Below are 45,052 nucleotides of genomic sequence, written 5' to 3'. Positions count from 1 at the left end.
GCCTCTCTTCCCCCCGCCCCCTCCCCTCCCCCACCCACCCCGAATTGCATTCGCGGCCCAGCGCCAGCAGCTGCACCACCGTCATCGTCGCCGCGCGCCACAGCGCGCAGTCATCGCCCAGCCGTGGCGGCCCGCCCGGCACCGGGTTGCCCGTCCGGCCCGGGGAGCCCAGCCCGTGCCCTGGGATGCCCGCCCGACCCGGTTCGTCACGCCCGGCCCAGTGACGCCTCACCCCGCCCCGGTTCGTCACACCTGGTCCAGTGGCACCCCACCCTGCCCCGGTTCGTCACACCCGGCCCAGTGACGCCTCGCCCGACCCCGGGTCACCCGCCCGACACCGGATTACCCGGTTTGCCCCACCCGGCCCCCGGGATGTCCAGCTCAGCTCTGGGACACCCAGCCCAGCCCGGATTACCTCCTTGCCGCGGGTTGCCCCGGCACGCCCCGTCTGGCCTCGGGTAACTCCACCGGCCCCGTGATGTTCAGTCCAGCCTCGGCTTGCCACGGCTCACCCCGCCCCGGCACACCCCCGGTTGTGCCACCCGGCCCCGCGTTCCCCCCCTAGCCCCGGGTTGCCCCGCCCCGCCTGGCCTCGGGTTACCCCGGAACGCCCCTCGGCCCCGTGGCGCGTCGCCCCTGTGGCACATCGGCCCCGTGGCGCGCCATCAGGCCCCCTGGCACCTGCTCTGGCCGTGGTGATCGGACCGCCCTCGTGCCCCCTCATCCTGCCGCCGCGATGCCCGGTTCCTCACGCGTCCGGCAGGTAGTGCTCCTCCAGAAGGTCCGGATCCTCGCCTTCCTCTTCCAGGGCCTGTTTGACGACGCGGAGGGCGAGGCCCTCCGAGTAGCCCTTGCGGGCCAGCATTCCGGCCAGCCGGCGGAGGCGCTTTTCGCGGTCCAGGCCCCGGGTGGAGCGGAGTTTGCGGTCGACCAGCTCGCGGGCGGTGGACTCCTCCTGTTCGGAGTCGAGGCGGCCGACGGCCACATCGATGAGGGCGGAGTCCACACCCTTGGTGCGCAGTTCACGGGCCAGAGCGCGGCGGGCCAGGCCACGCCCATGATGGCGGGACTCCACCCAGGCGTCCGCGAAGGCCGCGTCGTCGATCAGTCCGACCTCCTCGAAGCGGGAGAGCACCTCCTCCGCGGCCTCCTCGGGGATGCCCCGCTGCCGCAGTGCGTCCCCGAGCTGCTTGCGCGTACGCGGGTTCCCGGTGAGCAGGCGCAGGCAGATGGCCCGTGCCTGCTCCTCGGGCGTACGCGGTGGTCCCGATTCGGCCCTCGACGAGTCGGGACCACCGCTGTTCTCCCGGCCATGACGGCCTCTGCGGCCCTGACGGGGCTCGGTGTCGCCGGCAGCGCTGTGGGTGTCGTCCTCGCTGCCCGGCCATTCCGTTCGCCGCGTCATGGCGGGCTAGCTCTTGGCCGCGGCGGCCTTGGAGCCCTTGGCGGCCTTGGCCGCCGGTGCCGGGGCTGCGACGGCCGGTTCGCCCGCCGCCACCGCGGCATCCGCGCCGGGCTCCACCGCCGGCTCCTGCGGCTTCACGCCGATACCGAGCTTTTCCTTGACCTTCTTTTCGATCTCGTTGGCGAGATCCGGGTTGTCCTTCAGGAAGTTGCGGGAGTTCTCCTTGCCCTGGCCGAGCTGGTCGCCTTCGTAGGTGTACCAAGCGCCGGACTTGCGGATGAAGCCGTGCTCCACCCCCATGTCGATCAGGCCGCCCTCACGGCTGATGCCCTGGCCGTAGAGGATGTCGAACTCGGCCTGCTTGAAGGGCGGCGCGACCTTGTTCTTGACGACCTTGACGCGGGTGCGGTTGCCGACCGCGTCCGTGCCGTCCTTGAGGGTTTCGATGCGGCGGATGTCGAGGCGCACCGAGGCGTAGAACTTCAGCGCACGGCCACCGGTCGTGGTCTCCGGCGAGCCGAACATCACGCCGATCTTCTCGCGGAGCTGGTTGATGAAGATCGCGGTGGTCTTGGACTGGTTGAGCGCGCTGGTGATCTTGCGCAGCGCCTGGCTCATCAGCCGGGCCTGGAGGCCGACATGGGAGTCGCCCATCTCGCCCTCGATCTCGGCCCGCGGCACCAGGGCGGCGACGGAGTCGATCACGATGAGGTCGAGCGCGCCGGAGCGGACCAGCATGTCCGTGATTTCCAGGGCCTGCTCGCCGTTGTCCGGCTGGGACAGGATCAGGGCGTCGGTGTCCACGCCGAGCTTCTTGGCGTACTCAGGGTCGAGGGCGTGCTCGGCGTCGATGAACGCGACGGAGCCGCCGGCCTTCTGCGCGTTCGCGACGGCGTGCAGGGTCAGGGTCGTCTTGCCGGAGGACTCCGGGCCGTAGACCTCGACCACGCGGCCGCGGGGGATGCCGCCGACGCCGAGCGCGACGTCAAGCGCGGTGGAGCCGGTGGGAATGACCTCGATGGGTTCGTTCGGCCGCTCCCCCATGCGCATCACGGCGCCCTTGCCGAATTGCCGTTCAATCTGTGCGAGTGCGGCGTCCAGCGCCTTCTCGCGGTCGGTGCCTGCCATGGGTTCCACCCGATTTGCTTGAGTCGATCGCTTCACGTCCATGACGCTAACGCCTGCCACTGACAATGCGCCCGGACCCGGCTCCGACCTGTGGATAACTCCGCGAAAATCCCGAGGACACAGGCCAGATCTCCCATGAGAATGGATGTTCGATTTTGGTGTCAAGCGACCCGCTTCGGCGTCAAGCGGCCCGCGCTCGCGTCGCCGACGGGTCGCCGAGGCTCGTCGACCGCCCCGGCCGTGCGGCAGCGGCGCCGTGCGGCAAGGCACCCGGCGGGCTCCGGGGCCCGCGGGGTCAGCGGACCCCCTGGCCGTCCTCCTGGACGTCGCCGTCCGCCTTCCGGTCCTCCAGCGGGGCCGACGGCTGCTCGTCGTGCAGGGTCCGCCGGACACGGGCCAGGGCCCTGGCCCCGCGCCTGCTCCTGCCGCGGACCCGCAGGTCGTCGGGGACCTCGTACCGCTTGACGTACGCACCGAGGAACGCCTGAAGCGTCGCCGTCGCCGGGATCGCGATCAGCGCGCCCACCGCGCCCATCAGGGCCGTACCGGCGACGACCGAGCCGAAGGCGACGGCGGGATGGATGTCCACCGTCTTGGCGGTGATCCGCGGCTGTAGGAGGTAGTTCTCGAACTGCTGGTAGATCACGACGAAACCGAAGACCCACAGGGCGTACCAGGGGTCGACGGTGAAGGCGATCAAGATGGGCAGCGCGCCCGCGAGATAGGTGCCTATGGTCGGGATGAACTGGGAGACCAGCCCCACCCATATGGCCAGCGCCGGGGCGTACGGCACACCCAGGATCTCCAGCAGGACATAGTGCGCGAAACCGGAGATCAGCGCCATCAGGCCGCGGGAGTAGAGATAGCCGCCGGTCTTGGCGACGGCGATCTCCCAGGCGCGCAGCACCTCCGTCTGGCGGTGCGGCGGGAGGACCGAGCACAGGGCACGGCGCAGCCGGGGGCCGTCGGCGGCGAAGTAGAACGAGAACAGCGCCACCGTCAGCAGGTTGAACAGGCTGCCCAGCACCGTCGCGGAGACGGCCAGGACGTTGTTGGCGCTGTCCTGGACGTACTTCTGGAGCCAGTCGGACTTCAGCAGATTGTTCTGCACCTCGACCCGCGAGAGGTGGGTGTGCATCGTGTTGTTGATCCAGCTGATGACGGAGTCCAGATACTGCGGGAACTCCTCCACCATGTTGGCGATCTGTCCGGCGAGCATGGAGCCCAGCAGCGCGAAGAAACCGGCCGTGACGACGAGGATGCTCACGAAGACCAGGCCGGTGGCCAGGCCGCGCCGCAGGCCACGGGCCGCCATCCAGTCGACGGCAGGTTCGACGGCAAGCGCGAGGAAGAACGCGATCAGCACGTTCAGCAGCAGGCTGATCAGCTGGTGGAAGCCCCAGGTGGCGAGCTGGAAGCAGGCCACCAGAGCGAGTGCGAGCACCATGGCGCGCGGCAGCCAGCGCGGCATCCGCGCATCGGACCGGTCCGCGGACCGGTCCTCGGGGCCTGGGACGTCGTTGCTGGTGATCTCATCTGACTCGGGCACGGGGCCCAGTGTCGCGCACCGCTGCGACATCCCAGGCCCTGGCCCGGGCGCCCGCCCGCGTCATCCGGCCATCAGGGCGCCTTTCTCGCAGGTCAGAGCCCTGCGCCAGACCGTGCTCAGCGCTTGTCGGACGGCACATCCATCACCGAGCAGACCACCCGCCACACCTCTTTGGCGCTCCACCCCGCGTCCAGCGCCTCATGGACGGTCCGGCCGCCGAGGTCCGACATCACATAGTCACGCGCGAAGGAGTCGGCATACGCCGCACCGAAGTGATCGGCCATCCGCTGCCAGAAGATCGTCAACCGCATGCTTTCCGCTCCGTACCCGCTCTGACCTGCATGTCTATTGCTCCGCACGCCCCCGCGTGCCCCCACGCGCCCCTCAGGGGGTTTCCAGGGGGTCCTCCCTGTGGAACCCAGCATCCATCGTGGCGCGGGTTCGTGCGCCCGCCCGCGCGAACGACGTGCGGAGAGATCCGCAGAGGTACGCAGAGTAATGCCCGGTGCGGTCGGGCGCCCGAAGGATAACCGGCGGCCCGACTCACCCGGAGCGGAACATTCGGACACGGTGCGGATATCCCGGGCACGGAATGGCCGGCCGACCGAGGAAAGCGGTGAAGAGCGGTCGCCACGGTCGGTGAATTCTTGAGTTTGCTGCCGCCGGGAGATTTCCGCCGGCGAGTGCGGCACATAACCCTGAAGGATCTTTTGCCGTATCCGGTGGAAGTGTGCTCGCACACGGGTGGGGGCCGGAAACTTGGATTTCCGGCCCCCACCCGCACTTCAGGAATGCCCCTCCATAAATTCACCAGCGATACCACCGGCCACGCTTGCCGCCGGCGCCGGCGGAGCGAAGCACGAAGCCCAGCAGCCACACGGCGAGCACGATGACCGCCACGACCCAGAGGGCCTTCAGGGCGAATCCGGCGCCGAAGAGAAGCAGCGCGAGAAGCAGGACGAGAAGCAGGGGAACCATAGTTATCAACCTCCGAGGCATCGTGTGCCCCGCGGAATTCCCCCCAACCTTGCGAACTTATGTGTTTCTTAACCGGTTTCCGGGGCATCCGCGTTGACCGGCCGCGGCAAGATCCATTTACTCGGCCGCTTTTCGTCCGGCCTTTTTGCAGTATCTTCCGCCGGCTCAAATCCCCTTGGGGCTGCTACAGATGCCAGCTGATCGTCCCGCTGTGGGAGGAGAGCACCACGAGCAGCACGATGTCGAGGACACCGAACGCCAGGCCCAGGTAGGCACGGAGGCGTCGGATGGTTCCCCGGTAGAGGGCCGCGGCGCCGAAGAGCACCGCGCACGGCCCGAGGACGATGTTGAACACCAGCACGCCCAGCAGACCGCAGACGAACGCGGCGATGGCCATCCGGTCGGCCTGGGGGTGCGGTCCGGTCCTGACGGGAATCCGGGTGGAGGTCACCGGCCGCCCCCCTTCGCCGCCTTACGGCGCTCTCTGGCGAAGAAGACCACCAGCCAGGCCACGATGGCGACACCGGCGACGACAGTGACGGGCACCGGGACATGCCCCGCCGTCCCCATCAGCACACCGAAGAGGAACAGGGCTACGACCAGGAAGAGCATGATGCACCTTTCCCGTACGAGGGACAGCAAGGAGGCGGTGAGCCGTCTCGGGCTCCCACTGCGTCATTGCGGTGCCGCCTCGGCCCGCGTACCCAGGCGGGCCGTCCTTCTCACAGGTTCCGTTACGGAGGATCAGGTGCGGACCCCGGATCGTGACGACTGCGGCGGTGGCGGTGCCCGGCTGCGCCGCCGCGCGCGTCGTGGGTGCCCTGCGCCTATCCGCCCGTCTTGCCGAACCAGTCGATGCACACCACCAAGGAGTCGTCCAGGGATTCCGCGTCGCGGTAGTCGGCCAGGTCGCGGAGCACGGCGCGGGGCACGGTGGCGGCCGGAAGCAGCGTGCTGGCGTGGAGGGCGCGGGCCAGGGCCCGGCGTGCGTACCCTTCGCCCTCGGGCGAGACCGCCGCGTACACCCCGTCGCTGACGATGAGGAGCCGGTCGCCGGGCAGGACCTCGAATTCCTTTGCCACGTAGTGGGTCTCCTCGAACATGCCGAGCGGCATCTGCGGATCGAGATCGATCAGCTCGACCGACTTGCCGCGCATCCGCCACAGTTGAGGCGATCCCGCGTCCACCGCCTGCACCCGGCCGGTCGCGAGGTCGAACCGCAGCAGCATGGTGGAGACGTGGGAAGCGCCGCGGTACTGGGCGTAGAGGGCCTGGTCGGCCAGCGCCGCCTGGTCTTCGAGGCCGATACCGGCCCGGCGGGCGTTGCGCAGCGCATTGACGGCGAGGTGGGTCAGCAGTGAGGCGTTGACGCCCGTTCCCATGCCGTCGGTGACGGCGAGCGTCAGCTCGTGGGCGTCCGAGGCCCAGTCGTAGTTGTCGCCGTGGATGGCGTAGGCGGGCTCCAACTGGGCGCCGATGGCGTACTCGGCGGCGGAACAGGCCCTGGCCGGCAGCAGCTGCCACTGCATCTCGGCGGCGAGGGTGAGCCGGCTGATGCGTCGCGCGCGCTGGTAGACGTCGGTGTCGCGCTCGGCCACCAGGAGTTCGTGGCCGAGCAGGTCGGCGGCGTGGACCAGTTCGTCGACGGTGTGCGGAACGGACCGCTCCACGGGCAGGCGCACGGTGAGGATGCCGGTGCGTTCGCCGCGGACGGATACCGGAAGGTGGTGTTCCACCACCTCGCCCTGCTGGATCTGACGGCGGGGCTCCTGGCTCCCGAACGCCCTGCCCTCGGCGCTGTTCGCCACGGGAATCGAGGCGCCGGACGTTCCCAGCGCGTCGAAGGGCGTGAGCGCCGTCGCCCCGTAGTCCGCGAGCAGCAACTGTACGGAGAGCGCTCCGTAGCACCGGGTGAGCACCGCACGAAGCGTGTCCACCAGAGCGTGCGGGGCCGACGCCCGCAGTGCTCGTTCTACATCACAGCGTTGAGTCACGGTCTCTCAGGCATTCTTCGTCCACGGACGACGCAAAGGCGGGGGGCTGACGGGCACCGCGCCGGATGACACTGTGGCCAGGTGCCCCGATTCACTGGCTCGCCGCGTCCCCGCGAGCGCGCGAGTGCGGCCGCCCTCACCACCTCCGAGCTGCTGGAGGCGCTGTGGGGGCGTGGTCAGGAGATGTCCCGCCGGGCGGGGGCCTCGCCGTCACAACTGCGGGCCCTTCGCATGGCCGGGAGTCACGAGGGCGCGCCTCTCAGGGAACCGGCGGCCGTCGCGCACCGTGCGGCGGGACTCGAAGCGTTCCACGCGGCGGCATCCTCCCCACTCGCAGATGAGGGTGACGGCCCACTCCTCGTCGGCGGCCACGCTCGGGTTTCTGACAGCGCGTAGCGGGTCTCCGGCCGCTTCTCGTTCCCAAGCCGCGCCGGGCACGGCCCTCTTGCCAGGTGTCGAGAACAGATTGTTGCCTTACGGCGAATGTTGTCAAACGGCAACTATCGCTTCTATCCTTGCCGTGTCGAAACCCAGGACCTGTTCACCCACGAAGCGTCAGCCCCTACAGCGAGGTTCATCGTGCTGCCCCAGTCCAGTGGAGGCCGACCGATACGTATCGACACGCGGCAGGATCGGGGGGCCCTGGTTCTCGTCGTCACGGGACAACTCGATCTCGACAGCGTCGCCCCGCTCGACGAGACCCTCCAGCAGGTGGCGCGGGACGGGGACGGCCCTGTCGTCGTCGACCTGTCCGCGGTGGCCTTCGCGGATTCCGCCACGGTCAATGTCCTGCTCCGGGCGCACGACGCACTGGGCAGCGCACTGCGTCTCGCCGCCCCCTCCGCCGTGCTGGAACGGCTCTTCGCGCTCACCGGACTCGACACGGTGCTGCCCCTGTACGAGACCGTCGGCAAGGCCCTGGAGGCCTGAGCCTCAGCCGCGTTCGGAGCTGACGGCAGCGACGGCGACGGCCAGCTCGCCCAGCACCGCGACCAGCTCGCACCGTTCCTGTGCGGGCATCCGGCGCAGTACCGCCGCCATGCGGTCCACCCGGGTCGCCCGGAAGCGCTCCAGCAGGGCCCGGCCGTCAGGACTCAGCTGAAGCCCGATCTCGCGCCGGTCGTCGACCGCAGGGCGGCGGAGCAGCAGACCTGCGGCCTCCAATGCGGCGCACACCCGGCTGGCGCGTGGCAGACCGATGCCCACGGCGGCGGCGACCGCGGTCAGATTCCGCCCGGGGCAGCGCGATACGACGGACATCACTTTCAGGCCGTGCGGGGAAGGCCGCGGTTCCACCGGGGCGGCCGCGTCCCTCATCAGGGCGGCGAGCGCCTCACCGGCGACGGCCAGTTGTTCCGCCGCCTCGCGCAGTGTCTCCGACGGCGGTTCGGCGCTGTGGCGTTGCATGGGCGCATCCCGTTCCCACTGGGCGACGACAGGTGCGGTGCACACGGCGGGCCGGCCCGGAGCACCGTCCGAGGCTCCTGCGCACACCCGCTCCCTGCCCGCTTCTCTCCGGATCACACGGCCTCCCCGTCCTCCCGTACGCAGGCGGCCGTGCCGGGCTCAGCGGGACAGGGCCGCCTGCACGACCTTGCCGCCGCCGGGGCAGGGCCGGACGGTGACGTCACGGGCGAGCGTGTGCACCATGGGCCAGCCGAAGCCGCCGCCGCGGCCGGTCAGATCGGGGCTGCGCCCCTCCGGCCGGGCGGAGCTGGGGTCCTCGACGTGGACCTGGATGCTCTCGTGATCCGCGGTCAGCCGCAGCGCCGTGACGGCGCCCGCGTGACGGAGCGCGTTGGCCACCAGCTCGGACACCAGCAGGAGCAGGTTCTGGATGGTGTGTGCGGTCGGCGCCGGATGGAGCAGATCGACGAAGCTCCTAGCGCAGTCACGGGCGTCCGCCGCCGTCCCCGGACGGCAGACGCACTGGGCCGGCTGTGACGAGGGGTCGTCAGTCGCAAGTGGTTGGTGCATAAGCTCTTTTCACCCCGGTCGGTCGAACTCCTCGTTCGGCTGGTGTGCATGAAGCGTCATCAGGTGTTCGTGAGGCGTCTACCCAACGGAACCGACGCGGAACAGGACACTTGGCGGCCCCGGGATCGGCGCTCCCCGGACCCCTCAGGATGCCGCAGGCCGCCTGTCCCCGGCGGCCCGTGGCGCGAAGCGGCGGCGGCGCGGGCGGGCAGTTCACCCGTCCGCCTTCGCCTTCGCCGCCGGGGCGTCTCGCGGGGGCCGGCGGACGGCAAGGGCAAGGGTGTCGTCGGAATGCAGGATGACGGTGTGCATATCCTCCGCGACGGCGCCGGGGATCTCGTCCACCGGCCGTTGGGCATGGGCGCGCGCACTCTTGACGAGACGTGCCTCGCCTTCGATGGGGTCTCTTCGGCTCTCGGTCAGACCATCGGTGTAGAGCACCAGAAGGTCGCCCTCGTGCAGCGTCTCCTCCAGCACGGACTCGCTGCCCGGGAGCGGAAAGCCGATACCCCGGCCGCGGGTCTCGAGGTAGTCGGAGGTCCCGTCGGCGCGCAGCAGCAGGGCGGGCGGATGGCTGCCGTTGGCCAGGCGCAGTGCGCCGGTTCCGGGGTGGATACGGGCGAGCAGGACCGTCGCCATGATCTCCGGGTCGAACGGGACCAGGATGTCGTGGGTGCGGGCGACGATCGATTCGAGCGGATGGCCTTCGAGCGCCAGGGTGCGCACGGCATGCGTGACATTGAGCGCGCTGCGGGTGCTGCGCACACCATGGCCCAGCGCATCGACGATGGTGATGTGCACGGTGCCGTCGGGGAGGTGGAGCCAGTCGTAGAAGTCGCCCCCCGTGGGCGCGTCGGTGTCCGCCGGCTCGTAGTGGACGGCGAACTCCAGGCCGCTCACGGTGATCGGCGAGGGACGGAGTGCGTCCTCCAGCTCGCGCAGGATCTGGCCGTGGGCCCGCCGTAGTTGTTCGTCCCGCTCCTCCAGCTGCACGTAGAGGGCGAGGACGCCGCTGTTGGTCTCGCCGAGTTCGTCCTTGAGGGCGTGCAGTTCCGTGGTGAGGGTGTCCACGCGGGAGAGCGCCGCGCCGAGATCGCCTTCGAGCGCCGCGATCTCCGCTTCGTACACCTCGGCGGTCGCCGCCTCGCAGGGACGGCCCTGGGACGGCACTCCGGCGCGCGTCTTGGGAAGCGGCGCGGCGGGTGGCGGATCCTCGGGCTCCCCGAGGGGCAGGTGCCAGGCCACGCCGTCCGGCGTCGCCCGGCCCGGCAGCGGGAGGCCGGCCGTGCTCAGCGGTGCCGGTGCCGCTCCGGCCCGCAGGGTGACGGCGAGCAGGGTGGTCCCGCCCGGGGCGGACTGCTCGGCGGCCTCGAGGCGGACGGGGCCGCCGGCGCGCAGGACGGCACCGGCCGCCCGGGCCACGGAGAGCACCAGGCGCCCTCCGGTCCGGGAGGGAAGCCGGTGTGCTGCGCAGATCCGCCGGACGGCGCGGCGCAGGGCCGACAGATCGTGGAAGGTGTGGGGGGTCACGGAAGTCTCTGGCGGGGACGGGCGGCGAGCACGGTGGCATCGTCGCGGGGGACGCGGTGGCTGTGGGCAAGGGACGCGACGAGCAGCGGCGGGGGCAGGCGGTGCACGAAGGGTGAGGGCGCCTGGGCCCAGCGGTGGTCGATGCCGTCGGAGTGGAGAAGTACGGTACCGCCCGCCGGTACGGGGAAGGCGCGCACCCTCGGTGGCGTCATGTTCAGCCCCGCTATACCCGGCTGACCGCTCAGGCGGTTGCTCAGGTCGAGCGGGGTCAGTGTCACGACGCGTACGTTGCCGATACCGCAGTACTCCGCTCGGCCGGGGTGCAGGCGCAGCAGGCCGACGGCCGCCCCGCGGGTGCGGCGCAGTGCGCGGTGGAACGCGGTGAGCAGCTCGGGCAGCGGGCTGTCCGGCGCGCGGTGGAAGGACCGCAGCGCCACCTGTGCGGCCTCGGCCGCCTGCGGGCCGTGGCCGAGGCCGTCCACGACGACCGCGGTGCGGGCCGGGCCGTGATCGACGATGGCGCAGGCGTCGCCGCTGGTCTGTTCCTCGTCCGCCGGTACGCAGATGGCGCCCACCTCCGCGTCGGCCGACGCGGTCTCGTCGGGCGCGGTGAGGCGGGCACAGACGAGGGTGCCGGACCCGGGCTCGGTGCGGATGGTGAGGGTGGTGGCTATCCGTTTCACGGCTCCCAGGCCGGCGCCGAGGGTGTCGCTGGTGCTGTAGCCGTCGGTGAGGCACTGCTGTAGTTCGCCGATGCCGGGCCCGTGGTCCGCAGCGAAGATCTCCATACCGCCGCCGAGGGGCAGCGGCTGGAGGAACAGCGCACCGTTGGTCGCATGGTTGGCCAGATTGCTGGCCAGCTCCGAGGCGATGACGGCGGCCCGGTCGGGCAGTGCTCCCGGCAGCCGGCACCGCTCGGCGACCGACCGGGCCGTTTCGGCGGCGAGATGAACGGCGCTGTAGTGGTCCACAGCGATATGTGCCGTCGGCTGGGGGTCGGGGTGGGTCAACGACTCGCCCATCGCGTGGCGATCACGGTCGTGCCCCGGCCCGGAACCGTCTGGAGCTCGAAGTCGGTCATCAGCCGCCGGGCACCGCCCAGGCCGTGGCCGAGGCCCGCGCCGGTGGTGAAGCCGTCGGTCAGCGCCGCGCCGACATCCGCGATGCCGGGCCCGTCGTCGGTGATCGTCAGACGGAGTCCCGTGGTGCCGCGCGCCATGAGGTGGTCGATGGTGACGGTGCCCCCTCCGCCGTGGATGTAGGCGTTACGTGCCAGCTCACTGGCCGCGGTGACCACCCGCGTCTGGTCGACGATGCTGAAGCCGGCCCGCAGGGTGGCGGCCCGTACGGCGTGACGGACGGTCAGCAGGTCCTCTTCGGTCCGCACCTGGTGCACCGACCTGTTGCCTCCGGCGTCGGCGACGTCCCGGGCGGCCGTGGCAAGGCCCACCGCGTGGTCACTACTCCGTGCGGAACTCACGCAGGACCCCCTCGGACGGCTGCCGGCTCTGATGCCAGCCCAGCGCGACCATGCCTTGCTCGGCATTGAGTGCCGTTTCGACCCCGGTCAGCTGGAGGCCCAGCTCGACCAGGGTGATGGCGACCGGCGGCCGCATCCCGGCAACGATCACCCGGGCACCGAGCAGCCGCGCCATGGTGGCCAGCTCCATCAAAGTACGGGCCACGAAGGAATCGACGATTTCCAGCCGGGAGACGTCGATGAGCACACCACGGGCCCGGTCGCTCGTGATGCGGGCGGTGAGCTCGTCGGTGAAGGCCACGGCCGTCTTGTCGTCGAGTTCGTTGAGGAGCCCGGTGACCAGGACGTCGCCCAGTCGCAGAATCGGCACACCGGCCGAGGCGGGGACGTTCACCGCTGCGCCAGAGGGGCGGAGGTCGACGGAACCGCGTCGGTGAGCTTCACGGCCTCTCCCAGGGCGTCGGCAAGGGTGGCCCGGGTCATGATGGTCGACAGATCGATACCGAGCTGGGCGATGGTCTGGGCGATCGGCGGCCGGATGCCGCTGATGATGCAGTCCGCGCCCATCAGACGCACCGCGTTGACCGTGTGCATCAGATGCTGGGCGACGGCGGTGTCGACGGTGGGTACGCCGGTGATGTCGATGATGGCGACCAGCGCCTCGTGCTCCTGGATGGCCTGGAGCACGTTCTCCATCACCACCTGGGTGCGTGCGGTGTCGAGGGTGCCGATCAGCGGGACGGCCAGAACCTGGCGCCACAGCCGGACCACCGGGGTGGACACCTCCAGCAGCTGCTGGCTCTGGCGGCGGATGATTTCCTCGCGGCCCTCCACGAAGATCTCGAAGGAGAGGGCCCCGGCACTGTCCAGGAGGCGGTTGATCAGCACCGCGCTGTGGAAGAGGTCCTCCCCGTCGCGGGACCGCCGCTGGACGGCCTTGAGCAGGGCTTCCTTGAGGGACAGCACGGCCAGCGAGGTGGCGGTCGGCGACACCCCCCTGCGGGCACGTCGCAGGGAGAACTCGGAAACGGCACGGTGTATCTCCTCGTCGGAGGTGACCACGCGTTCCACCGGCAAGCCGCTGTCCAGGCCGGAGAGCAGGGCGCCGACCAGGGCGTCGGCCTCCTCTCCCAGCTCGGCCTCGCTCACTTCCCCGTTCAGGCTCGGCTGCGCCAGCTGCAACTGCACCCAGCGGTCCGAGATCTCATCGGCCTCTTCGCGCAGCACGCTCGTGACGCGCTCGCGGGCGGCAACCTCAGCGGGTTCCAACTCATCGTCCTTTCGGTCCGGCCGGCCCGGATGACTGCCTCGGGCCGGTGGGCCCTGCGGTTGCGGCCGGGCCGGCCCGCACACCGTTTAACAGTTGTCGCCCGGCAAATGTTAGCGAGCACGATCAAGGGCCGGTACCCACGGGCTTGCGCTTCACCCACCGGCGCAGCGAGCGGCCCGGCATCCGAATCCGTACGGTCGCCTCCCCCTGGGGCACCGGTCGCCGCGTACCCAGGGACGACCGCCGGCGCCGGCCCCTCCGCCGTCGGTCACACCCCCGGCGAAGAGACCGAAAAGGATCTCCGCTCAACAGTGACCGTCACCGAACCAGTCAAGACATAGCACCAAAGCGTCGTCCAACGACTCCGCATCACGGTAATCGGCCACGTCGCGCAGGAGCGCATGCGGCACCATCGCGGCCGGCAACAGGCTCGTGGCGTGGATGGCCCGCGCGAGCGCCCGCTCGGCATACCTCTCGCCCGGTGGCGAGAGCGTCTCATAGACCCCGTCGCTCACGAAGATCAGCCGGTCCCCCGGTGCGACCGTGAACCCCTGTGGCGCGTAGTGGGACTCCTCGAACATGCCGAGCGGCATCTGGGCATCGAGTTCCACGCGCTCGATCGCCTTCCCCCGCATCCGCCACATCTGCGGCGACCCCGCGTCGACGGCTTCCACCCGCCCCGTCGCGACGTGGATGCGCAGGAGCAGCGTCGATACATGGGCCGCGCCCCGGTAGTGGTCGTAGAGGGCCTGGTCGGCCAGTGCCGCCTGGTCCGCGAGGCCGACGCCGGCCCGGCGGGCGTTGCGCAGGGCGTTGACGGCGAGGTTGGTGAGGAGCGAGGCCTCGATGCCCTCGCCCATGCCGTTGGTGACGGAGAGCGTCAGCTCGTCGGCGTCCGACGTCCAGTCGAAGTTGTCGCCGTGCACGGCGTAGGCGGGCTCCAGCTGGGCGCCGAGGGCGAACCGGGCGTCGGTGTACGCACGGGCGGGCAGCAGCTGCCACTGCATCTCCGCGGCCAGGGTCAGGCGGCTGGCCCGGCGTGCCCGCTGGTAGACGTCCGTGTCGCGCTCGGCGACGAGGATCTCGCGCCCGAGCAGGTCCGCCACGTACCTGAGCTCGTCGAGGACTTCCGGCGTGGAGCGCTCGCCCGGGAGCCGCACCGTCAGCACGCCGATCCGGTCGCCGCGCACCGTCACCGGAAGATGGTGGTCGATGGCGTCCCCCCGCGGCACCTGCTGCTCGCGGGGCTCCTGGCTCCCCAGCGCCCGCCCCTCCGGGCTGTCGGAGACGGGCAGCGACTCCCCTCCGTGCCCCGAGGGCTCGCACGCCCTGAGCACCGTCCCGCCGTAGTCCGTCAGGAACAGGCGCACGGCGGTGGCCCGGTGGACGGTGGTGAGGAGGCTTTGCAGGGTGTCGACCAGCGCATGCGGTGCCGCGGCACGCAGCGCTGTTTCCACTTCGAGGCGTTGAGTCATGGTTTCGCGGACACCGTTCGTCCAGGGCCAAGGGCAGGGTCGGTCTGACAAGGGGACGCACAGGGTGACAGAGTGTTCGTGTGTCCCGTTTCACCGGTCGGCCCCATTCCCACGAGCGCGCGAGCGCGGCGGCGCTTGCCACCTCCGAGTTGCTCGAGGTGTTGTGGGGACGCGGGCAGGAAGCGGCACGCTCGGCGGAGGTCTCGCTCTCCCAGCTGCGTGCGCTCCTGGTGATCGAGAAGCGCGAAGGCACCAATCTGCGCACCCTCGCCGAAGCGCTCGGCTCGCGGCCGCCGGCGGTCAGCAGGCTCTGCGACCGCCTGGAGGCCATGGGCCTCGCGGAACGGGGCCCCAGCGCGACCAGCCGACGGGAGGTCGAGCTGCGGCTGAGCCTGCGCGGCCGGGTGCTGCTGGAGCAGTACCGGATGGCGCGGAGCCGGGACGTCACGGCCACCCTCGAACGCATGGAACCCGCTGACGTCGCCCGGCTCGCGGCGGGCCTGGAGGCCTTCCACGCGGCCTCTGCCCGGCTCGCGGCGGACCGGGAGGGCGCGGCCTCCCGGGACGGCGATGTCGCGGACAGCGCCTAGGGCGTGTCCTGCCGTTGACGAGGGTCCGGCCGTCGCCACCGCAAGATCCGTCAACCGCATGCCTTCAGTATCCCGCCCTGGGAGGGCAGCGGGGCGCGAGCCGGTGCCGCCGGGGGATTTCCGCCCTACGGTCGGGCCATGGCCGACAACGTAAGACCTTCTTCGCCCCCTCTGGCGCGTGCCGAGCGCTTCGTCTGGCTGACCGCGCGAGTGCTCGAGCAGCGGCTTTTCGAGTTCCACTTCCTCGGCGGCGGGGCCGATCAGGTCGAGACCTCGCTCGCCGCGTACCGCAACGACGACGACGGCTTCGGCCATGCCCTGGAGCCCGATCTTCGCGGCCCGGTCAGCCAGCCGCTGCACACCGCCCACGCCCTGAAGGTCCTCGATCTGATCGGGCGCTGTGACGGCCGCCAGGTGGAACGGATCTGCCGCTATCTGACGAAGATCTCCACGCCGCAGGGGGCGCTGCCCGCGCTGCACCCGTCACAGCGCGGGTATCCGGCCGCGCCCTGGATCCCCGTGGTCGACGACCCGCCGAGCTCGCTGCTGGCCACCGGTCCCGTGGTGGGGGTGCTGCACCGCAACGAGGTCTGGCACGCCTGGCTGTTCCGGGCCACGGACTACTGCTGGGCGACCGTGGAGTCGCTGGAGGAGACCCATCCGTACGAGGTCGAGGCGGCGGTGGCCTTCCTGGACGGCGCCCCGGACCGGCCGCGGGCCGCCGCGGCGGCGCGGCGGCTCGGCGCGCTCGTCCGGGAGCAGCGGCTGGTGCTGCTGGACCCGGAGCGGGCCGCGGACGTCCCCGTGGCGCAGGGGTACGCCCCCGGGGAGCACCACCTGCCCTACGACTTCGCCCCCGCACCCGGCTCGCTGGCCCGCGACTGGTTCACCGACGAGGAGATGGACCGGGCGCTGGACCACCTCACCGCGCTCCAGGAGGAGGACGGCGGCTGGCCGGTCAACTGGCGGGTGTGGGCACCGGGGACGGCGCTGGAGGGCCGCCCGATGGTGACGCTCAAGGCGCTGCTGACCCTCCGGGCGTACGGGCGCCGCCTCACCTGAGCGCTCACCCTCCCAGGGCCCGTACCCCCGCGGTGACCGCCACGGCGACGCCGACGACCAGCAGGAACGGCGCCCGCAGCACGAGCGCGACGGCCGCGGCGGCCACCCCCGCGGCCTTGGCGTCCAGCATCAGATGCGGGCCGTCGCCGAAGGTCTCCTGAGCGGTGAGCGCGGCCAGCAGGGCGACCGGCAGCAGTGCGGCCAGCCGCTTGACGAGGGGGCGCTCCAGTACACCGGCGGGCGCCGACAGGCCGAGGTATTTGACCAGGTAGCAGCCGACGGCGGTGAGGGCGATCGCGATCCAGACGGTCATGCCCCGTCCTCCTCGGTGGTGTTGCGGAGCTCCGCGGCCCCGTCCCGGGGCGCGTGCGGCGCTGCGGTGCCTGCCTGCGGTGGCGCTTCCGCTCCGGTGGTCCGCTCCCGGAGCCCCTGCGCGAGGAGGACGGCAGGCGCGGCGAGCGCGGCGACCAGCACGGGCACGCCGGTGGGCAGCAGGGGCAGCGTGACCATGACCAGCACCACGGCGAGGCCGGCCGCGACCCGTTCGACGGTGTCCTTGACCATCGGCGCGAGCAGCGCCAGGAAGACCGCGGGGCCTGCCGCGTCCAGTCCCCAGGCGTCGGTGTCGCCGAGCGCCCCGGCGCCCAGGGCGCCGACGAGGGTGGTGAGGTTCCACAGGACGTAGAGGGTCAGCCCGGTCACGGTGAAGCCCAGCCGGGCGCTGCGGCGGTCGGGCTGGGCCAGGGTGACGGCGGAGGTCTCGTCGATGACCCAGTGGGCGGCGAAGGGCTTGACCCGTGCCCGGTAGCCGAGGACGGCGGACAGCCGCAGCCCGTAGAAGGCGTTGCGGGCGCCCAGGAAGAACGCGCCGGCCGCGGCGGTGAACGGGTTGCCGCCCGCGGCCAGCGCGCCGACCAGGGCGAACTGCGAGGCTCCGGTGAACACCAGCAGGCTCAGCGCACAGGTCTGGAGGAGGCCGAGCCCGGCGCCGGCCGAGGTCACGCCGAAGGCGAAGCCGGAGAGGCCGACGGCGATACCGACGCCGAGCGCGTCCCTGATCACGGCGGAGTCGGGTTTCGCGGGCGGTGCCGGCGGCGGCGCGGGGGTCCGCTCCGTGGTGCGTATGTCTGTCTGTTCTGCCACACCCCGGACCTTAGGAGCCGGCGCCCTCGGCGGTCTTGTACGTTCTTGCGCCCCGCGCGCTCCCCGTATCACCGCGCCTCAAGCCGCGCGCTCCCTGCGGTACGCGCCGGGCGGCACACCCACGATGCGGGTGAAGTGCCGGTTCAGGTGCGGCTGGTCGGTGAAGCCGACGGCGACGGCCGCCTCGGCGGGTGCGCTGCCCGCTTCCAGGAGCCTGCGGGCCCGGCGCACCCGGGCGTCGGTGAGCCAGGTGTGCGGGGGCATGCCGTAGGCGGTCCGGAAGGCCCGCAGCAGCGCGAACGGGCTGGTCCCGAGCTCGTGTGCCAGCTTCTCCAGGGAGGGCGGGTCGGCCATCCGCTCCTCCAGGACGGTCCGGGCGCGGGCCGCGGTCCGGGCGCCCGCACTGCGGGGCGTACGCAACGGGAGCGGGCCTCCGTAGCGGCGCAGCAGCCGGGCGACGGCCATCCGCAGCAGGCTGTCGGCGGCGAGGGCGTTGCCGGCCTCGGCGGCCCGGTGGATCTCGGTGATCAGGTGGCCGACGTGCGGGTCCTCGGCGACCGTCTCCTCGAAACCCGCGGTGCCGCGCAGCGCCGTGGTCTCCCCGGCGATCTCGGCGACGACCTCGGAGGAGGGGTAGAGCGTCGCATAGGCCCAGCCCTCGGGTGCGCCCGCCCGCGCGGTGTGCGCGACCTCCGGGTTGATCATGATGATGCCGCCGTGGCCGGCCCGGACGGTGCCCTGCTGGAGCCCGACCTCCTCGATGCCGGAGGTGACCGCACAGACGACATAGCCGTCGTGCGCATGGCGGGGGAAGGAGTGCCGGACGTAGCGGGCGCGCAGCAGGTCGAGGCCGGGCAGCCCGGAGTAGCGCCAGTGGCGCGCCCATTCGCCGCTCGCCCGCGGCGTGGCGCCCGCACCGGGCACGACGGCGGCCGCGCTCTGAATGCTGACCGTGACCATGCCTCCATTCTGCGGCCGCCGCGTGGCCGCCGACCTGCGCGTCCGCAGCGTGGACGGGCGGCCTGCGACGGCCGGCCGGGCGCGCGGCGACCGCGTTGTCAGTGGTCCGGTGCACGATGGAGGACATGGCCCAGGCAGCGCTCGACTCGTTCTCCCCCGCGACCCGCGGTTGGTTCGCCGGGGCGTTCCGCGCGCCCACCGCCGCGCAGGAGGGGGCCTGGCGGGCGATCGGCGCCGGCTCCGACGTCCTGGTGGTGGCGCCGACGGGCTCCGGCAAGACCCTCGCCGCCTTCCTCGCGTCCCTGGACGCGCTGGCGAGCACGCCCCCGCCCGCCGAGCCGAAGAAGCGCTGCCGGGTGCTGTACGTCTCACCCATGAAGGCGCTGGCCGTCGATGTGGAACGCAATCTGCGCAGTCCGCTGACGGGCATCCGCCAGGAGTCGGTCCGCCTCGGACTGCCGGAGCCGGACATCAAGGTCGCCATCCGCTCCGGGGACACCTCACCCGCCGAGCGCCGGTCGATCGCCAACCGCCCGCCGGACATCCTCATCACGACCCCCGAGTCGCTGTTCCTGATGCTGACGTCCTCCGCCCGGGAGGCGCTGGAGGGCGTCGAGACGGTGATCGTGGACGAGGTCCATGCGGTGGCCGGCACGAAGCGCGGCGCACATCTGGCGCTGTCCCTGGAGCGGCTGGACGAGCTGCTGGACCGTCCGGCCCGCCGGATCGGGCTGTCGGCGACGGTGCGCCCGGTGGAGGAGGTGGCCCGCTATCTGTCGCCCCGGCGCCGGGTGGAGGTCGTCCAGCCGCCGTCCGGGAAGCGCTTCGACCTCTCGGTGGTCGTCCCGGTGGAGGACATGGGCGAGCTGGGCGGATCACCGGTCCAGGAGGGCGACACCGGCGAGAAGCCGTCCATCTGGCCGCAGGTGGAGGAGAAGATCGCCGATCTCGTCCAGGCCCATCGCTCCACGATCGTCTTCGCCAACTCCCGCCGCCTGGCGGAGCGGCTGTGCAACCGCCTCAACGAGATCGCCTACGAGCGCTCCACGGCTGCCGGGCCCGAGGCGGACGGCTCCGCCACGGCGCTGCCCGAGCACCACTCCCCCGCCGAGCTGATGGGCGGGTCCGGTGCCGCCAAGGGAGCCCCGCCGCTGCTGGCCCGCGCCCACCACGGCTCCGTGTCGAAGGAACAGCGCGCCCAGGTGGAGGAGGACCTGAAGGCCGGCCGGCTGCCGGCCGTGGTCGCCACCTCCAGTCTGGAGCTGGGCATCGACATGGGCGCGGTCGATCTGGTCATCCAGGTGGAGTCGCCGCCGTCGGTCGCCTCCGGGCTCCAGCGCGTCGGCCGCGCCGGGCATCAGGTCGGCGCGGTCTCGACGGGCGTCGTCTTCCCCAAGTACCGCGGCGATCTCGTGCAGGCGGCGGTGGTCACCGAGCGGATGCGCTCGGGCGCCATCGAGGCGCTGCGGGTGCCGGCCAATCCGCTGGACGTCCTCGCCCAGCAGCTCGTCGCCATGGCCGCGATGGACACCTGGGACGTCGAGGAGCTGCTGGCCGTCGTCCGGCGGGCGGCCCCGTTCGCCGGGCTTCCCGAGTCGGCGTACACGGCCGTGCTGGACATGCTCGCCGGCCGCTACCCCTCCGACGCCTTCGCCGAGTTGCGCCCGCGCCTGGTGTGGGACCGCGTCGCCCGGACCGTCACGGGCCGCCCCGGCGCCCAGCGGCTGGCCGTCACCTCCGGCGGCACGATCCCCGACCGCGGCCTGTTCGGTGTGTTCCTGGCGGGCGGCGACTCCGGGAAGGGGGGCGGCCGCCGGGTGGGGGAGCTCGACGAGGAGATGGTCTACGAGTCCCGCGTCGGCGATGTCTTCACGCTCGGCACGACGTCCTGGCGCATCGAGGACATCACCCGCGACCGGGTGCTGGTCACCCCCGCCCCCGGGGTGCCGGGCCGGCTGCCCTTCTGGAAGGGCGACCAGCTGGGCCGCCCCCTCGAACTGGGCCGTGCCCTGGGCGCGTTCCTGCGCGAGCTCGGCGCGCTCGGCCCGGAGGACGCCCGGACCCGGCTGTCCGCGGCCGGGCTGGACGACTGGGCGGCGTCCAATGTGCTCAGCTATCTCGCCGAGCAGAAGCAGGCCTGCGGCCATGTCCCCGACGACCGCACGATCGTCGTGGAGCGGTTCCGCGACGAGCTGGGCGACTGGCGGGTGGTCATCCACTCCCCCTTCGGCGCGCAGGTCCATGCCCCGTGGGCGCTGGCCCTCGGCGCCCGTCTCGCCGAGCGCTACGGCATGGACGCCCAGGTGATGCATGCCGACGACGGCATCGTGCTGCGGCTGCCCGACGCCGATCTGATGGGCCTCGACCTCCTGGACGGCGACGGCGGCTTCGATCCGGCCGCCGACCCGGGCCTCGGTGCCCGCGGCGCGGAGTACGACCCCGAGCAGTCCCCCGTGGGTGCGGCCGATGTCGCCTTCGAGCACGGCGAGGTCGACCAGCTCGTCACGGACCAGGTCGGCGGCTCCGCGCTGTTCGCCTCCCGGTTCCGCGAATGCGCCGCCCGCGCCCTGCTGCTGCCGCGGCGCAGCCCCGGAAAGCGCACCCCGCTGTGGCAGCAGCGCCAGCGCGCCTCCCAGCTCCTCCAGGTGGCGAGCGAGTTCGGGTCCTTCCCGATCGTGCTGGAGGCCGTCCGCGAATGCCTCCAGGACGTCTTCGACGTACCGGGCCTGACGGAGCTCATGGGGGACATCGAGGCCCGCCGGGTCCGCCTCGTGGAGGTCACCACCCCCGAGGCGTCGCCGTTCGCCCGGTCACTCCTCTTCGGCTATGTCGCCCAGTTCCTGTACGAGGGCGATTCCCCGCTCGCCGAGCGCCGCGCCGCCGCCCTGTCCCTGGACTCCCGGCTGCTGGCCGAGCTGCTGGGCCAGGCCGAGCTGCGCGAGCTGCTGGACGCCGAGGTGCTGGCCGAGCTGGAGCGTGAGCTCCAGTGGCGTACGGACGACCGGCGCGTCAAGGACGTGGAGGGCGTCGCCGACGTCCTGCGGCTGCTGGGGCCGCTGACCGACGCCGAGCTGGCCGAGCGCGGCGCGGATCCGGCCTGGCCCAGGGAGCTGGCCGCCGCCCGCCGCGCCATCGCGGTGCGGATCGCCGGCGCCGAGCACTGGGCCGCCGTCGAGGACGCCGGCCGGCTCCGCGACGCCCTGGGCACGGCGCTGCCGGTGGGCGTCCCCGAGTCGTTCACCGAACCGGTCAAGGACCCGCTGGGCGATCTGCTGTCCCGCTACGCCCGCACCCACGGCCCGTTCACCTCCGAACAGGCCGCCGCCCGCTTCGGCCTCGGCACGGCCGTCACCGACGGCGCGCTGCATCTTCTCGCCGCCGCAGGACGGGTCGTCCAGGGAGAGTTCCACCCCGCGGGCATCGGCCAGGAGTGGTGCGACGCCCAGGTGCTGCGCAGGCTGCGCCGCCGCTCGCTCGCCGCCCTGCGCGAGGAGCTGGAGCCCGTGCCGCCCGCCGCGCTCGCCGCCTTCCTCCCCCAGTGGCAGCACGTCAGCGCCCCGCGCCCGGCCGCGGCGAGCGGGGTGCCGGCCCCACTTGGCGGCGCGTCGCCCGGTCTGCGCGGTATCGACGGGCTGGTGCGCGCCATCGAGCAGCTCCAGGGCGCGCCCGTGCCCGCCTCCGCCCTGGAAAAGCTGGTGCTGCCCTCCCGCGTCGGCGGCTACACCCCCGCCCTGCTGGACGAACTCACCACCACCGGCGAGGTGGTGTGGGCCGGTGCCGGTGCGCTCCCCGGCAAGGACGGCTGGGTCTCCCTCCATCTCGCCGACACCGCCCCGCTCCTGCTCCCGCAGCCGCTCCCGCTGGAAGTGACCGCGGTGCACGAGTCGTTGCTGACCGCCCTCGCCCCCGGCTACGGCCTGTTCTTCCGCCAGCTCGCCGACCAAGTGCGCGCCACCACCCACCCCGAGGCCACCGACGCCCAACTCGCCGACGCCCTGTGGGACCTGGCCTGGTCGGGCCGGCTGACCAACGACACCCTGGCCCCGCTGCGCGCCCTCCTCGGCTCGGGCCGTACGGCCGGCTCGACCGCCCATCGCGCCCGCCGGGCCGTCCCCCGGGGCAGATACGGCTCGCTGACCGCGGCCACGGGCCGCAGCGGCCGCCCCACCGCCTCCCGCTCCGGCCCGCCGACCGTCGGCGGCCGCTGGTCGCTGCTGCCCGCCGCCGAGCCGGACCCCACCCACCGCGCCCACGCCCTGGCCCGCGCCCTCCTGGACCGGCACGGCATCGTCACCCGCGGCGCGGTCGCCGCCGAGGGCGTCGAGGGCGGGTTCTCCGCCGCCTACCGCGTGCTGGCCGCCTTCGAGGAGTCCGGTCAGGCCCGCCGTGGCTATGTGGTGGAGGGGCTCGGCGCCGCCCAGTTCGCGATGGACGGCGCGGTGGACCGGCTGCGGGCGGTCAACACCCAGCGGGAGCGCACCGCCGATGACGCCCTGCCGGACTCCGGCCCGGCGCGGTCCCGGCGCGGCGGCCCGCAGCGCGCCGTCGTCCTGGCCGCCGCCGATCCGGCGAACGCCTACGGCGCCGCCCTGTCCTGGCCCGAGCCGCCCGAAGGCTCGACGCACAAACCCGGCCGCAAGGCGGGTTCCCTCGTGGTCCTCGTCGACGGCGAGCTGACGCTCTACCTGGAACGCGGCGGCAAGACCCTGCTCATCTGGCCCTTCGGCCACGACCCGGCTCCGGCCCCTACGGACGCCCGCCTCCAGCTCGCCGTCGAGGCACTCACGGATGCCGCCCGCGCCGGCGCCCTCGGCACCATCACCACCGAACGCATCAACGGCACCTCGGCGCTCACCTCCCCCTACGCCACCACCCTGGAGTCCGCCGGCTTCCACCCGACCCCGAGGGGCCTGCGACTGCGGGGGTGACGGCACACCGCGGGCGGTCCCCACGCCGCGGGCGTCCACCCCGCGCGCACCCACCCGCGCGTACCCACCCACCCGGCATGATGGTGGCATGCCCGAAGGTGACACCGTCTGGCGCTTGGCCCAGCGGCTCCGCGAAGCACTCACCGGCAGCCCGCTGACCCGCTGCGACCTGCGGGTCCCCCGACTCGCGACGGTGGATCTGACCGGCCGCGAAGTGCTGGACGTGGTCCCCCGCGGCAAACATCTCCTCACCCGCTTCGAGGGCGGCCTCACCCTGCACTCCCATCTGCGGATGGACGGCGCATGGAAGATCTACGCCCCGGCCGAGCGCTGGCGCGGCGGCCCCGCCCACCAGATCCGGGCGATCCTCGGCACCGCCGGGCACACCGCCGTCGGCTACCGCCTTCCCGTTCTCGATCTGCTGCGCACCGCCGAGGAGCCCCGGGTCGTCGGCCACCTGGGCCCCGATCTCCTCGGCCCCGACTGGGACCCGTCCGAAGCCCTGCGCCGACTGCTCTCCGCCCCCGAACGCCCCCTCGGCGAGGCCCTGCTCGACCAGCGCCATCTCGCCGGTATCGGCAATGTCTACAAGTGCGAGCTGTGCTTTCTGCTGCGCGCCTCCCCCTGGCTCCCCGTAGGACAGCTGCCCCACCCGGAGCGCATGCCGGCGCTCGCCAAGAAGCTCCTCGAAGCCAACAAGCACCGCCCCGCGCGTACCACCACTCCCAGCTCCCGCCCCGACCGCCGGCTGTGGGTCTACGGCCGGGCCGGCCGTCCCTGTCTGCGCTGCGGCACCGCGATCCGCACCACCGACCAGGACCCCGCCGGCGAGGAGCGCGTCACCTACTGGTGCCCCACCTGCCAGCCCGACCGGCCGGCCGCCCGGCCCGCGGACTGAGCCGTGACGCACGCCAATTGACGCTCCGTCAGATATCGCTCTACCCTCGCCCCATGCCCCTCACGGCGTACGACCTCACGGGCCGCACCGCGATCGTCACCGGCGCCGCCGCAGGCATCGGCCGCGCCACCGCCGTCCTCCTCGCCGAGGCCGGAGCCACCGTCCACTGCGCGGACCTCGACGACCGGGGCGCCAGGGCGACCGCGACGGCGATCACCGCCTCGGGCGGCTCCGCGCACGCCCACCACCTCGATGTCACCCGGCGCGACGAGATCGCCGCCGTCGTCGACGCCGCCCGCAGCGCCACCGGCCGCCTCGATGTGATGGCGAACATCGCCGGGATCATGCACTCCTCCGCCGTCCTGGAGACCGAGGAAGCGGACCTGGACCGGGTCTGGAACACCAACTTCAAGGGCGTGCTGTACGGCTGCCAGGAGGCCGCCCGCGCCATGATCGCCACCGCCACCCGGGGCTCCGTCGTGAACATGGCGTCCGGCGCGATCGACACCGGCGCACCCGGCCTGCTCTGCTACGGCGCCGCCAAAGCCGCCGTCGTCCAGCTCACCAAGACCCTGGCCACGGAAGTCGGCGGGCACGGCATCCGCGTCAATGCCGTCGCCCCGGGCTGGGTCCGTACGGCGATGACCGAGCGCCACACCGCGGAGGCACAGCAGCAGGCGGAGCGGCCGATGATCCGGATGTCCCCTCTGGGGAGGGTGGGAGAGCCGGAGGACATCGCCCACACCGTGCTGCATCTGGCGTCGGACGCCTCGTCCTTCATGACCGGCCAGATCCTCCGCCCCAACGGCGGCGTCGCCATGCCTTGGTGAGCACCACCCCGCACGCCCCGCGCACCCCGCGCACCCCCCTCACCGCCCGGGCCACGGCACGGCGGCGGCCGCCGCTTCGGCCCGTCCGTGGAACACAGTGCACCGGCAGCAGGCTGAGACCCCAGCCGCCCAGCGCCACGACCCCCTCGACCACCCCCGCCGACTGCGGCCACACCACCAGCCGGACCACGGCCCACCACCACAGCCCCCCGACGACGGCCCCGGATATCCAGCGACCCGGCACGGCCCGCGGACGCCGGCCGGACGGTCCGCGGACCGCGACGTCACGCCACCCCATGGCTGCCTCCTCCGGCCGACGCTAGACGGGTCCCGCCGCCCGGCGGGAGGGCGCACCGGGGCATTTCCGGCGCGCAGGCGCCCCCGCAAGCCCCGGAGCGGACCTCGGCTCCGCAAGCCCCCGGACGGAGGCCGACGCCGCAGGCCCCGGAAGGCATGCCCGGGACCCGAGCCCTCAGCGGTCGCCGCGGCCCGTCAGTGGGCCTCGGCCTGGAACATCCAGTGGTGCTTCTCCAGGTCAGCGGTCAGACCGATGAAGATGTCCTGACTGACCGGGTCCGGGTCCGCGGTGGCGACGATCCGCTCGCGCATCCGGCCGATGACCGCGCTCAGCGCGTCCACCATCGCCTGCACCACAGCGACGTCCTTGATCCAGCCGTCCGTGATCTCGCTGATGCCGCTGGTCTTGGCGACGGTGCCGGCCCGCCCGTCGGGAGACACCCCGATCGCGGACGCCCGCTCGGCCACCGTGTCGGCATGCTGCCGCGCGCTGGCGACCACGTCGTCGAGCTGAAGGTGCACGGAGCGGAACCGCGGGCCGACGACGTTCCAGTGCACCTGCTTCGCGACGAGGGAGAGGTCCACCAGATCGACGAGCGCTCCCTGTAGGGCGGTACCCACGACACCGCGATCCTCGTCGGACAGTGTGCTCTTGACGACAGACATCCAGATGCTCCCGTTTTCAGGCGATTTATCCGATTTAGCCATCGTACAAATGAATCGCCCGTTCCGAGCGGCCCGGACGGTCCGGCCGCGCACCCATCCGGGCACCGCCCGCCGCACACACCCGCCCGCCCCGGGCAGCACGGAGCCCCGGCGGGCTGCTGCCCGCCGGGGCTCCGATGCGTACGAACAGGGGTGTCAGGCCGCGACGACATCCACGACGTCGGCCGGGGACTTGATGGTCACGCGGTCCTCCGGCACACCGGCCAGGGACGTGACGGACACCGAATTGAGCTTCGGCCGCACCGGTGCGGGCACCGGATCGCTCGCGGCCGCGGACGCTGCCAGCTCGGCGAGTGCCAGCTCATCGCTGACCTCCCGCATGAGCTCGGACATGCGCACATCCAGCGCGTCACAGATCGACGAGAGCAGTTCGGAGGAGGCCTCCTTCTGCCCCCTCTCGACCTCGGACAAATAGCCGAGCGATACCCGGGCGGAGGAAGAGACCTCGCGCAGGGTTCGGCCCTGGCGCTGACGCTGTCGGCGCAGCACGTCACCCAGCAGGCGACGAAGCAGAATCATCGCTGGCTCCCTCCTCGGACCTCGGATCCGGATCCTTCTCGCCCCACCGTACCGCCTCGGGCTGTAGGCGTGCGGGGTGCAAGTACGTGTTCACTCAGGGCTGCAAACATCCATTCCCCCCGTGTTGTTCCGTATCCTTTGCCCGCGTGTTTTCTGTCAGTTCGCTCAACAACAGTGCGAGCACGGCCTGAATGGTGTCCTGGCGGATACGGTCACGGTCCCCCGCCAGCGCCAGCCGCCGCACCGCCCCGGCGCCGTCCGGTCCCTGGACCGCCACGAAAACGGTGCCCACCGGATAGCCGTCCTGAGGATCGGGGCCGGCCACACCCGTGGTGGCGAGGCCCCAGTCGGCCCCCAGCGCCCGCCGCACACCGCTCGCCATCTGCCGTGCGACCTCGCCGTCCACGGCCCCGCACGCGGCCAGCAGAGCGCCGTCCACGCCCAGTACGTCCCGCTTGAGGTCGGTTGCGTACGCCGTGACCGAGCCACGGACGACCCGTGAGGCCCCGGGGACGGCGGTCAGCGCGCCCGCCACCAGGCCGCCGGTCAGTGATTCGGCCACCGCCAGGCTCTGCCCACGGCCGGCGAGCAGCTCCAGCGCCCCGGCCGCGACAGAACCCGGCCCGCTCACCGGGCCGGGTCCCGCTCGGCCCGCTCCCGGGCCAGCCCGGCCCGGCGCAGCACCACGGCCTGCCGGATGTAGTCGAGCCCGGTGACCACGGTCAGCGCCACCGCCACCGCCATCACCCACCAGCGGAAGGTCGCCAGCGGGCCGCTCAGCACCAGGACGTACATGCCGACCGCGGTGCCCTGTGCCAATGTCTTGATTTTGCCGCCACGACTGGCCGGAATGACCCCGTGCTTGATCACCCAGAACCGCATCAGCGTGATGCCGAGCTCCCGGAAGAGGATCACGCCGGTCACCCACCAGGACAGATCACCCAGCACCGACAGACAGATCAGCGCGGCGCCCATGATCGCCTTGTCCGCGATCGGGTCCGCGATCTTGCCGAAGTCGGTGACCAGGTTGTACGCGCGGGCCAGATGTCCGTCGAAGACGTCGGTGATCATGGCGACGGCGAAGGCGGCCCAGGCGAAGACGCGCCAGACGGGATCGGTGCCGTTGTCGTGCATCAGCAGCACCACGAAGGCCGGGACCAGCACCAGCCGCAGCATCGTCAGGAGATTGGCGATGTTCCACAGCCCGGCCTGCCGGACGACCGGCGCCGTGCGCGGGCCACCAGCTGCGGAAGCCGGGACTCCGCTCATCTGCCCGCCTCCTCGGTACACCCCGTGCCCTCCACCGACAGCACCTCCGCCACGAGGTCCACGCCCTCGCTCGCCACCACCTTTGCTTCGACCATACGACCGGGCTCCAGCTCCTGGTCGGTCGACAGCAGCGTGACGCCGTCGGTCTCCGGTGCCTGGTGCGCGGCCCGCCCGACGATGCCGTCCTCGTCGTCGGTCCGGTCGACCAGCACCCGCACCGTCTCGCCGACCCGCTCCTCGGCACGCTGCGCGGTCAGCTCCTCAGCCAGCCGCGAGACCCGCGCCAGCCGCTCGGCGACCACGTCCGGATCGACCTTGTCCCCGTAGGAGGCGGCCTCGGTGCCGTCCTCGTCGGAGTAGCCGAAGACGCCGATGGCATCGAGCCGGGCCTCGGTGATGAAGCGCTCCAGCTCCGCGAGGTCGCTCTCGCTCTCCCCCGGGAAGCCGACGATGAAGTTCGAGCGGGCACCGGCCTGCGGCGCCTTCGTACGGATCGTCTCCAGCAGCTCCAGGAAGCTGTCGGTGCCGCCGAAGCGCCGCATCGCCCGCAGCACACCGGGCGCCGAGTGCTGGAAGGACAGGTCGAAGTAGGGCGCGACCTTGTCGGTGCCGGTCAGCACGTCGATCAGGCCGGGGCGCATCTCGGCCGGCTGGAGGTAGCTGACCCGGATCCGCTCGATGCCGTCGACGGCCGCCAGCTCCGGCAGCAGCGTCTCCAGCAGTCGGATGTCACCGAGGTCCTTGCCGTAGGAGGTGTTGTTCTCGGAGACCAGCATGATCTCCTTGACGCCCTCCCCGGCCAGCCAGCGCGTCTCACCCAGCACATCGGAGGGCCGGCGCGAGATGAAGGAGCCGCGGAAGGAGGGGATGGCGCAGAACGAGCAGCGACGGTCGCAGCCGGAGGCCAGCTTCACCGAGGCCACGGGATTGCTGCCGAGCCGGCGGCGCAGCGGCGCACGCGGCCCGGAGGCGGGCGCGACGCCCTCCGGAAGATCCTCGGGCGGAGTGTCCTGGGCGTGGCCGGGCAGCGCGACCTCGGCACTGCCCTGGCGCTCGGCCGGGCTGATCGGCAGCAGCTTGCGGCGGTCGCGCGGGGTGTGCGCGGCGTGGATGCCGCCGTTCAGGATGGTCTGAAGGCGATCGGAGATGCTGCTGTAGTCGTCAAAGCCGAGCACACCGTCGGCCTCGGGCAGCGCCTCGGCGAGCTCCTTGCCGTAGCGCTCGGCCATGCAGCCGACGGCCACCACGGCCTGGGTTCTGCCATGATCCTTCAGATCGTTGGCTTCCAGCAGGGCGTCGACGGAGTCCTTCTTTGCGGCCTCGACGAAGCCACAGGTGTTGACGACGGCGACATCGGCATCGGCGGCTTCCTCGACGAGGTCCCAGCCGTCCGCTGCCAGGCGGCCTGCGAGCTCCTCCGAGTCCACCTCGTTACGGGCGCAGCCAAGAGTGACAAGGGCGACGGTACGGCGTTCGGGCATAGGCCTCAGCCTACTTTGTCCCGGCCGCCCCCTTGGCGAGCAGGTCTCCGCCGCCGGTCCCGGGCACCCGGGCCGGGCGGCGGACGCCCCCCGAGGAGGGGCTCTCAGCCCGCCTGGGGGTCTCCTCGCGTGTAGCTGAGACGCTCCACGGTGCCCTTGTCGCCGACCCGCTTGACCTCCTTGCCGTTGACGTACAGCTGTACGGCTCCGGCGTTACCGAGGACCAGGTCGATCCGTTCCTTGTCGGTGATGGTCTTGGACTCGCCCTTCTTGAGCAGGCCGTCCTCCAGGAGCTTGCCGTTGGCGTCCTTGGCGGAGATCCAGCTCTGGCCGTCGCGGGCGGTCACCTTGATCGTGACCTTGTCCTTCGGCAGCCCGGCGACGGCACTGTCGGAGGGCTCGGGCTTGACGGGCGGCTTGATGGTCGAGGGGTGGCGGGTGGGCGCCGGCGCCGGTTTCGCATTGGCGTCGCCGGACGCGACCGGGCCGCCGCTCTTGCCGCTGCCCGTGAAGAGCGTGAAGCCCACGAACCCGACCACCGCGACGATCGCCGCGACCATGGCCGCGGTCCAATTGGGGCGGCGCGGCTCGGAGCGGATCCGCTCGGCTTCGAAGAGCGGGGCGGCGGGGGTCGGCGCGGGCCGTCCGCCGTGTTCGGCGTCGAACTGGTCGATCAGCGGTCGGGAATCGAGGGATACGGCGCGGGCGAGCGCCCGGATGTGCCCCCGGGCGTAGACGTCGCCGCCACAGCGGGAGAAGTCGTCCTGCTCGATCGCGTGCACGATGGGGATGCGCACCCGTGTCGTCGTACTGACCTCTTCGACGGTCAGTCCCGCTCCGATACGGGCCTTCTGGAGGGCAGCACCGACGGAAGGCCGGTCTGCTTCGGGGGAGTTGCCGATGGACACGGAGGCGCCTTTCGAGCGTGTAGCCACCTGCTGGAAGTTCAGTCTAGGGGTGGAGCGAAAGGGTGGGGCAAGCGGGAGAGCAGAGTTTGTACGCCATCGGAACGCCGTCGGCGGTGCCCTGGGGCTCGATGGTGAAGCATCGTTCCCTCATCTCCCTCAACTTGACGTATCAGCAGGAGAAACGGTTGCCTTCCGCTCCCGTCCGCGTGACCCGGAAGTCTGTGCTACTCGGTAGCCTCCCCCCGGATCACCGCCAGCACTCCATCCAGCTCATCAGGCTTCACAAGAACGTCACGTGCCTTGGAACCCTCGCTCGGTCCCACGATGGTGCGCGACTCCATCAGGTCCATCAGCCGGCCGGCCTTGGCGAAGCCCACCCGCAGCTTGCGCTGAAGCATCGACGTCGACCCGAACTGAGTGGAAACGACCAGCTCAGCGGCCTGGCACAGCAGATCGAGGTCATCGCCGATGTCCTCGTCGATCTCCTTCTTCTTCGCCGTGCCGACGGTGACGTCGTCGCGGAAGACCGGCGCCATCTGATCCTTGCAGTGCTGGACGACGGCCGCGACCTCTGCCTCGGTCACGAACGCGCCCTGCATACGGACCGGCTTGTTGGCCCCCATCGGCAGGAACAGCCCGTCGCCCTTGCCGATCAGCTTCTCGGCACCCGGCTGGTCGAGGATGACCCGGCTGTCGGCGAGCGAGGAGGTGGCGAACGCGAGCCGGGAGGGCACATTGGCCTTGATCAGGCCGGTGACCACATCGACCGACGGACGCTGGGTGGCGAGCACCAGATGGATGCCTGCCGCGCGGGCGAGCTGGGTGATGCGGACGATCGAGTCCTCCACATCGCGGGGCGCGACCATCATCAGGTCCGCCAGCTCGTCGACGATCACCAGCAGATACGGGTACGGCGCCAGCTCGCGCTCGCTGCCCTCGGGTGAGGTGACCTTCCCGCTGCGCACCGCTTCGTTGAAGTCGTCGATGTGCCGGAAGCCGTAGGCCGCGAGATCGTCGTAGCGCAGGTCCATCTCGCGCACCACCCACTGGAGTGCCTCGGCGGCGCGCTTGGGGTTGGTGATGATCGGCGTGATCAGGTGCGGGATGCCCTCGTACGCGGTCAGCTCGACGCGCTTGGGGTCGACCAGCACCATCCGGACGTCCTCCGGCGTGGCCCGCACCATGACCGAGGTGATCAGACAGTTGATGCAGGACGACTTGCCGGAACCGGTGGCGCCGGCCACCAGGACGTGCGGCATCTTGGTCATGTTGGCCATGACGTAGCCGCCCTCGACGTCCTTGCCGAGCGCCACCAGCATCGGATGCTCGTCGCCCGCGGCGTCGGCCAGCCGCAGCACATCGCCGAGGTTGACCATCTCGCGGTCGGTGTTGGGGATCTCGATGCCGACCGCGGACTTGCCGGGGATCGGGCTGATGATCCGGACGTCGGGGCTGGCCACCGCGTAGGCGATGTTCTTGGCCAGCGCGGTGATCTTCTCGACCTTGACCGCCGGGCCGAGCTCGACCTCGTAGCGGGTGACCGTCGGGCCACGGGTGAAGCCGGTGACCGCGGCGTCGACCTTGAACTCCTGGAAGACCGTGGTCAGCGAGGCCACTATGGCGTCGTTCGCGGCGCTGCGGGTCTTGCCGGGGCCGCCGCGCGCGAGCAGGTCCAGCGAGGGCAGCGAGTAGGTGATGTCGCCGGACAGCTGGAGCTGCTCGGCGCGCGCCGGCAGTTCGCCGGACGGCTCGGGCGGTGCCTTGGTGAAGTCCGGTACGGCCGGGGTGTCCTCGACCGCGGACGGCTTCGGCTTCGCGCCGCGGGCCGGCGGCACCATGCCGTTCTCCCCCGTGGTCTCCGCGTCGTCGTGGTCCCGGCGCTCCCCGGAGATGCTGCTGCTGAGTCCGGCGACGAGCGGGGACGGCTGGACGCCGTGCAGCACCGCACCGTCCAGCGCCGCCGCGGCCGCGGCGGCGACGTCCACCGCGTCCATCGGCCGGTCCGTGGCGGGCTGTACGGAGGCCCGGCGCGGGCGGCGCCGCTTGGCCAGGGCCGCTTCCTCTATCGCGTCCGGGTCGTTCGCGGCCGGCGCGGCGGCGGCGCGGCGCGGCTTGCGGGCGGGCTGCTCGCGCCACTCCTCCGCATAGTCCTCGACCTCGTCGGCGTACTCCTCGGGCTCCTCGGGCTGCACGACGCCCAGCCGGACGCCGAGCGCCCGCAGCCGCTGCGGGATGGCGTTCACCGGCGTCGCGGTGACCACCAGCAGCCCGAAGAGGGTCAGCAGCGCCAGCAGCGCCACGGCCAGGGTCTGTCCGACGGTGAAGATCAGCGGCTTGGAAGCGACCCATCCGAGATAGCCGCCGGCGTCCTGTATGGCGGCCAGACCGTCGTCCCGGCCCGGCGATCCGCAGGCCATCGCGACCTGCCCCAGGACACCGATGACCAGTGCCGACAGCCCGATGACGATCCGGCCGTTGGCCTCCGGCTGCTCGGGGTGCCGGATGAGGCGTACGGCGATGCCGCCCAGCAGTATCGGCACGACCAGATCGAGCCGCCCGAACGCCCCGGTCACCAGCAGCTCGACGAGATCGCCGACCGGGCCGCTGAGGTTGGACCAGGTACCCGCCGCGATCACCAGCGCCAGGCCGAGCAGCAGCAGCGCCAGCCCGTCCTTGCGGTGTGCCGGGTCGAGGTTCTTGGCGCCGCGGCCCATACCGCGGAACACCGCCCCGATGGCGTGCGCGAGCCCCAGCCAGCAGGCGCGGACGAGGCGGTAGAGACCGCCGGTGGGTGACGGCGCCGGCTTGGGGGCGGCCTTCTTGGCGGGACCCCTTTTGGCCGGTGCCTTCTTCGCGGCCGCGGTCTTCTTGAGCGGCGGCTTCGCGGATGCCTTCTTCGCGGGTGCCTTCTTCGCTGCGGTCTTCTTCGCGGCGCCCGCGGTCCGTCCGGCGCGCTGCTTGGAGGGGCCCGCCGCGCTCTGGGTTCCCTTGCCGGACGTACGTGAGGCCATGGCGACGAGATTACAGGCGAACGCAGGCATGACACGAGCGCACGGCGCTTCACCCGAACGTGTCGCGCGCCCGTCTCATGAAAGGGCGTCAGTCACCCCGCGGCGCTGCCCGACCCCGGCTCCAGGGCATCCAGAGCCCGGCGCAGGCCGGTGAGTTTGCGCTCCAGATGGGCCGCCGTGGCGACCGCCGCCGCATCCGCCGTCTCGTCCAGCTGTTTGGACAGCGCCTCGGCCTGTTCCTCGACCGCGGCCAGTCGCGCGGACAGCTCGGCGAGCAGCCCCGCGGACTCCCTCGCCTCGTCGGCGCTCTGCCGCCCGCCCTCCAGCTGAAGCCTCAGCAGGGAGGCCTGCTCCCGCAGTTGGCAGTTCTTCATGTACAGCTCGACGAAGACCGAGACCTTGGCGCGCAGCACCCAGGGGTCGAACGGCTTGGAGATGTAGTCCACCGCACCGGCCGCGTAACCGCGGAAGGTGTGGTGCGGGCCGTGGTTGATGGCCGTGAGGAAGATGATCGGGATGTCGCGGGTACGTTCACGCCGCTTGATGTGCGCGGCCGTTTCGAAACCGTCCATCCCCGGCATCTGCACATCGAGCAGAATCACCGCGAAATCGTCCGTGAGCAGTGCTTTGAGCGCTTCCTCCCCGGACGATGCCCGCACCAGTGTCTGATCGAGCGCAGAGAGGATCGCCTCCAGCGCCAGCAGATTCTCCGGCCGGTCATCGACCAGGAGGATCTTGGCCTTCTGCACCATGGCCCGTCCTCCTCGCCCCGGCATGGAACCGGACGCCGCCCCAGGGGACGACTCCGTCATGCCGCCCGTCCTTGTGCCGGTCATGGTAGCTGCACCCCGCCTGTCGCCACACCCTGTCACCGCGATGTCACTGTGCACGTAGCAGAAACGCAGACAGAGACCAGAAGGTTCCCCGAATCCTGCGCTTCCACACGTCCACGGCAACCCTGAGTCAGCACGCGATGATCCTCTTACGCCTCCATACTGGACGCTCCCTCACTCCGCGCGCATCCATTGCTCCATGACCGACAACAGATGATCGGTATCCACCGGCTTGGTCACGTAGTCGGAGGCTCCGGAGTCGATGCTCTTCTCCCGGTCGCCCTTCATCGCCTTCGCGGTCAGCGCGATGATGGGCAGTCCGGCGAACTGCGGCATCCGGCGGATCGCCGCCGTGGTCGCATAGCCGTCCATCTCCGGCATCATGATGTCCATCAGGACCAGCACGATGTCGTCGTGCTGCTCCAGCACCTCGATGCCCTCGCGCCCGTTCTCCGCGTACAGCACCGACAAACCGTGCTGTTCCAGGACGCTGGTGAGCGCGAAGACATTGCGGATGTCGTCATCGACGATCAGCACCTTCTCGCCGTGGAAACCGCCCTCGAAGGCCGGCTCCACCAGATCCTGGCCGTTGCCGATCCAGGGCTCCGGAGCGGGCTGCTGCGGGGCCGGCCGGGGCGCCACCTGAGGCGTCTGCGGCGGCGCCGCGGGCGGGGGCTGACCGGGCAGCGCGAAGCGGCGCTGGGGGCCCGAAACGGCCCGGCGGCGGCGCCGGTTGAGGCTGCCCCCGGAGTCCTGCTCGTAGCCCTGCTGCTGCTCCTCGGCCTCCTGGCGCCCGACCTCCGTCTCGCGCGCCTCCGCGTCCATCGCGATCCCGCCGGCCACCAGTTGCGGGTAGCCCTGCGGCGGCAGCCCGCCCGGGTTGTGCGGCAGGTAGAGCGTGAACGTGGAGCCGCGGCTGGGCTCGCTCGCGGCGTGGATCTCGCCGCCGAGCAGCCGGGCGATCTCCCGGCTGATGGACAGGCCCAGGCCCGTACCGCCGTACTTGCGGCTGGTCGTGCCGTCCGCCTGCTTGAACGCCTCGAAGATGACCCGCATCTTGCTGGACGCGATACCGATTCCGGTGTCGGTCACCGAGAAGGCGATCATGTCCGCATCCGGGTCGCGCAGCGAGCCGTGTTCCAGCAGCTGCTCGCGGATGGCCACCGGGACATCCGCACCGGCCGGCCGGATGACCAGCTCAACGGCGCCGCTGTCGGTGAACTTCACCGCGTTGGACAGCAGATTGCGCAGCACCTGGAGCAGCCGCTGCTCGTCGGTGTGCAGTGTGGCCGGCAGCTCCGGGGAGACCCGTACGGAGAAGTCGAGTCCCTTCTCCGCGGTCAGCGGCCGGAACGTCGCCTCCACATAGTCGACGAGCTGGACCAGCGCGATCCGCGTCGGGCTGACGTCCATCTTTCCGGCCTCGACCTTGGACAGGTCCAGGATGTCGTTGATGAGCTGGAGCAGGTCGCTTCCGGCGCCGTGGATGGTTTCGGCGAATTCGACCTGCTTCGGGGAGAGATTCCCCTCGGCGTTATCGGCCAGCAACTTGGCCAGAATCAGCAGGGAGTTGAGCGGCGTCCGCAGCTCGTGCGACATGTTCGCCAGGAACTCGGACTTGTAGCGCATCGAGACCGCGAGCTGCTCGGCACGCTCCTCCAGAACCTGCCGCGCCTCCTCGATCTCGGTGTTCTTCACCTCGATGTCGCGGTTCTGCGCACGCAGCTGTTCGGCCTTCTCCTCCAGCTCGGTGTTGGACAGCTCCAGCGCCTTCTGCCGGCTCTCCAGCTCGCCCGACCGCTCCTTGAGCTGCTCGGTCAGCTCCTGCGACTGCTTGAGCAGCACCTCGGTCTTGGTGTTGACCGAGATGGTGTTGACGCTGGTCGCGATCATCTCGGCGATCTGGCTGAGGAAGTCCTTCTGGATCTGGGTGAACGGCTGGAAGGACGCCAGCTCGATCACGCCGAGCACCTTGTCCTCGAAGAGCACCGGCAGCACGATCACATTCGCCGGCGGCGCCTCGCCCAGGCCGGAGGCGATCTTGAGATAGCCGGAGGGGACGTTCTCCACCAGGATCGTGCGGCCCTCCTCCGCGGCCGTGCCGATCAGCGTCTCGCCCGGCCGGAAGGTCGTCGGCATCCCGCCCATGGCGTAGCCGTACGAGCCCATCAGCCGCAGCTCGTAGGCGCCCGCCTCGCCGCCGTCCGCGCCGATCTCCTGGCTGTCGGGCTGCGCCGCGAGGAAGAACGCGCCGTGCTGGGCGGAGACCGCGGGCGAGAGCTCGCTCATGATGAGCGTGGCGACGTCCTTGAGGTCGCGCCGGCCCTGCATCAGACCGGAGATCCGGGCGAGGTTGCCCTTGAGCCAGTCCTGTTCCTCGTTGGCGAGGGTGGTCTCCCGGAGCGTGGAGATCATGGTGTTGACGTTGTCCTGGAGCTCCAGGATCTCGCCGGCCGCGTCCACGTCGATCCGGACGTTGTGATCGCCGAGGGTGACCGCCGCGGCGACCGCGGCGATGGCGCGCACCTGACGGGTCAGGTTTCCGGCCATCTCGTTCACCGACTCGGTCAGGTCGCGCCAGGTGCCGGCCACGCCCCGCACCTGCGCCTGACCGCCCAGCTGGCCTTCCGTACCCACCTCGCGGGCCACTCTGGTGACCTGCTCGGCGAAGGACGACAGCTGGTCGACCATGGTGTTGATGGTGGTCTTCAGCGCGAGGATCTCGCCGCGCGCATCGATGTCGATCTTCTTGGTCAGATCGCCCTTGGCGATGGCGGTGGTGACCATGGCGATGTTGCGGACCTGGCCGGTCAGGTTGTTGGCCATCGAGTTCACGGACTCGGTGAGGTCCTTCCACGTACCGGCGACGCCGGGGACGCGTGCCTGGCCGCCCAGGATGCCGTCGGTGCCCACCTCACGGGCCACTCGCGTGACCTCGTCGGCGAACGACGACAGCGTCGTGACCATCGTGTTGACCGTGTCGGCGAGCTGCGCGACCTCTCCGCGCGCCTCGACCGTGACCTTCTTGGTCAGGTCTCCGTTGGCGACCGCCGCCGAGACCTGCGAGATGTTGCGCACCTGGATGGTCAGGTTGTTGGCCATCAGGTTCACGTTGTCGCTGAGATCCAGCCAGATGCCGGTCGCACCCGGCACCCGCGCCTGTCCGCCCAACTGGCCCTCGGTGCCCACCTCACGGGCCACCCGGGTCACCTGCTCGGCGAACGACGACAGCTGGTCGACCATCGTGTTGACGGTCGTGACCAGTTCGAGGATCTCGCCCTTGGCATCGACGGTGATCTTCTTGGACAGGTCACCGCGGGCCACCGCGGTCGTCACCTCGGCGATGTTGCGCACCTGCGAGGTCAGGTTGTTCGCCATGAAGTTGACGGACTGGGTGAGGTCCTTCCACGTACCGCTGACGCCCTGCACCTCGGCCTGGCCGCCCAGGATGCCCTCGGTGCCCACCTCGCGGGCGACCCGGGTGACCTGCTCCGCGAACGAGGAGAGCTGGTCGACCATGGTGTTCAGGGTGTTCTTGAGCTCCAGGATCTCGCCCCGGGCGTCCACGTCGATCTTCTGCGACAGGTCACCGCGCGCGACCGCCGTGGCGACCTGCGCGATGTTGCGGACCTGGGCCGTCAGGTTGCCGGCCATGCCGTTCACCGAGTCGGTCAGATCGCGCCAGACGCCCGCGACGCCCGGCACCTGCGCCTGACCGCCCAGCCTGCCGTCCGTGCCGACCTCCCGGGCGACCCGGGTGACCTGCTCGGCGAAGGCGGAGAGCTGGTCGACCATCGTGTTGATGGTGTTCTTCAGCTCCAGGATCTCGCCGCGCGCATCCACGTCGATCTTCTGGGACAGGTCACCACGGGCGACCGCCGTCGTCACCTGCGCGATCTGCCGCACCTGGGAAGTCAGGTTCCCCGCCATGAAGTTGACGGAGTCGGTCAGTTCCTTCCAGGTGCCGCTGACGCCGTCCACCCGGGCCTGGCCGCCCAGCCGGCCCTCCGTGCCCACGTCCCTGGCCATCCGCGTGACCTGGTCGGCGAACGAGGACAGCTGGTCCACCATGGTGTTCACGGTGTTCTTGAGCTGGAGCATCTCGCCGGAGACGTCGACGGTGACCTTCTGCGACAGATCGCCGTTGGCCACCGCGGTCGTCACCTGGGCGATGTTGCGCACCTGACCGGTCAGGTTCCGGAAGGCGGTGTTCACGGAGTCCGTGAGGTCCTTCCACGTCCCGGCCGCCCCCGGCACCGCGGCCTGGCCGCCCAGCTCACCCTCGACGCCGATCTCCCGCGCAACGCGCGTCACTTCGGCACCGAACGAGGACAGCTGACCCACCATCGTGTTGACGGTGTTCTTCAACTCCAGCATTTCACCGGCCACATCGACGGTGACCGTCTGCGACAGATCGCCGTTGGCGACCGCCGTCGTGACCTGCGCGATGTCCCGCACCTGCGCCGTCAGGTTGCGGAAGGCGGTGTTCACCGAGTCGGTGAGGTCCTTCCACGTGCCGGCCGCGCCCGGCACCTGTGCCTGCCCGCCGAGCTGGCCCTCCGCACCGACCTCGTTCGCCACGCGCGTCACTTCGTCCGCGAAGGTGCGCAGCGTCTCGGTCATGGTGTTGATCGTGTCGGCCAGCTGCGCGACCTCGCCGCGTGCACTGACCGTGACCTTCTGCGACAGGTCGCCGTTCGCGACGGCAGTGGTGACCTGCGCGATCCCGCGCACCTGCGCGGTGAGGTTGCCGGCCATGAGGTTGACCGAATCCGTCAGGTCCTTCCACACGCCGGCGACGCCGGGGACCTGTGCCTGCCCGCCGAGCTCGCCCTCCGTGCCGACCTCGCGGGCGACGCGCGTCACCTCGGACGCGAAAGAGGAGAGCTGGTCGACCATCGTGTTGACGGTGTTCTTCAGCTCGAGCATCTCGCCGGCGACATGAACCGTCACCTTCCGGGACAGATCGCCCTTGGCGACCGCCGTGGTCACGAGAGCAATGTCACGCACCTGCGCCGTCAGCCGGGACGCCATGGTGTTGACGGATTCCGTGAGGTCCTTCCACGAACCCGACATTCCGCGCACCCGCGCCTGGCCGCCGAGCTTGCCCTCCGTACCGACCTCGCTGGCCACTCTCGTGACCTCGTCGGTGAACGCGGAGAGCTGGTCCACCAGCCCGTTGACCGTCCGGCCGACCTTCAGGAATTCACCCCGCAGAGGGTGCTCCGAAGAGCTGTCCGAACTGCGCGAGCGCAGATCCATCCGCTGTTCGAGGTCGCCCTCGGAGACCGCCGACAGCACCCGTCCCACTTCGGAGACGGGCCGTACGAGGTCGTCCACCAGGGCATTCGAGGCGTCGATGGCCGCGGCCCAGGAGCCCTCGGCGGCGCCGACCTCCAGTCGTTCCGTGAGCTTTCCCTCACGTCCGACGACCCGGCGCACCCGCGCCAGCTCGCCCGTGAGATGCAGATTGCGATCCGCAACCTCGTTGAAGACCGCCGCGATCTCCGACATGACGCCATCGCCGGAAACCGTGAGCCGCTTGCGGAAGTTCCCGTCCCGCATGGCAACCAGAGCGACCAACAGCCGATTGAGCGCAGCCGTATCCACCTCGGTCGTCCCGTTGTTCCGGGATCGTCCGCCTTTCGCGCGCGTGCTTGCGCCCCGCGCTGCTGCGCCAGACTCCACCGTGTCCCTCCCGCAAGGGTCGACCGTTCTACCCGGGCTTTCTCTTGATACTTGCCCAGTGTTTCACCATGGCCCAACCAGGCCATAACAGTTCGGCAGCATCGCACACCGTCCCAGGGCACGATTGGGGCGGAAACACACGTGACCGGCATCCTCGGGTGCGGCGAAGGTAAGTAACCTGGCATACGGCTGTCCACCCGCCCCAGCCATCGAGCACGGGCGGTGGTGCACGCACAACAGGTTTATTCGGAGGGGCGCCGCGACCATGGGGGAGCAGATCACCGACACACGCATGAGGAGACCAGTGATCACCGCGCGGGCCGCCGCAACCTTCGAGCCGGTCGGGCGCTCGGTCGCCACTGCCCGTGCGTTCGTCCGCGACACCCTTCAGGGCTGGGGCTGCGCCGACATCGTCGACGACGCCGTGGTGCTGACCAGCGAGCTGGTCACCAATGCCGTGGTGCACGCCGGCACCGCCGCCGATGTGCTGTGTCTGCGCAACGACGACGGCGTACGGATCTCCGTCGCCGACCGCTACCCAGAGCGGGAGATTCCGCTCCAGAACGCCGGCCAGGTCGTCGTCCACCCGGACCGCGAGGGCGGCCGCGGACTGCTGCTGTGCGGCGCGCTGGCCTCCCGCTGGGGCGTCGAGTACACCGCCGCACAAAAACACGTCTGGTTCCAGCTCGACCTCCCCGAGCGCCCGGCCGGCACCCGCTCCGCGGGCCCCGCCCTGCCCGTCGACGCTCTTCCGGTCACCGACGCCCGCGTCCGCGTCGCGGTGATCCAGATCGACCGGGGCGGCTGCATCAGCTTCTGGAACGAAGACGCCCAGGACCTCTTCGCCTACGACCCCGAACAGGTCATCGGCAAACCGCTCACCGACTTCGCCGCCTGGCCGCACACCCCCGGCACCGGCACCGGCATCGCCGAGGCGCTCCAGCTCTCCCGCTGGGAAGGCTCCTACGGCATCCGCGGCTCCGACGGCCGGGTCGTCCCCGTCTACGCCTCCCACCTCCGCGTCCGCGACGCCGACGGCGAGGCCTCCACGGTCTGCCTGCTGGTGCGCGACCACGAACGCGCGATCCTCCAGAGCCCCCAGCGCACCCCCGCCCCGGACGCCGCCACCCAGGCCGCCCGGTCGGAGGGCCGCATCTCCGACCCCTTCGAGGTCTTCATCGGCTCACCGGCCCCCGATGACCTCGACGGCCTGCTCCAGCGCACCGTCGAACGCGCCCGCGACATGCTCGACGGCGACGCCGCCTACCTCCTCCTGGCCACCGACGACGAGACCGAGCTGGAGGTGCGCGCCTCCACGGGCCTGCCCTCCGCCCGCCAGCGGTTCGCCCGGGTCCCCGTGGAGGCCGGATCCGGACGCTACGGCTCCGCCCGGATGCCCGCCGTCCACGAGGACCTCACCGCCGTCCCCGGCGCCGTGCCGCTCCTCAGCGGCACGGGCATGCGCTCGGTCGTCACCGTCCCGCTCAAGGTGGAGGGCCGGCTGACCGGCTCGCTCGGCGTCGCCGCCGAGGGCGCCGGCCGCTATACGAACGAAGAGGCGCTGCGGCTCCAGTTCGCCGCCGACCGCATCGCCCTCGCCGTCGAACGCGCCCGCCTCACCGAGCTGGAAAAGCTGCGCCGCGGCTCCCTCTCCTTCCTCGTCGAGGCCTCCGACCTGCTGGCCGGCACCCTCGACCGCGACCAGACCCTGGCCCTGATGGCCCAGATGACGGTCCCCACCCTCGCCACGTGGTGCGCCGTCTACACCGTCGCCGACCAGTCCTCCGAGCCCGAGCTCTCCTACGTCCTGCACGAGGACGAGGACCGCATCGACGGCCTCAAGACCCTGCTGATGAAGGTCGACGCGCCCGAGCCGGTCCCCACCCCCGGAGCACGGGTCTGGACCGCCCCCAGCGACGCCGCCCACGACGCCGCCCTGCGCACCTCCATGCGCAGCCTGGGCCTGGGCAACTCCGCCCGCCCCTCCACCGGCCCCGGCGCCACCCTGGCCACCGCCTCCGCCGTCGGCGGAGAAACCGTCGTACTGCCCCTGGTCGCCCGTAACCGCGTCATCGGCATGCTCACCCTCGGCAAGCCCACCGAGGAGCACTTCCGCCAGGAGATCCTCGAACTCGCCGAGGACCTCTCCCGCCGGGCCGCCCTCGCCCTGGACAACGCCCGGCTCTACTCCGAACGCACGGCCATCAGCCAGTCCCTCCAGCGCAGCCTGCTGCCCCCGGAGCTGCCCGTGGTCCCCGGCGTGGAGGTCGAGGTCATCTACCGCGCGGCCGGCGAGGGCAACGAGGTCGGCGGCGACTTCTACGACCTCTTCCCGATCCGCGACGGCGCGTACGGCTTCGCGATCGGCGACGTCTGCGGTACGGGCCCGGAAGCCGCCGCCGTCACGGGCCTGGCCCGGCACGCGCTGCGGCTGCTGGCCCGCGAGGGCTTCGGCGGCCCCGCCGTCCTGGAACGGCTCAACGCCGCCATCCTCGACGAGGGCGCCCGCAGCCGCTTCCTGACGCTCCTTTACGGCGAGCTCTGGCCGCAGGACGACGGCAGCGCCCTCCTCAAGGTCGTCTGCGCGGGCCACCCCCTTCCGCTCCGGCTGCGCCAGGACGGCACGGTCGAGCCGGCCGCCGAACCCCAGCCGCTCCTCGGTGTGATGGACGACCTGGAGCTCTACGAACAGACCGTCACCCTCGACCCCGGCGACGTCCTGCTGTGCGTCACCGACGGCGTCACCGAACGCCGCGAGGGCACCCGCATGCTCGGCGACGACGGCCTCACCGACGTCCTGACCACCTGTACGGGACTGACGGCCGGCGCCGTCGCCGCCCGCGTGCTGCGCGCCGTGGAACGCTTCGCCGCCGAACCGGCCTCCGACGACATGGCCATCCTCGCCATGCGCGTCCCCGAGGTCCCGGCGGGCTGACCTCCGGGGGGAGCGGCCGAAGTGAACCGGCTCACAGCCCGCCGGCCGCCTCCCCCGTCACCACCAGCATCCTTGCGTGCGGTGCAGGGCACCCCTGCCCGCCGTGCACTGGAGTCATCCCCAACGGCCGCCCACGATACGGACCATGACTCCCACCCCCGCCGGCCCGCCCGGCGACCTGCTCGCCGTCGTCAGCCAGACCGGCCCCACCGTCACCTTCTTCGACGCCGCCACCTATGAGCGCCTCGAGGTGATCCAGGTCCCGCCGCAGCCGCACGAGCTGTGCTTCGACCCGGACCACCGGCTGCTGTACTGCACCAGCACCTACCGCTCCGGCTTCTACCACGCCAACGAGGGCCCGGCCCACGAGATCACCGTCATCGACGTCGACACCCGCACCGTCGTCACCACCCTCGACACCGCCCCCGACCACGCCCCGCACGGCCTGGCTCTCGACCGTGAGCGCGGGCGTCTGTACGTCAGCGTCGAGGCCACCGACACCGAGCCCGGCGGCGTCCTGATCATCGACACCCGCACCCACGCCCGCCTCGGCCGTATCCCCACGATGGCGCCCGGCCCGCACTGGTTCGCGCTCACCCCCGACGGCCGGCAGGGCTTCGCCACCAACAAGGAAGCCCCGTTCGTCTCCGTCGTCGACCTCGACCGCGGGATCTGCACGGCCCGCATCCCCGTCCCCGGCAGCGAAGGCCTCGCCGTCGCCCCCGACGGCCGCCATGCCTACGTAGCGGCCCCCAAGGCCGACTTCCGCACCCCGCCCTCGGCGCCGCCGGGCATCCGCGTCATCGACACCGCCACCCACGAGATCATCCGCACCCTCCCCACCCGGGGACAGGTCATGCCGGTCCATGTCACCGCGACCGGCACGCTCCTCGTCGGCGAACTGCGTCCGGACGCCTCACCGGACGGCCCACTCGGCTCCCACCTGCCAGGAGTCCTGACCGTCTTCGCCCCCGGCACCCTCGCCCCCGTCGGCGAGGTGGAGGTCGGCCATTTCCCCCTCACCATCACGTCCTCCCCCGACGGCCGCCTCGGCTATGTCTCCGGCAACCTCTCCAGCACCGTCACCGTCGTGGACCTGAATGCCTTGCGCCCACTCGCCACCCTGGAAGTCGACCGCACCGACATTTCCGGCGCCCACGGCCTGGCCTATATCGAATCCCCGCAGAACTGACACGCTTCACCGCGGCATCCGCATACGGCAAAGGCCCCCGCCTCATGGCGGGGGCCTTTGTCCTCTGGAGCCCCAATACGGAATCGAACCGTAGACCTTCTCCTTACCATGGAGACGCTCTGCCGACTGAGCTATTGGGGCGCGGCAGCGGAATAGATATTACCCCAACTCGGCGGCAGGTTCGAACCGCCCACCGGCACTCGACTAAAAGGCCGGTTGCAGCAATCCGCCGAGCGCATTGCACGCGCTGACCATCCTGTGCAGCTCCCGCCGCGACATCCCGGCATGTACGGGCAGCGCCAGCGTCTCGTCCACCGCCCGCTCGGTCTGCGGCAGAAACACATCCCGCCGCAGCCCCGGCATCCGGTACACCGGAGCCAGTACGGGCACCTTGCACGCCACGCCCTTGGCCCGCAGCGTCCGCGCGAACGCGTCCCGGTCCGGCCGCCCGTTGCCCGGCACCCGCACCACGTACTGCTCGTACGAGTGCCCCGCCGCCGGCGTCGGGGTCCGGACCCCCCTGAGCCTGCCGTCCAGGTACGAGGCATGCGCCCGCCGCAGCTCCGCGCCCACCGGGTCCGCCCCGGGTTCATCCTCCACGAGCACCAACAGACCGTTCCGCTGGCCCACTTCACGGATCCAGCCGGCGTCCGCCTGCCGCCCGAACCGATGGATCGCCACGACCGCGGCCGTCTGGCTGGTCACCACATCCGACACCGCGGCCGGGTCCAGGCAGTAACTGTCGCCGTCCACATCGGCGAACACCGGCACCGCGCCCAACTCCAGCACGGCCCGGGCCACCTCGGCGTTGCCGTACGCCGGCACCACGACCTCGTCACCAGCACTGACACCGGCCGACTTGAGTGCTCCCACTGTCCGCATACAACGGATCCTGGTCAGGTGAGATGAACGTCGAGTTACGCCCACCACCCGAAAATCAGAACAAAAAAGCTCCGGTCCCTGAACCACAAGGGTTCAGGGACCGGAGCTGAATGA

Annotated in this window: 37 protein-coding genes and 1 tRNA gene; 8 read left to right on the top strand and 30 right to left on the bottom strand. The window is 71.3% G+C overall.

Translation table 11 applies throughout. The features are described from left to right. Nucleotides 1–748: 748 nt before the first annotated feature. The 8 genes from recX to M8I34_RS36885 form a co-directional block, all read right to left on the bottom strand. Nucleotides 749–1,405, bottom strand: a complete 657-nt coding sequence (gene recX, locus M8I34_RS36920; RefSeq protein ID WP_250057264.1) for a recombination regulator RecX — start codon at nt 1,403–1,405, stop codon at nt 749–751. A 6-nt stretch (nt 1,406–1,411) separates the two neighbouring features. Then, nucleotides 1,412–2,533 (bottom strand): recombinase RecA, encoded by a 1,122-nt coding sequence (gene recA / locus M8I34_RS36915; RefSeq protein ID WP_053209844.1) that lies wholly within the window; start codon nt 2,531–2,533, stop codon nt 1,412–1,414. Between the two features lie 295 nt (nt 2,534–2,828). Continuing rightward, on the bottom strand, nt 2,829–4,112 hold the full coding sequence (locus M8I34_RS36910) for an AI-2E family transporter (protein ID WP_250057263.1): 1,284 nt from the start codon (nt 4,110–4,112) through the stop codon (nt 2,829–2,831). Between the two features lie 86 nt (nt 4,113–4,198). After that, the gene (locus M8I34_RS36905; protein ID WP_030081503.1) at nt 4,199–4,393 is read right to left on the bottom strand and encodes a DUF3046 domain-containing protein; all 195 of its coding nucleotides are present in this window, start codon (nt 4,391–4,393) and stop codon (nt 4,199–4,201) included. A gap of 496 nt (nt 4,394–4,889) precedes the next feature. Beyond that, on the bottom strand, nt 4,890–5,060 hold the full coding sequence (locus M8I34_RS36900; protein ID WP_006607051.1) for a hypothetical protein: 171 nt from the start codon (nt 5,058–5,060) through the stop codon (nt 4,890–4,892). A 184-nt stretch (nt 5,061–5,244) separates the two neighbouring features. After that, a complete protein-coding gene (locus M8I34_RS36895) occupies nt 5,245–5,511 on the bottom strand; it encodes a DUF4190 domain-containing protein (protein WP_250057262.1) in 267 nt (88 codons plus the stop codon). Then, nucleotides 5,508–5,672, bottom strand: a complete 165-nt coding sequence (locus tag M8I34_RS36890; protein WP_030081509.1) for a hypothetical protein — start codon at nt 5,670–5,672, stop codon at nt 5,508–5,510. Before M8I34_RS36890 ends, M8I34_RS36895 begins: the two co-directional genes overlap by 4 nt. 215 nt (nt 5,673–5,887) lie before the next feature. Then, entirely contained in the window at nt 5,888–7,054 is a 1,167-nt protein-coding gene (locus tag M8I34_RS36885) for a PP2C family protein-serine/threonine phosphatase (protein ID WP_250057261.1), read from the bottom strand. 579 nt (nt 7,055–7,633) lie between these two features. Between M8I34_RS36885 and M8I34_RS36880 the strand changes: the two genes are divergently transcribed. Next, nucleotides 7,634–7,984: an STAS domain-containing protein gene (locus M8I34_RS36880; protein ID WP_374211036.1), complete on the top strand. Its 351-nt coding sequence runs from the start codon at nt 7,634–7,636 to the stop codon at nt 7,982–7,984. Nucleotides 7,985–7,987: 3 nt separating this feature from the next. Here the strand turns inward: M8I34_RS36880 and M8I34_RS36875 are convergent, their stop codons facing one another. From M8I34_RS36875 to M8I34_RS36840, 8 genes are all read right to left on the bottom strand, one after another. Beyond that, entirely contained in the window at nt 7,988–8,461 is a 474-nt protein-coding gene (locus M8I34_RS36875) for a MarR family winged helix-turn-helix transcriptional regulator (protein ID WP_250057260.1), read from the bottom strand. Nucleotides 8,462–8,620: 159 nt separating this feature from the next. Further along, complete coding sequence (locus M8I34_RS36870) at nt 8,621–9,031, bottom strand: ATP-binding protein (RefSeq protein ID WP_250057259.1); 411 nt, start codon at nt 9,029–9,031, stop codon at nt 8,621–8,623. Nucleotides 9,032–9,244: 213 nt separating this feature from the next. Beyond that, nucleotides 9,245–10,561, bottom strand: coding sequence for a SpoIIE family protein phosphatase (locus tag M8I34_RS36865; RefSeq protein WP_250057258.1), 1,317 nt, complete (start codon nt 10,559–10,561; stop codon nt 9,245–9,247). After that, nucleotides 10,558–11,583: a SpoIIE family protein phosphatase gene (locus M8I34_RS36860; RefSeq protein WP_250057256.1), complete on the bottom strand. Its 1,026-nt coding sequence runs from the start codon at nt 11,581–11,583 to the stop codon at nt 10,558–10,560. The genes M8I34_RS36865 and M8I34_RS36860 overlap by 4 nt, the downstream gene beginning before the upstream one ends. Beyond that, nucleotides 11,568–12,041: an ATP-binding protein gene (locus M8I34_RS36855; protein WP_308372769.1), complete on the bottom strand. Its 474-nt coding sequence runs from the start codon at nt 12,039–12,041 to the stop codon at nt 11,568–11,570. The genes M8I34_RS36860 and M8I34_RS36855 overlap by 16 nt, the downstream gene beginning before the upstream one ends. Next, complete coding sequence (locus M8I34_RS36850) at nt 12,022–12,435, bottom strand: STAS domain-containing protein (protein WP_244418415.1); 414 nt, start codon at nt 12,433–12,435, stop codon at nt 12,022–12,024. The genes M8I34_RS36855 and M8I34_RS36850 overlap by 20 nt, the downstream gene beginning before the upstream one ends. Beyond that, on the bottom strand, nt 12,432–13,310 hold the full coding sequence (locus M8I34_RS36845) for an STAS domain-containing protein (RefSeq protein WP_244418416.1): 879 nt from the start codon (nt 13,308–13,310) through the stop codon (nt 12,432–12,434). Before M8I34_RS36845 ends, M8I34_RS36850 begins: the two co-directional genes overlap by 4 nt. A gap of 306 nt (nt 13,311–13,616) precedes the next feature. Next, nucleotides 13,617–14,786, bottom strand: a complete 1,170-nt coding sequence (locus M8I34_RS36840; protein WP_250057254.1) for a PP2C family protein-serine/threonine phosphatase — start codon at nt 14,784–14,786, stop codon at nt 13,617–13,619. An 80-nt stretch (nt 14,787–14,866) separates the two neighbouring features. On the opposite strand from M8I34_RS36840, the gene M8I34_RS36835 reads away from it, so the two are divergent. Together M8I34_RS36835 and M8I34_RS36830 are read left to right on the top strand one after the other, a co-directional pair. Further along, nucleotides 14,867–15,376, top strand: coding sequence for a MarR family winged helix-turn-helix transcriptional regulator (locus M8I34_RS36835; RefSeq protein ID WP_244418418.1), 510 nt, complete (start codon nt 14,867–14,869; stop codon nt 15,374–15,376). A gap of 138 nt (nt 15,377–15,514) precedes the next feature. Further along, entirely contained in the window at nt 15,515–16,438 is a 924-nt protein-coding gene (locus tag M8I34_RS36830; protein WP_250057252.1) for a hypothetical protein, read from the top strand. Between the two features lie 4 nt (nt 16,439–16,442). Here M8I34_RS36830 and M8I34_RS36825 read toward each other — a convergent pair whose 3' ends face one another. From M8I34_RS36825 to M8I34_RS36815, 3 genes are all read right to left on the bottom strand, one after another. Then, nucleotides 16,443–16,751: an AzlD domain-containing protein gene (locus tag M8I34_RS36825; RefSeq protein WP_030992770.1), complete on the bottom strand. Its 309-nt coding sequence runs from the start codon at nt 16,749–16,751 to the stop codon at nt 16,443–16,445. Beyond that, nucleotides 16,748–17,581, bottom strand: coding sequence for an AzlC family ABC transporter permease (locus tag M8I34_RS36820; protein ID WP_374211035.1), 834 nt, complete (start codon nt 17,579–17,581; stop codon nt 16,748–16,750). Before M8I34_RS36820 ends, M8I34_RS36825 begins: the two co-directional genes overlap by 4 nt. A gap of 78 nt (nt 17,582–17,659) precedes the next feature. Further along, complete coding sequence (locus tag M8I34_RS36815; RefSeq protein ID WP_250057250.1) at nt 17,660–18,541, bottom strand: AraC family transcriptional regulator; 882 nt, start codon at nt 18,539–18,541, stop codon at nt 17,660–17,662. A 125-nt stretch (nt 18,542–18,666) separates the two neighbouring features. On the opposite strand from M8I34_RS36815, the gene M8I34_RS36810 reads away from it, so the two are divergent. The 3 genes from M8I34_RS36810 to M8I34_RS36800 all read left to right on the top strand — a co-directional run bounded on the left by M8I34_RS36810 (nt 18,667) and on the right by M8I34_RS36800 (nt 25,197). After that, nucleotides 18,667–23,469 carry a DEAD/DEAH box helicase gene (locus M8I34_RS36810; protein ID WP_250057248.1) on the top strand — a complete coding sequence of 1,601 codons (4,803 nt, stop codon included), beginning with the start codon at nt 18,667–18,669 and terminating at the stop codon, nt 23,467–23,469. Between the two features lie 88 nt (nt 23,470–23,557). Then, a complete protein-coding gene (locus M8I34_RS36805; protein ID WP_250057246.1) occupies nt 23,558–24,367 on the top strand; it encodes an Fpg/Nei family DNA glycosylase in 810 nt (269 codons plus the stop codon). A gap of 53 nt (nt 24,368–24,420) precedes the next feature. Then, entirely contained in the window at nt 24,421–25,197 is a 777-nt protein-coding gene (locus M8I34_RS36800) for an SDR family NAD(P)-dependent oxidoreductase (RefSeq protein WP_250057244.1), read from the top strand. A gap of 492 nt (nt 25,198–25,689) precedes the next feature. On the opposite strand, the gene M8I34_RS36790 is transcribed toward M8I34_RS36800, so the two are convergent. From M8I34_RS36790 to M8I34_RS36750, 9 genes are all read right to left on the bottom strand, one after another. Continuing rightward, nucleotides 25,690–26,160 carry a Dps family protein gene (locus tag M8I34_RS36790; RefSeq protein WP_244418425.1) on the bottom strand — a complete coding sequence of 157 codons (471 nt, stop codon included), beginning with the start codon at nt 26,158–26,160 and terminating at the stop codon, nt 25,690–25,692. A 195-nt stretch (nt 26,161–26,355) separates the two neighbouring features. Continuing rightward, complete coding sequence (locus M8I34_RS36785) at nt 26,356–26,739, bottom strand: helix-turn-helix domain-containing protein (RefSeq protein WP_018092941.1); 384 nt, start codon at nt 26,737–26,739, stop codon at nt 26,356–26,358. A gap of 94 nt (nt 26,740–26,833) precedes the next feature. After that, nucleotides 26,834–27,370: a CinA family protein gene (locus tag M8I34_RS36780; protein WP_250057240.1), complete on the bottom strand. Its 537-nt coding sequence runs from the start codon at nt 27,368–27,370 to the stop codon at nt 26,834–26,836. Beyond that, nucleotides 27,367–28,008: a CDP-diacylglycerol--glycerol-3-phosphate 3-phosphatidyltransferase gene (gene pgsA / locus M8I34_RS36775; protein ID WP_250057238.1), complete on the bottom strand. Its 642-nt coding sequence runs from the start codon at nt 28,006–28,008 to the stop codon at nt 27,367–27,369. Before pgsA ends, M8I34_RS36780 begins: the two co-directional genes overlap by 4 nt. After that, entirely contained in the window at nt 28,005–29,489 is a 1,485-nt protein-coding gene (rimO, locus tag M8I34_RS36770; protein WP_244418428.1) for a 30S ribosomal protein S12 methylthiotransferase RimO, read from the bottom strand. The genes pgsA and rimO overlap by 4 nt, the downstream gene beginning before the upstream one ends. 104 nt (nt 29,490–29,593) lie before the next feature. Further along, on the bottom strand, nt 29,594–30,397 hold the full coding sequence (locus tag M8I34_RS36765; protein ID WP_250057237.1) for a helix-turn-helix domain-containing protein: 804 nt from the start codon (nt 30,395–30,397) through the stop codon (nt 29,594–29,596). 224 nt (nt 30,398–30,621) lie between these two features. Continuing rightward, on the bottom strand, nt 30,622–33,408 hold the full coding sequence (locus tag M8I34_RS36760) for a DNA translocase FtsK (protein WP_250057236.1): 2,787 nt from the start codon (nt 33,406–33,408) through the stop codon (nt 30,622–30,624). A gap of 92 nt (nt 33,409–33,500) precedes the next feature. Then, the gene (locus tag M8I34_RS36755; protein WP_030992783.1) at nt 33,501–34,160 is read right to left on the bottom strand and encodes a two-component system response regulator; all 660 of its coding nucleotides are present in this window, start codon (nt 34,158–34,160) and stop codon (nt 33,501–33,503) included. 255 nt (nt 34,161–34,415) lie between these two features. Beyond that, nucleotides 34,416–39,929, bottom strand: a complete 5,514-nt coding sequence (locus tag M8I34_RS36750; RefSeq protein ID WP_250057235.1) for a HAMP domain-containing protein — start codon at nt 39,927–39,929, stop codon at nt 34,416–34,418. A 304-nt stretch (nt 39,930–40,233) separates the two neighbouring features. Between M8I34_RS36750 and M8I34_RS36745 the strand changes: the two genes are divergently transcribed. Together M8I34_RS36745 and M8I34_RS36740 are read left to right on the top strand one after the other, a co-directional pair. Continuing rightward, the gene (locus tag M8I34_RS36745; RefSeq protein WP_374211037.1) at nt 40,234–42,864 is read left to right on the top strand and encodes a SpoIIE family protein phosphatase; all 2,631 of its coding nucleotides are present in this window, start codon (nt 40,234–40,236) and stop codon (nt 42,862–42,864) included. A gap of 145 nt (nt 42,865–43,009) precedes the next feature. Next, a complete protein-coding gene (locus tag M8I34_RS36740; RefSeq protein WP_250057234.1) occupies nt 43,010–44,056 on the top strand; it encodes a YncE family protein in 1,047 nt (348 codons plus the stop codon). Nucleotides 44,057–44,121: 65 nt separating this feature from the next. Here the strand turns inward: M8I34_RS36740 and M8I34_RS36735 are convergent. After that, nucleotides 44,122–44,197 (bottom strand) — tRNA-Thr (locus M8I34_RS36735). 63 nt (nt 44,198–44,260) lie between these two features. Beyond that, a complete protein-coding gene (locus M8I34_RS36730) occupies nt 44,261–44,938 on the bottom strand; it encodes a DegT/DnrJ/EryC1/StrS family aminotransferase (RefSeq protein ID WP_250057233.1) in 678 nt (225 codons plus the stop codon). Between the last annotated feature and the right edge of the window lie 114 nt (nt 44,939–45,052).

This window comes from Streptomyces sp. MCA2 (assembly GCF_023544705.1).
Lineage (GTDB): Bacteria > Actinomycetota > Actinomycetes > Streptomycetales > Streptomycetaceae > Streptomyces > Streptomyces decoyicus.
This window is presented reverse-complemented; position numbering and strand designations above follow the sequence as displayed.

Coding starts and splice junctions, on each gene's coding strand:
- recX (WP_250057264.1), bottom strand. CDS start 1,405: ATGACGCGGCGAACGGAATGGCCGGGCAGCGAGGACGACACCCACAGC.
- recA (WP_053209844.1), bottom strand. CDS start 2,533: ATGGCAGGCACCGACCGCGAGAAGGCGCTGGACGCCGCACTCGCACAG.
- M8I34_RS36910 (WP_250057263.1), bottom strand. CDS start 4,112: ATGTCGCAGCGGTGCGCGACACTGGGCCCCGTGCCCGAGTCAGATGAG.
- M8I34_RS36905 (WP_030081503.1), bottom strand. CDS start 4,393: ATGCGGTTGACGATCTTCTGGCAGCGGATGGCCGATCACTTCGGTGCG.
- M8I34_RS36900 (WP_006607051.1), bottom strand. CDS start 5,060: ATGGTTCCCCTGCTTCTCGTCCTGCTTCTCGCGCTGCTTCTCTTCGGC.
- M8I34_RS36890 (WP_030081509.1), bottom strand. CDS start 5,672: ATGCTCTTCCTGGTCGTAGCCCTGTTCCTCTTCGGTGTGCTGATGGGG.
- M8I34_RS36875 (WP_250057260.1), bottom strand. CDS start 8,461: ATGCAACGCCACAGCGCCGAACCGCCGTCGGAGACACTGCGCGAGGCG.
- M8I34_RS36870 (WP_250057259.1), bottom strand. CDS start 9,031: ATGCACCAACCACTTGCGACTGACGACCCCTCGTCACAGCCGGCCCAG.
- M8I34_RS36860 (WP_250057256.1), bottom strand. CDS start 11,583: ATGGGCGAGTCGTTGACCCACCCCGACCCCCAGCCGACGGCACATATC.
- M8I34_RS36840 (WP_250057254.1), bottom strand. CDS start 14,786: ATGACTCAACGCCTCGAAGTGGAAACAGCGCTGCGTGCCGCGGCACCG.
- M8I34_RS36830 (WP_250057252.1), top strand. CDS start 15,515: ATGGCCGACAACGTAAGACCTTCTTCGCCCCCTCTGGCGCGTGCCGAG.
- M8I34_RS36825 (WP_030992770.1), bottom strand. CDS start 16,751: ATGACCGTCTGGATCGCGATCGCCCTCACCGCCGTCGGCTGCTACCTG.
- M8I34_RS36815 (WP_250057250.1), bottom strand. CDS start 18,541: ATGGTCACGGTCAGCATTCAGAGCGCGGCCGCCGTCGTGCCCGGTGCG.
- M8I34_RS36810 (WP_250057248.1), top strand. CDS start 18,667: ATGGCCCAGGCAGCGCTCGACTCGTTCTCCCCCGCGACCCGCGGTTGG.
- M8I34_RS36805 (WP_250057246.1), top strand. CDS start 23,558: ATGCCCGAAGGTGACACCGTCTGGCGCTTGGCCCAGCGGCTCCGCGAA.
- M8I34_RS36800 (WP_250057244.1), top strand. CDS start 24,421: ATGCCCCTCACGGCGTACGACCTCACGGGCCGCACCGCGATCGTCACC.
- M8I34_RS36790 (WP_244418425.1), bottom strand. CDS start 26,160: ATGTCTGTCGTCAAGAGCACACTGTCCGACGAGGATCGCGGTGTCGTG.
- M8I34_RS36785 (WP_018092941.1), bottom strand. CDS start 26,739: ATGATTCTGCTTCGTCGCCTGCTGGGTGACGTGCTGCGCCGACAGCGT.
- pgsA (WP_250057238.1), bottom strand. CDS start 28,008: ATGAGCGGAGTCCCGGCTTCCGCAGCTGGTGGCCCGCGCACGGCGCCG.
- rimO (WP_244418428.1), bottom strand. CDS start 29,489: ATGCCCGAACGCCGTACCGTCGCCCTTGTCACTCTTGGCTGCGCCCGT.
- M8I34_RS36760 (WP_250057236.1), bottom strand. CDS start 33,408: ATGGCCTCACGTACGTCCGGCAAGGGAACCCAGAGCGCGGCGGGCCCC.
- M8I34_RS36755 (WP_030992783.1), bottom strand. CDS start 34,160: ATGGTGCAGAAGGCCAAGATCCTCCTGGTCGATGACCGGCCGGAGAAT.
- M8I34_RS36740 (WP_250057234.1), top strand. CDS start 43,010: ATGACTCCCACCCCCGCCGGCCCGCCCGGCGACCTGCTCGCCGTCGTC.
- M8I34_RS36730 (WP_250057233.1), bottom strand. CDS start 44,938: ATGCGGACAGTGGGAGCACTCAAGTCGGCCGGTGTCAGTGCTGGTGAC.